We start from the raw sequence: 56,771 nt of genomic DNA, 5'->3' as shown, positions 1-56,771 counted from the left end.
GCGAGGACGGTGAAGGCGGCGACGGCCTGAGCGAGGTATTGGTGCAACTGCCCGGTCTGCGGTCGGCGCGCCCACCGGCCGAGCGCACGGGCGCCGCCGGCCACGCCTTCCACGGTGCCGTCGACGAGCCTCTCGGCCTGGGCATTGGTCCAACGCGCCAGCCGGACCGAGCCGCGGGCGGTGCCTTCGACGGCGCGGTCCAGCACCCGGTCGTCGAAGGCGGCGAGCGCGTCGGCGAGGCGCAGTACCGGGGTCACGAGGAGCGTGCGCGCGGCGGTCTCCAGGCGAAGCCATCCCGACGCCAGGACGCTGATCGGGCCGGGCAGGGCGAGGAGTCGAGGACCGCGGATCCAGACCACGGCCGAGACGGCCACCGCGAGCGCGCCGGACAGGGCGAACTCCCATACGTACGGACTGGGTTGTGCCTCGCCGCCGAGCACCCGCTCCACCGCGTCCCGTACGGGCGGGAAGGAGGTGACGGTCAGTGCGGCACAGGCGACGGCCAGAGCGGCGAGCGGCAGCCGAGCCGCATACGGCAGCCGCTGCTCACGTTCGTCCGGTACGGCAACGGGCTGCCAGACGAACCACAAGGCCTTCGCGCTGTAGACCGCGGAGATGACCGCACCGGCCAACCCGACGGTGTACAACGCCGCGTTGTCCTCCAGGGCACCGGCGAGCAGTACGTCCTTGGCCGCCCACAGGGCAAAGGGCGGGACTCCCGCCAGAGCCAGGGCCGCGACGGTGAAGGTGATCCCGGCCGTACGGTGCCGCCGAGCCGCGCCGCGCAGGGCGGGCAGCGCCTTGGTGCCGAGGGCCGTCAGCCAGGCCCCCGCGACGAGGAAGGCCAGGCTTTTGACGGCGGCATGGGCGATGAGCTGCAGGGTTCCGCCGGTGACCGCACCGGCCCCCGCGGCGAGCACCATGAAGCCGATCTGGGCACAGGTCGATGCGGCGAGCAGTTGCTTGAGGTCGGTCTGCGCCACGGCGACCAGGCCGAGCACCACCGCCGTCACCGCGCCCGTCCACGCCACCACCTGCCCGCCCCAACCGGACTGCGCGAGCAGCGGCTCCAACCGGAGCAACAGATACGCCCCGGCCACCACCATGGTCGCCGAGTGCAGCAGGGCGGAGACCGGGCTCGGCCCCTGCATGGCCCTGGACAACCAGAAACTGAACGGCAATTGGGCCGACTTGCCGAACGCGGCCGCGATGACACCGGCGGTAACGATGTCGGACCACGCCCCGGTGGTGGCCGTGAGGTCCTCAAGGGCGAGGGAACCGGCCTGCCCGCTCGCCAGCGCCGCTCCGGCGGCAAGGTAAAGACCGAGGTCGGCGGCGCGGGTGGTGAGGAAGGCCGTGTTGGCGGCATCGCCGCGCTCGGTGTCACGCCACCAGTAGCCGATCAGCGCCCAGGAAGTGGCGCCCATGACTTCCCACGCCATCAGCAGGACCGGCAGCGTGGTCGCGGTGACCGTGGTCAGCATCGCGCCGCTGAACAGCAGCATCAGCCCGAAGAAGCGGGCACGGGCCTCGCCCGGTCCGATGTCCGCGACGCTGAAGAGGAAAACGGCCACGGTCACCGCCGTGACGGTCACGACCATGAGGCCCGACAACCCGTCGACCGCGAGCCCGGCGGGGAGCCCTTCGAGCAGCGGCGCCTCGACCCGCGGGTGCTCGAACGCCACGGCGACGGCGAGGCCGAGCGCAGCGACGGCCGTGCCGACCGCGGCACCGGGGGCGTACCGGTCCGCCGGGCGGCCCGCGACCGCCAGCAGCGTCCCCACGGTCAGCGGCAGCGCGACGAGCGCCCACAGCAGCGCGCTCACTCCTTCAGCTCCGCCGCCATGTCGGTCATGTCGACCTCACGAGCCCGGAAAAGCGCCGTGACCACGGCGAACCCGATGGCCATCTCCACCGCCATCGCCGTAACCGCGAGGACCACCAGTACCTGCCCGTCGGCGGCGGCCGGGGCGATGTAGTGCCAGACGGCCGCGGCGCCGACGATGACGCCGCCCAGCATCAGTTCGAGCCCCATCATGAGCATCACGATCGACTGCTGGGTGAGCGCGCCGAACAGACCGATGCAGAACAGCGCGGCGGCGAGCAGCAGGAACAGCTCCAGGCTCATCGGCCCCTCCCTCCCTGTACCGGGTCGTCGGCCCTCCGCGCTTTCAGGTCGTCGCCGAAGCGGTCGTAGCGGCCCCGGCGGGTCGCCAGGACGACGGTCGCGACGATGGTGGCGAACAGGGCGAGCCCCAAGGTCATCATGGTGAGCATCTGAGGCCCCATCAGCGACAGACCCAGATCCAGGGTGGGATCGTCCGACGGCCTGCCGCGCCGGGACGGCCACGGGGCGAGCAGGATCCCTGCGGCGAGTACGGCGAAGACCACCGCGCAGATCGCGGCCGCACCCTGCTTGTTGTGGACCATGGTCATCGGCATGAGCCCAGCCGGATTCATCATGTACATCACCATGAACACGGCCATGATGGCCATCTCGATGGTCATCATCAGCACGATCACGACCCCGAGGTAGTCCAGCCCGAGCAGCAGCACTTCACCGCCCACGCACAGCAGAGAGGTCAGCAGCGCGTACGTGGCCCGGGCCATGGATTCGAACCGGAACACCATGACGCCACTGGCCACCGCCAGCAGGGCCAGCAGGGCCAGCACCCAGAAGATCACGTCGTTGAGCAGGGCCCTCACCTCCTCATCGGTTCAGGACGACGACGGCCACGAACAGCGCCTGAAGCAGCGTCAGCGGCACCAGCACCATCCACGCCAGCTCCATGTACCGCTCCATCCGCAGCACGGGCAGTGCCCGGCGCCCGGCCACCAGCAGCGCCAGCACCGCCGCGGTCTTCAGCAACGTCCACGCCCAGCCCGGCAGCAGCGGTCCGTGCCCTCCGCCGAGGAACAGCGGCACGCTGAAACCGGCGGTCACCACCAGCAGCAGCCACCGCCCGCCCAGGAACACCAGACGGTCCACACCCGCCAGCTCGGCCTCGGCCCCACCGGCCGCGTCCCGCGACAGCGGATGCCCGAACGGCCCCCAGAACGCCATCGCGAGCGCGCTCAGCAGATAGACGACGAACGCGGCCGGCATCCACACCGCGAACCACAGTCCGTCCTGGGCCGCGACCACGTCCCCGACCCGCAGGGACTCGGCGCCGAGAGCGGCAGTGGTGATCGCGAACATGTGCGGAAGTTCGTACGCCAGCCCTTGGGCGAGGAACCGGTACCCGCCGATCAGCGACAGCGCCGAGTTCGGTCCCCAGCCCGCCAGCCATACCGCCGCCCAGGCCAGGGCCTCCATCGCGTTGAACCACACGATGCCGACGGACGGATCGCTCACGGCACAAAAGCCCCACGGCAGTACGGCACCCGCGAGCACGGCGGCCACCGGGACCAGCACCACGCCCAGCCTTCCGAGCAGCCGGTCGGCGGCAGTCGTACGGCGCGGCTGCTGAACGAGCAGCCGCAGGGCCTCGCGCAACGGAGCCGTCGCCCGCAGCCCGGCCTCCCGGACACCCCCTGCCGGTCCGCGCTCGGCCGACCCGGACAGCACCGCGTCGAACCCCGCGGTGACCACGGCAGCCACGACCAGGGCGACCGGAAGGACGACGGCCGCCCACAGGGGCGCTGCATCAGGCATGGGCCGCTCCGGGCACGGTCGCGAGGGCGAGTTCGTCGAGGTCGGGATCCAGGCTGGCCACGATGATCCGCGCGCAGGCGAACTCCGCACCGGTCAGGAGTCCGGGGAGGACGTCGAGCAACACTTGCGACGGCGGCCGTGGTCCGTCCAGCCGGCCCCGCGGGCCGATGCGGTCATCCGGCGCCAACGGCCGTGTGTCATCGACCTCTTCGACGCCGCGCTCGACCTCGGTCAGCCACATCAGCAGCCGGTCGTACACGTCCCCGTCCGCGGCGAGCGCCGGTCCGGTCACTCCGGCAGCCCGCGCCCTGTCCGCCGGCAACTCCCCCAGTCCGGCGATCGACCAGCGCAGGGACCTGGACCGTCCGACTCTGCGCACCGTCCTGCGCAGATCACCGCCGATCCCCTCGCGCCACGCCCCCGCAAGCAGCTCATCCCGCAGCCGACGGCACCGCACCGCCACGTCGTCCCAGCCGACCAGAGCAAGGAGCCGTCCCGCACTGTCCAGATGCGCAGCGCAGCGTCGGCGCACCGCCTCTCCCCTGGTGACCTCCTCGCCGTGTGCGGCCCGCAGCCACGGCTCGTCCCAGAACGGCGGTCGAGGGCCGGACGCGACGGGGAGGTGGTCCACCTCGACGCCCTGTACGACGTCTCCTTGCAGGGTGAGACGGAGAACGAGACCCGCCGGCCAGTCGCTCAGCCCGGGACCGAGCGGCACATGCAGCTGGTCGAGCCGCAACTCGTCCCGGTCGTCCGCCCGCTCGGCCATCGGCAGGCCTGCCACCTCGCCCATGGCGTGTATGCCATGACCCATGTGATCCATAGGGCCGCCATGCCCTTGGTGGTCCAGATGGTCACCATGCCCTTGGTGATCCATATGGCCCATGTGCGCCGCATGGTCAGCGGGTCGGTGGTGCCCATGCCCCTCGTGGCCGGAGTGAGCGGCATGGCCACCATGGCTGTGGCCCATGCCGTGGTCGTCATGACCTCGACCTTCGGGGGCTGCGGGCGGCGAGTTGTCGTGGTGCGCGCCGTGGCCGTGCTCGTCTCCGTGTCCCTCGTGCTCGCCGCGTTGGTTATCACCAGGCTCGCCCACCGGGGCCTCCGACCGGTCGTCCATATGTCCGCCGCGCGGCGTCACCGCTCTGTCGGTCAGGTCCCTGGACGCCATGCCGAGGGCGTGGTCGACCTGCCCGCTATCCTCCACCACGACGCGCACTGCGGGCTCCGGCATCGACCGCTCGATGCGGTCCAGCCACTCCGCGTCCTCCGGCGCCGGAACGCCGCAGACGACCAGCAGATCTGCGGCGGCTGGAGCGCCGGCTACGGGCCACCCCCGCCGGCGCACCTCCGCCTCGGCCTCCAGCCGCAGTTCCGTCGCTCCGGGCAGCGTGACCGCGAGCACGGCCGGGCGGTTCATCGCCGTACGCCGCACCAGGCCCCTCAGGTCCACCGCAGCGCCCCCTCACGCCAGGCGTACGCCACCGCCGCGAACAGGATGCCGAGGAAGAGGAACATCTCCACGACGGCCGTGGTGCCCACCTCCGAGACGACCTTCACCCACGGGTACATGAAGAGCATCTCCATGTCGAAGGCCAGAAAGATCATGGTGACCGGGTACCAGCGCACGTGGAACCGGGACACGGCGTGCTCGCCCGGCTCGAGACCTCCGGCGAAGGGGCCGGTTTCGAGGGGAGCCCGCGCTGCCGCCAGCCACAGGCCCAGCCCGTACAGGCCGACCAGACCGGCCCCGACCACACCGAGGAGGACCAGCATTGGCTGCCATGCGTCCATCCCGCCCGACCTCCCTTCTCGGCGTCCTACCGCTTATGGTGCGCGACCGGCTGGTTCGGGACCTGGAGGCGGGCCCGACCCATCGGGAAATCCTGTCCAGAGATCCAGTTACCCCCTAGGGGTATGATGATGCCTCCCTCTTGGGAAAGGAGCAGCGCATGGTTCAGGGGTATGTCGTCAAGGGCATGACGTGCGCTCACTGCGTTCAGGCCGTCAGCTCCGAACTCAAGGGCCTCCCAGGGGTCGAGGACGTCCAGGTGGATCTGCCGTCGGGCAAGGTCATGGTGACCAGCGAGCAGCCGCTGGATCGCGCGGCCGTAGCCGCCGCGGTCGACGAGGCCGGTTACGAGCTCGTCGGCGGAGAGCCCCAGTGACGCGGCGAGCGGAACTGCTGCGCCGGGCTGTCGGTCACCCCGTCGTCAGGCTCACGGCGGCGGCACTCCTCCAGGTCGCGGCCTCCCACCTTACGGATTCCTCAGCGGCTCCGGCTTGGAAGTCCTGCGCGTGCGGCGGCACCGCCCGTGCCGCCCGCTGAGAAGTGACGCAGGCGAGGGAGACTTCTGCCCCGCCGAGGGCGGGCATGCCCATTGAGCCAGAGGCCGATGGCCGGGAGCTGCGGTTGGGCGGTGGTGGCTCCGGGCACACGGAGGACCGTTCGGGGCCGGTTGCTCTTGGCCGGTGACCAGCCCTGGTCAGTGCACGTGCGGGCCGCCGGTCGACTGTGGTCTGCCTCGCGGTACGAGGCCCAGGGCCAGCACGGCTGCGGCGGCGGCCGCCACAGCACACACCGTGAACGCGTCGCCGAACCCGTCCACCGAGTCTCGCTCGAAGCCGGAGGCTGCGACGCTGGAGACGAGGGCCACGCCGATCAAGCCGCCCACCTCGTGGAAGGTGTTGACGACCCCCGAGGCGAGCTTCTCGACCTCGTCCCGCGCCGTCAGCATGCACCGTGAAGGCATTGCCCTCCTGGTGGAAGACCAGGAACAGGCGGTACGCACCGGCGCTGGGTGCCATCGTCGTGAAGGACACTTGGTGTTGCCGTCGCCGGGCTCGCGGTTCAGGTGCACGTGCGGGTAGGCGAGGGTCACCGGAGCGCAGGGCAACCTGATAGCCGGCGAATACGCGGTAACCGTCGGCCTTGGGCAGGGTGACGGGCGTCGACCAGGTGCCGTCCGCGACTGGGCGTGGTGCAGGTGGCGGTAGACGGTCAGCAGGCGGAAATCGGTAGAAGATCCTTGCCGTGCGGGTCTCCAGGCCGCCTGGCGGTTCCGCTGCGTGGCCGTCGGCCTTCGTTTCGTGATGCCGGCCGTTCTCCTTGCGCGGCCACGTGGCCTCGGAGCCACTGTGCGTGCTCTTCGGCTCGGTGGAGCGGCGCTGCGCAGACGGACGAGTTCGGTTGTGGCCGGGCAGTGCCACCCCGGCCAGTCAGTCAGCCAGCAGCCTCGTGAGGGTATAAATCTTGCACGGGGCCGTCATCTCGGCATGGTACCTAACGGTTGCGTCGTGGCCGTTCTTCATTGTCTATCTCGCCGCTTCAATGCTCGATCATCACCTTCACAAACGCACGATCGAAGGCGGCCCCCTCGGGGTCCCTGAGTTTCTGCAGGTTGGCTCGGACAGCGAGGCGGCCGTTGTCGTGTGGCTGCCTGCATCCGTGCGCGCCTCCCATGCCGCCCTCGTCGGCTGACCCGGACTTGTCCAGTGCCTGAGCCTGCCTCCTGTACGGCGGATACTCTGGCGACGTCCGCGTCGTTGAGCGCGTCCGGAGCGGACGTCGTCATGGCCGTACCGCCCTCGCTCGTGGAGGCGGACAATGTCCCGGACGTACCGTCACTCAAGTCATGCCACCCATGCCGCCGCACGCGTTGGGAAGCCCGGCTCCGGCACAAGCACCGGCGAGGACGAGAAGACGGCGGTGCGTGGGCGATCGGTCGGGACAGCGCGTCATGAGTGTGCCTTCGCTGGACCGTCTTCCGCGCTCACCCCGCCGAGGTCGACCGACCCACAGCCGACGGGCTGGCAGTGGACGGACTCGCTTTGGGCCCCTTGAAGGGCTTGGACGGGTATCCGGTGTCGAAGTGCATGTAGTCGGGGACCTTGATGTCCTGCCAGACCCAGCCCTCCTCCGTGAACGCACGCCAGACCAGGCCGCCCTTGAGGATCTTGCCCTTCCCCTCGGTGCGCTCGGCGTACTCGGCGCTCGGCGACCACTTCTTGGTCCGCAGGTTGATCCACGGGTTCTCGAGCGGGTTGATGTCGATCGCGCGGCCGTTGGCGTGCGGGGACTCTCTGAACGGGGCGTTGATCTGGTCGGGGCGCCGGCAGTTGAACGCGGAGGTGTTGTCGGCGGCCAGGCTGGCGTTGAGGTCTCCATCGTAGACCTCCATCGGCTCCATACGGCGGATGGGAAAGCCTTCCTCGAACAGCCGCGTGAAGATGCGGACGACGCTGGCCGTCACATCGGCGTTGACCACGAGGACGCCGCGGTGCACTTCGCCGTCGAAGCCAAGGTAGTTCATCTCCACCCGGCGCAGCTGGTCGCGGACGTCAGGACAGCCCTTGCGCCACAGTCCTGCTTTGACCATGCGGGACCACTGGGCGTCCGTGATCGACGTGACGACGGCGTCCAGGGACGGTGCGGGGGACGGGGCTGGGATCAGGCTGGGCGTCCGTGAGGGCCGCGCCGAGGCCGTCTCATAGCTGTCGGTACCCGGCGGCGTGGACGGTGCCTCCTTGGACGCAGATGAGGATGAGCAGCCGCTGACCAGAAGCGCCGTCGTGGAGAGCAGTGCCACTCCTGCGAGGGTGAGTTTGAGGCGCCGCGTGCGGGCGGATGACGGCGTGTGGCGGTACGGGTGGTGGGGGCGGGCAGCGGTGCGCGTGTGCTCCGCCTCTGGTGCGTCGCTGGTCAAGCAGGGACTCCTGGAGTGCTTCCGGGGCAGCTGTGCCGAGCACGGAGGTGCTCCGCGGTGCGAGGTTGGTCTGGTCGGTCCTAGGTGAGGCGGACGGGGCCGGCGCCTCAGTGGCGCTCCGGTGTCAGTCCCTGGTGCAGCGCGAAGTCGTACGTGAGGAGGCGGCGGCCCTCGGGCGTGCGAATTTCTCCCTGAGGCAGCCAGCCGTGCCGCTCGTAGTACGGTCCCGCCCCGCCCTCGGCGGCGGTGACGAGGGTGACACGCGCGCAGCCCGCATCGGTCGCGTCCTTCACGAAGCGCGCGATCAACCTGGCCCCTATGCCACGGCAGCGGGCGTGCTCGGCCACGACGACGTAATCCAGGACAGCGGTGATGCCGACGGGACCGGCGGCGGGAACCTGCACGGCCGTCCGGTTGGGTATCAGCTTGCGGCCGTAGCGCACCAGCCGGGTACGTACGAAGTACAGCGCTAGGCGCGGCCGCAGACACAGGCTGCCCAGGGCGCGCAGCAGCAGACTGCGCCCAGACTCGCGCAGCACATGGCGGCGGTGCGCCGCCGGGTCGATCCCGCCGATGAGGAAACCCACCGGCTGTCCGCCCATCTCCGCGATGTAAGCACGCGCATCCGGGCCGGTGAGGTAGGTCCGGTTGTACGCGGCCAGGAACTTCGGCCCGAGGCGCGCGAAGAAGCCGTCCGGAAAGTGTCTCAGGTGCTCGGCTACCACGAACGGGAGGTCGTCCGGGTCCATGAACCGGATCCGGAAGCCGCTGTCCGCGCGCTGGTCGTCGGCTCTGCTCTCCCCGACCGAAGGCCCTTGAGGGGACCGGTGCGGGACGGACAGGGCAGGGCTCGGGTATGCGGCTGAGCGCGTATCGGCGTCCACACAAAAGAAACTACTACATTGCTTAAAAACTTAGTAGATCAGTTGTTCTCTCGAGGGGCGGAGCTCTCGACCCCGGCCCCGCTTGGCGGACTGGTGTCCGCGAGACAGACGACGCCAACACCCGGGAGAGAGCCGGGATACGACCACTTGGTGAGCTCGAAGCTGAGATCATGCGCGTGGTGTGGCAGAGCGAAGAACCCCTCGCCGTTCGCTCCCTGACGAACGTGCTCGCCGAACAGCGCTCACTGCCCGTCACTACGGTGATGACCGTTACGGAGCGGCTGCGGGAGAGGGGCCGGCTGACCCGGGCCAGGACGGACGCTCCTACCGCTACAGCGCCGCCTCACGGGACGACGGTACTGACCAGGTCATCCACGAGCTCCTGCGCTGCCAGGTCCGTGAGAACGAACCGGCGCCTGGTCCGCGACTACGAGCACCGCCCGTCCTCCTCTGCCTCCCGCGTCTACGGGCGATGGCCATGTCATGAGTTTCACCAGGAAGCAGTGGCTGACCGAAGCCCGCGACCGGACCAGGAGGCGAGTGTTCGCGGCACAGCCAGTCGTGGGTGAGGTCACCCGCTCATCCAACCCTGTTCCCTCTGCATTCGACACGCGCCTCCGGGCCCCGTGTCCGTCAACCGGCAGTCTCTCCTTCGCAGGTGACCTTGTCGCGCGGCACGTACCGCGTCTTGAAGGTCTCCCGCTTGACTTCCTTGCCGTCGTTCTTGAAAACCCGGTCGACCGCGACGTCGAAGCCTTCGAGCGGGGTCTGTGGCACGCACTTGTCGCCGGAGCCCTCGCGGGTTGCGGGCTTTTTGACGTTGGTGCGCGGGCCCTTGACCGATTCGATCTCGTCGTACTTCTTGGTGCCGAGGAAGGTGACCGTGATGGAGCTGTCCGTGGCGCGCGCGTCGATGTAGATGGCGTTGCCGGAGTCGTTTTTGAACTTCAGGTCGAGGCTTCCCCAGGCCACCGTAGCCTCGCGACCCTCCGGATAGCGCTCGATGTAAAAGGAGTGGGCTCCGTACTCCACCGGCTTCACTCCTGCGAAGAAGAGGGCGTTGAAGGTCGTTGTGGCGACGGCGGAGACGCCGCCGCCTGCCGCCTTCTCGAACTGGTTGTTGTTGATGATGATGCCTTCGACGAACCCGTTGGCCTCGGTCCGCTCGCCAACGGTGCGGTTGAAGCTCCAGGTCTCGCCTGGCAGCACGACGGAGCCGTTGATCAGTTCCGCGGCGCGGCCGATGTTCTTGACGCGGTAGGGAGCGGGCTCGAAGTTGACCGTGAAGGTCGACATCTGCTCCTTGATGCCCAAGCGGCCGATGTCGTCGCGGGTCAGTTTGGGCTGCACCTTCTCGGTGGTCACCGACCCGGTGCGGGCCGCCCCGGTCTCGGTCAGCAGCGGCAGCACGGCCTTCTGCAGCGCCTTGGCCGTGACCTCCTGCCCGGCCTTGCCGTCCGAGGCCACCACCACGCGCCCGTCGTCCAGGCGCAGCTTCGCGTTGACCGCCTTGTCGGTGACCTGTGCGAGGGGACTTGCCACCGCCGGATCGGCCAGGAGCCCCTTGCCGTCGAGCACCGGCTTCAGCCTATTTGCCTCGTCCGGTTTCATGGTGAGGTGCTTGCTCAGCGTCGCCGGGCTGATCTCGATCTTCCGACTCCCCACGGTCAGCGTGACGGGCGCCGACATCGCGGGGGCGGCGAACTCCTTCATCGCACGGTTCACCTCCGCTGTGCCGATCTTGGGTTCGGTCGTGCGGACCGGCAGATGGACCGGCTCCGTGCCCTGGCCGGGGATCACCGAAGCCAGTGCCCTGACTGCTTCGTCCACGTCCAGGGATTGTCCGGATACGGGCTTCACGGTTGTCGGCTCTCCCGCGTGGAAGGTGACGGCGCCTTCCCGGACCTTCCGGTCGTGCGCTCTCGCCGTCTTGGCCAGTGCGGCGCGTACCTTCGCCTCGTCCACGCGGATCACCGGTTCGACCACGCGGTCACCGCTGGTGAACAGGCGACCGATCACGGTGATCGGGTCGGACCCCGCCTGCGCGGCGCGGGCGACGGTCTCCTCACTGTCCAGCGAGAATCCGCTCGCGTCGATGGCGGCAGCGCTGTCGCCGATGCGTACCTGCACCGGCTCCGACCAGGCGCCCCCCAGGTCGGTGTCCAGCTTCTTTTGGGCCTGCGAGCGGCTCATCTCTCCGATGTCCACACCGCTCACCCGGGTGCCCTCGGGTACCTCGTCACTGGAAGCCAGCAGCCCGGCCAGATACAGCCCGCCGAAGCCGACACCCGCTGCCGCCCCCGCGACGAGCGCGACACGGCCTATTCGGCGACGAGCCGATGACCGGGGGTCTGCGGTGTCGGCGGGGTCGGTGGGGTCGGCGGGCGGGCCGAGAAGGGATGAGCGGAGCACGGATGGTTCTCCTCGTCTGTGACGGTCGCAGGTGCCGGGGGGCTGGCGCCCAGCGGTGCGCATGCCGGGCGATGAGGTGAAGACGCTTGTGGTGGTTCCGTAAGATCCGCCGCCGGTCAGGCTCCGGAGTCGCTGTCCCGCCCCCTCGCCGGCCGCGAGGCTCGGATGCGCCGAGACGGCGGGTCATGTCGTCGGGTGGGAGGGGGAAGAGCCGGGCGGGTGGAGTCGTACGTCATGGCCGGGATCACCGGAATGCCGGACGGCGGCGGGCCTGCTCCGCGCCGCATCCCGCACCCGCAGTCTCCGTGTCGGCGTCGAGGATCTCACCGACGAATCCCGGGTTCCGGACACACCACGACCATCGCGCTGCGAACGCTTCATGAGCATGCGACGGGCTGTGCCTCGGCCCGGCTTGGGTTCGGGTGCGGCACCTCCCGCCGGTCGTGGAGCTGCCCGCCTCCCGCGGCCCGGCTGAGGCGTGGTGCTGCCGGGGCCGCCGGAACGGCCAATGGCATGGTGCGGGCGCGGGTCGGCCGCTTGGGCGATGGGCACGAGAGCTCCTGTTCTCCGGCAGGTGTCCCATGACGGTGATGTCGTTCGGACTCGCCGCTGGGCCGGTTGCCCGTCTGATCGGAACTCATCCTATCTTCTAGCGAACTAAGTCAGTTAGTTGATGGGTGGGCGCCGGTCGGCCCACAGCGTTCGTGAGAGGTCCGAGGGTGGTCGTCATGCCGTCCACGGCGGTACTGCTCCGGTGAAGCCCCTGGTCTGTGGAGAGCGGCTGTACGGGCCGCGCATCCTGGCCTCGGTCGGCAGGGGCAGTGCCTCGTGGAGCAGCCGCACCACGTCGGCGAGGTCGTCGCGCTCGGAGCGGCACGCGGCACAGCGTGCGAGGTGGATCTCGATAGGCGCGTCTTCCCCCGGCTCGAGGGCCTCGAGCACGTACGCCCCGAGCCACTCGCGGATTTCGTCGCATCCTGCTGGCGGATTCGACATGCGCCCTCACCCTCTCGTTTCACGTCCGGCGTTTCGGGAGCGGTCAGGTGGCCTGGTCAGAGGCCAGGTGATCCCTGCCTCAGCAGCGGGGACGCCCTGCTTTTGTGGCCGGGTACCCCCCGGTGCCGCTTGTCCTGCGATGTGCTGCGGCTGCGAATCGTCGCCCGCTGCGACCGAAGCGACGGCCGGCGTCGCACCGTCCCGGCGAAACCGCCGCGCTCGGTGCCCGGCCGCCGTGCCGCGGCATCCCTCTCGATCACCGTCAACCGGCGCCGGTCGGCCGTCGTCGATGACTCGCCTTGCAGGACGATGCGGATGGAATTGAACGTGCTGCTTTCGTCAGCGGGCAGACGCAGTGGCGCGGGGCCGAAAGGCCGCCTCAGGTGGCCCGCGTGTCTTCCCCTTCGCGGCCTTTGTGCGCCGCCACCCGCCCGGAGCCGGCCACCGAATTCTACTAAGTGACTTAGATTATAGCTTGTGAAGGTGACCGGTGCTGCAGGACCGGGCGCCGCATTGGCCGCGTATGGACTGGCTGTGGCGTGCCACCGGGCGGCTGGGCATGCGCTGCATGGCGATTCAAGAGCCTGGGGGAGTGCACCGCGCCGCTCATCGAACAACCTGGGCCACGGACGCGCCAGGCGACCGCACCGGCACGACACTGCTACGGCTGTTCTGCGGGTTGGACGGCGACGACGATCGCCGAGCTATGGGCGGCACTCGTCACCATGCGGGACATAAGTCGGGATGAGGGAGGGGCGCTCCCGGCCCAAGCCCCGCGCCAGCCCGGTGCACTCCGCCGGGAACAAGAGCGGGCTCACGCGGAGGTCGGGTCGGGATCGGCCTCGGTGCGCGCGGGGTACCGCTCGTCGTAGCGGCGCACCTTCCACAGTGCGACGGCGCCGATCCAGGTCGCCAGGAAGGTGACCACGATGACGATGCCGATCGTGTTGAAGTCGATGGCGGCGAGCCACGACCAGGGTGCGCGGTCGGCCGCGCCGAGTTGTTCGGCGAGCAGGACGACCAGTTCCACGGTGCCGACCACGAAGGCCACGAAGATCGACAGGCCGGTCATGGTGAGGTTGTAGTAGATCTTGCGGACCGGGTTGGTGAACGACCATTCGTACGCCTTGGCCATGAACACCCCGTCCGTCGTGTCCATCAGGCTCATGCCGGCCGCGAAGATCAGCGGCAGCGCGATGATGGCGAGGGGTGGCAGGGTGCCGTCCGCGGCGGAGCCCGCCGCGAGACCGAGGGCGCCGACCTGGGTGGCGGTGTCGAAGCCGAGGCCGAAGAGCAGGCCCACGAAGTAGAGCTGCCAGCTGTGGTTGATGAACCTGTTGTAGCGGCCCTTGAAGACGCGGTTCATCAGCCCGCGGTCTGCCAGCAGCCGCTCCAGTTCCTCGGGCTGGTGGCGGCTCGCCTTGGCCTCGCGCCAGGCCCTGATGATGCCGCGCAGTACGGCGAAGTTCAGGGCGGCGATGGCGTAGAGGAACAAGCCCGAGACCAGTGTGCCGATGATGCCGCCGATGTCGGCGAAGCCCGCCTGGAAGCGGTTCGCGGCCTGGGCGGCGAAGGCGATGCCGATGGAGAGGCCGAAGACCACGGTGGAGTGCCCGAGTGAGAAGGCCAGACCGACGCCGAGCGGGCCCTTGCCCTTCTGCAGCAGGTAGCGGGTTGTGTCGTCGATGGCCGAGATGTGGTCCGCGTCGAAGGCGTGCCGCATGCCCAGGGTGTAGGCGATCCCGGCCGCTCCGGCGTACAGCAGCTGGCCCTGGCTGTCGGCGAGTCCGCTGTAGCGCGCGTTGTAGTACGCGAAGAGACCGAAGCCCGCGATGTGGAGTACCGCGATGAACCCGTACATCGCCGCAAGGCGCCGTATCTCACTGTCGTCGAACCGGAGGCGCCGCCGGGTAGTGGGGGCGGTCTGCGTGGTCATGGGGGCATCCCTCCGGGTCGGCTCCGCTGCGGCTACTAATGCGTTTCGTGATTATATGCAACATACTTGCAGCAAGCCCCGGCCCTGGTGGACGGGCCCCAGGCGCGGCTCGGTGCTCGGCTGGTCCAACGCGCCACGGACGCACTCCACAGCCGACGCTGCGGCCAGATGCCTGCATCTCGACGAGACCCCTCCACGCCCGGAGGGTCCGTTCGCCGTCCTCGTGGCGGTTGTCGGCCTCGGCCGGCTCCATGTGCCTTAACGCGGCCGAGGTGAGCGACATCGGGGCGGCTCCAGGCCTGTGTCTGGCCGGGGGGGGGCTGTCTGGGTTGGCCTGGCCTGGGCGCGGTCCGGCTTCGCTCCGATCTGCCTCGCGCTTGCGCCGGTACGGCTGGAGTAGGTAAGCGCGCCTACCGGCACGGATTCTGGTTCAGTGGTCACCGGCCTGCTTGCCCGGCATGGCCCGGATTCTGGCGTCAGATCCGTCGGTGCGCCGACACCGGCTCCGTCGTTGCTTACGTCGGGTCGAGGCCATGGCTGCGCAGCCACGCCAGCGGATCGATCGCGGGGCCACCGCCCGGGTGGACTTCCAGGTGGAGGTGAGGGCCCGACGAGTTGCCGGAGCTGCCGGCGTAGCCGATCACGGTCCCCGCCTTGACGTACCCGGAGCGGATCCGGGCACTGGCGAGGTGCGCGTACCAGGTCTGTGTGCCGTCGGGGGCTGTCACCTCGACGATGTTCCCGTAGGAGGAATTCCACTTGGCGACGACCGTGCCGTCGGTCACCGCCATCACGGGTGTGTTCATGGGCACAGGGAAGTCGAGCCCGGTATGCCGGCTCGACCACATGGAGCCGACGGCTCCGAACAGTTCGCCGACTCCTTTCTGCGTGACGGGGAGTACGAACTTCGGGCGCATTGCCTCCCTGCGTGCGGCCTCCGCCTTCTTGCGGGCCGCTTCCGCGGCTCTGCGCCTCTGTTCCTCCCGCCGCTGCTGTTGAAGGTCGACGCGCTCCTGGGTGCGGGTCGCCCGATCGGCGAAGTCATCGGCTTCCCGGCTCAGTGTGGTGAGCTGGGTGTCGAACTCGCTGTTGGCCGCGGCAGGTTCGACGCTCGGGCCGGGGGCGGCCTGGGGCTCCTTGCCGCCGCTGAAACCGACGGAGGCGGCTGCGATCCCGGCCATACCCAGGAACGCGGCCGAGGGGGCGACGACGGTCAGGAACGCGGATCCCCGACGGGGCGCCCGGCGACCTCGCCCACTGGCGCGGCGCGACGCTCTCCGGCCAGTGGGGCCGCTGGTTGCGCAGTCTCCTTCGGGCGCTTCGGGTACGGGCGGCGACGCGATTACCTCGTCGCCGGAAGGCGCTGGGCCGGATATGGCGGGGCCTGATATGTCTGCGTCGGGAGCCGAAGAGTCCTGGCCGGCGGAGGCCGCCCACTGGTCCCCGTGCCATGGCTCGCTCAGCTCGGTCGGATAGCCGGGGTGCTCCCACGGAAGAGCCGCGTCATGGCCAGAATGGGGTGCGGGCCAGGCGTGATCATGGACGACAGGTTCGCCCTGTGTGCCAGGCGCCCCACCGAAGAGTGGATCCGGCTCGGCATATCCGGCGTACGGCTGCGCGAAGCCGTGATCCGCGTGGCCGTCGACTCGAAGCGGCATTGCCCACTGGGAGCTCTCCGGCCCTGACGAGTGCGGTACGTCGGGGACCACTGCCGAGGGCCAGGCCCCCGAAGCACGACCGTAGTCCACCAGCACCTTCTCTTTCACCAGGGCAGCCGAGGGGCGGGCGGTGCCTGCGCCTGCGGTGAGGCCGCCTGATCCCGGACCAAGCGAATACTAACCTACTACGTAACCATTTCGAGATGGGCGGCCGACCAGGCCGCCCCGCCACTGAGTCTGATGGAGTGTCACTGCAGTGACCTGCGGCATTCAGCGTGTTGGGTGAGGTTGGTCACGCTGTGAGGGCGAGCGGAGACCATGTGCGACGTCTGTCGTTTGCCCCAGCAGCGGCGGGTGTCGAGTCGCCGCAGACCGCCGAGACGCACAAGCCGCGCCGCTGAGGAAAACGGTGGCCGACGAACCAGGGGGATTACCGTCATGCGTCTATCGCGCCCGCACCTGCGCGCTGTTCTCAGGCCGCGCCTCCCGCGCACACGCGCGGTCCAGCGACGGGCCGTGCAGGCTCTGATGCTGCTGTGCGTGCTGGCACTGCTACCCGTGACGTGGGTGTTCACGACAGCGGACGACCGGCTGCGGACGACGGCCGACGTCCCCCGCACCGATGTCGCCGTGGTCTTCGGCGCGGGCCTGCTGTGGAACGGCGAGCCGTCGATCTTCCTCGCCAACCGCCTCGACGCGGCGGCCGAGCTGTACCGCGAGGGTCGCGTCAAGGCAGTCCTGGTCACCGGAGACAACAGCAGTCACCACTACAACGAACCGCACAGCATGCGGCACTACCTCACCCATCGCGGGGTGCCCGCCGACCGCATCGTCAGTGACTACGCCGGCTTCGACACCTGGGACTCCTGCGTGCGGGCCAAGAAGATCTTCGGCGTCGACCGGGCGATCCTGGTCAGCCAGGGCTTCCACATCCGCCGGGCGGTCGCCCTGTGCCAGGAGGCGGGCGTCGACTCGTACGGCGTCAGCGCGGCCGACCACCACGATGCCGTCTGGTACTACGGCGCCACCCGCGAACTGTTCGCCGCGAGCAAGGCGGCCCTGGACGTGATGGTCGAGCCCGACCCCCAGTTCCTCGGACCGAAGGAACCGGGGGTGGAGAGGGCGCTGGCCGACGCCCCGTGATGAGGCGTCGGCTGACGAGCCGTTGAGTCGGCGTGCACATCTCCCGAAGCCGCGCATGACCTGCCGGTCCTCCGCCGCCCACAGGACGTGGACCTCGTGCCGTTCAAGCGACGCCCTCACCGAGGCCGGTCGCCCAGGCTGGCACGCGCGGCCCACCGCCCCGCCGCCGTGCCGGACCAGCACTCCGACAGCCGGGCCATGATCGTCCCGCCGTGGGGAGTGGCACGCTCATGCCTGGGGCAGCTGTGTGCGGCCGCGGCCGGAGCGGGCGACGGCGACCAGGATGACCCCCGACAGCCCGTACAGCGCGACGGCGGCGGTCATCCTGCCCGCGCCGTCCTTCTGCGGGGCGGGAGGGAGGTAGAGCGGCCGAGTCTCCTGCAGAACCTGTGAGGATCCGGCCTCGACCGGTATCCAGGTCTCCGTCGACCGCGTCCCGGTGTCGGGGAAGGCGGCGTAGACGAACCAGCGACCGGAATCCGGCACCACGATGCTCCCGCGGTAGACGCCGCTGCCGGACGATTGAAGGGGTGCGGACAGTTCCTCCCCGGCACGTCGTGCGACGAGGGTGGCGCCACTCGTTGTGCCCGGCTCCGGAGCCACGGTGACGTCGATGCGGGAGCCGCGCACCATCGCCCGCCAGCGGGCCTCGCCGGCCTCGGTTCCCTGGCCCGGGTCGTGCGCGACCGCTCGCCCGGTCGACAGCAGGGGCAGCGCCAACGTCAGCGCGGCGACCGCGAGCCCGGCCGTCCGGATGAACGGGAGCCCGGTGCGCGGCAGTCCCTCGGCAAGGAGCACGACCAGTGCCGAGCCGCCGAGCGAGACCAGCAGGGATGGCACGATCCGGTCGGCCGCGAGGGTCGTGCCGTGCGGCAGGACGGGAAGCAGCGGCACGTACGCCGCGTGTACGGCGAGGGGAACGACCGGCGCCAGCCCCCACGGAGACGTCCGCCACCCCCGGACCACATCGGCCGCGAGGGCTACGACGAGCACGGGCGGCACGATCGGAGTGGAGTGCCCGAGACCGGCGAGGACCGGAATCACCGCCAGCCGCACGGCGGTGGCGACCAGGGCCGCGCGTGTGACGGCCCATGGGTGCGGGTCGAACCGCCGGATCAGCACGATCGCCAGGGTGATCCCGGTGGCGGCGGCGGGCAGGAACCAGACGGGCGAGTACTGCGGTACGTCGGATTCGTACTCCATGACCGGCGCCAGCGAGGCGGCGAGCACGAGTCCGCTGCCGAGCACCAGCGACCCGCCGCCGCCCTCGGCGGCAATGGCCCGCAGGAGGGTGACGGCCAGGGCGAACGTGGCCACGATGGCGAGCAGGTGCGGCGGGCTCCACAGCACCGCATCCCGGCCGAACGCGACGTGCCAGGCCTCGTCCGCCGGAGCCGAGATGCCGATGGCTCCGGCGGACACGACCGCCCATCGCAGCAGTGGGTCCGCCATCGTCGTACGAAGGTCCTGGCCACGGGACCTCTCGATCCCCCACCACGCGGTGGCGGCGAGAGTCACCATGAGGGAGCCGTAGAGCAGCGCGTGCGGTGGGCTCCAGAAGGTGTCCCGGCCCACGTCGGTGTGCAGGGAGTCGTCCCAGTACATGGCGAACAGTGCCAGCAGCCCGCCTGCCGCCGCGGTGATGAGCCGGTTCATGCTCTCCGTCTGCCTTCGGGGTGAGTGATGGCTATGCGGTGAGCGTATACCCCTAGGGGGTATAAGGGAACCCTGTGGGTCAGTCGAGGGCGCTGCCCTTCTTCCAGGTCTCCCAGTCGACGTTCCAGGCTCCGTAGCCGTTGTTGACCGCCACGGTGTCCGTGGAGTTGACGACGGTGACGGGGTCGCCGAGGTGGACCTGGTCGTAGAACCACTTGGCGTCCGCCGTGCTCATGCCGATGCAGCCGTGGCTGGCGTTGACGCGGCCGAACTTGCCCTCGTTCCAGGGTGCCGCGTGGGCGTACGTCCCCGAGGGGGTGAGCTGGACGTCCCACTTCACCGACTCCATGTCGTACGCCTCGGGGCCGAAGATGCCGACCGTGGCGGAGTTCATGCGGATGCTGGGGACCTTGCTCAGCACGACCATCGTGCCGTTCCAGGTCTCGAAGTCCTTCTTGCCGGTGGAGACCTTCAGCGTGCGCAGCGTCTTGCCGTTTTTCGCCACCGTCATCGTCTTCTTCACGACGTCCACGGTGCTGGTCACGGCATCGCCGATGGTGAAATTCACGACGCGCTGCTGAGTGCCGTACACGGCGTTGCCCGCATCGACGCCGGCCAGGTCCATGCGCAGGGTGACCTTGGTGCCCGGCTTCCAGAACTCCTTGGGGCGGTAGTCGACGCGGTCCTTGCCGTCGCGGTCCTTCATCCAGCTCCAGGCACCCTCGACCGCCGGGGAGGACGTGACCTTGAGCTTCCGCTCGACCGCCGCCTTGTCGTGGATCGGCTTGTTGAACGTGATCGACACCGGCATGGCGACACCGACCTTCGCGCCCTTGTCGGGGTTGTAGGTGCCGACGAAGGTGTTCTCGGCCGCCTCCGTAGTGAAGGAGGCGGTATCGGTGAGGGCCGACCCGTCGGACGCCTTGCCCTTGGCGTTCACCGTGTAGGTCGCGCCCGGGGCGAGCGGCGTGCTCGAGGTCCATACGGACTTGTCCTTGGACCAGGTGCCCGAGAGCTTGCCCGGGCCGGGGGAGATGACCTCGACGGACGACAGGGACCCGCCCTGGGCGCGCACCGTCACCTTCCGGCTGACCGGCACCTTCTGGCTCTCGGCGCCCGGCTCCACGACTATCGCAGCCGGGCCGCCGTTCTTCCCGCCGTCGGCCGCCAAGTCCGAGCTGCTGTCCGCCTTGCCGCCGGCGCTGCACGCGGCGAGGACGACGGCAGCGGCGGAGGCGAGCGCGAGCGGCTGTACGGTCCGGCGGCTCAGCCGTGCTGTCAGGCGCTGTCGCATGACACCCCTCTCCAGAGTCTCTAAAGGAGCTAAGTGCTTTCGTAGACGAGTGAATGACGCACTCGGTTCCCGGAATCGGCAGGCTGGCGCGGGGCCGGGTGCAGAACGGATTCTGCCGTATGGCAGACTCCTCACGTGGCTACTAGTGATTTTCGTAGTCTCGCTGATCCACCCGCGCAAGGCGATGCGTCCGCGAGCGACTCCGCGCGGCAGGACGGCGAGCCCAAGGGGCTCGGGCCGGTCGGCTGGCTGCGCTGGTTCTGGCGTTCGCTGACCTCGATGCGTACGGCGCTGATCCTGCTGCTCCTGCTCGCGCTCGCCGCAGTGCCCGGCTCCCTGGTCCCCCAGGAGGGGAGGCAACCCGCCCAGGCCGCGGACTTCCGCGAGCGCAACCCGAACCTCGCACCGCTCCTGGACAAGCTCGGCTTCTTCGACGTCTACTCCTCGCCCTGGTTCGCCGCCGTCTACCTGCTGCTCTTCATCTCGCTGGCCGGCTGCATCGTGCCGCGGATCCTGCAGTACGTGCGCACCCTCCGCTCCCACCCGCCGGCCGCGCCCAAGCGGCTCGACCGCCTGCCTCAGCACTGCAGCTGGACGGCGTCGGCGGACCGGGGCGAGGTGCTGCTCACCGGCGCGGACCTGCTGCGGCGGCGGCGCTTCCGCGTCGCCGTCCACATGGAGGGGAACGGCTCGGTCGCGGCGGAGAAGGGGTACCTGCGCGAGGCAGGGAACCTGCTGTTCCACGCCTCCCTGTTCGGGCTTCTCATCGCGCTCGCCGTCGGCAGTCTCTTCGGCACGACCGGCCAAAAGCTGGTCCTGGAGGGGGACAGCTTCACCAACACCCTCACGCAGTACGACGACTTCAGCCCCGGCACGCTGGCCTCCGCCGACAGCCTGAAGCCGTTCAGCTTCCGGCTCAAGGGCTTCTCGGCCACGTATCAGCGCAGCGACCCGCAGCGCGGCACCGCGAGCTCCTTCGTCGCGCGCCTGAACTACAGCACGAGCGACGGCGGGCCGAGTCGGGACACCCTGGTCGAGGTAAACAAGCCGTTGGAGGTGGACGGCTCCAAGGTCTTCCTGCTCGGCCACGGCTACGCCCCGGTCGTCACCGTCCGCGACGGCAAGGGCGAGATCGCGTGGCAGGGGCCCGCCGCGTTCCTTCCGCAGGACGGCAACCTGACCTCGACGGGCGTGATCAAGGCACCGGACGCCCGCAACCGCAACGGCAAGCGGGACGGCCTCGGCTTCACGGGCCTCTTCCTGCCCACCGTCCAGCTGGACTTGAACGGCTGGCGGTCCTCCTTCCCTGCCACGGACGACCCGGCGTTGGTCCTGACTGCCTTCCACGGCGACCTCGGCATGGACAGCGGGAAGCCGCAGAACGTCTACCAGCTCGACTCAAGCCGGATGACCCAGTTCCGCAAGGCCGACGGCTCCCCGTTCGCGCAGGCGCTGCGCCCCGGCGACCGGATGACACTGCCCGGTGGTGCCGGCTCACTCACCTTCGACGGCATCAAGCAGTGGGCGAGCTTCCAGATCGCCCGCAACCCCAGCAACAGCATGGCTCTGTGGAGTTCGGTCGCCATGGGACTCGGCCTGTGCGCGTCGCTCTTCGTCCGCCGACGGCGGGTGTGGGTGCGTGTGGAGCCCACGCTCTCCGATCGCGTACGGATCACGGTCGCCGGACTGGACCCCAGTGGTACCGACCGGACGGCCGAGGAAGTGGCCGAGCTCGCCGAGGAGTTGCGCGAGCGGTACCCCGACTTGAAGAACGTCAAGGCAGACGTGGAAACCCCCGAGCCCCTGCCTCAGGAGCAGACGTGAGCAACACCTCTCTCGCGGACCAGAACCTGGCCCAGCTCGCCAACTGGCTGATGTACTCGGCGATCGCCGTCTATCTGCTCGCCTTCGTCGCCGCGTGCGCGGAGTGGGCGTTCGGAAGCCGAGGGCCGGGCGGTCGTACGTCCGCCGGGTCTTCGGCGGAACAACAGACTCCGGTCGCGCCCTCACGCGGCCGGACAAGGAGCGCGGTCGTGGGCGGTGCGTCGGGAAGCAGCACGCAAGTGCTGGCACCGCCCGCGGCCGCGCCTCCGGAGAAACCCCAGGTGCCGGTGGGAGACGGTCCCGGAGCAGCCGGAAGCAGCCCCAAGGCCGACCTCGTCGGACGGATCGGCGTCTCGCTGACCGTGCTGGCTCTTCTGCTGCACTCCGGCTCGGTGCTGACCCGCGGTCTCGCGGTGAGTCGTCCGCCATGGGGCAACATGTACGAGTTCTCCACCGCCTTCGCCCTCATGGCGTCGGCCGCGTACGTCGGCCTGCTCGCCGCCCGTAAGCCCGTGAGATGGCTGGGAGTCCCGGTCCTGTTCTCGGTCCTGCTCACCCTCGGTCTCGCGGTGTCGGTGCTGTACGTCGACTCCGCCCAACTCGTGCCCGCCCTGCACTCCTACTGGCTGTGGATCCACGTCTCCGCCGCGATCATCTCCGGCGGCGTGTTCCACACCGCTGCCGTGGTCAGCTTGCTGTACCTGTTCCGCGACCGGTGGGAGCGTGCAGCGGCGGCCGGTCGTGAGCAGAGCCGGGCAGCTGCGCTGCTGGGGCGTTTGCCGTCCGCACGGACGCTGGACAAGCTGGCCTACCGGCTGACCGCTCTGGTCTTCCCCCTGTGGACGTTCGCGATCATCGCCGGTGCAGTGTGGGCGGAGGCCGCCTGGGGCCGCTACTGGGGCTGGGACCCCAAGGAGACGTGGGCCTTCATCACCTGGGTGGCCTACGCGGCGTACCTGCATGCCCGTGCCACCGCCGGGTGGAAGGGGCGGCGCGCGGCGGTGCTCGGCCTCGTGGCCTTCGCCACGTTCGTCTTCAACTACTACGGCGTCAACATCTTCATTACCGGCCTGCACTCGTACGGAGGGCTGCCGACCAAGTGACGATCTGATCTGTCCTTCGATGTTGTAGCTTACCCCCGGGGGGTAAGATGCCTACGTCGGCGAACGGCAAGCGCGACCAGGTGGAGATCATGACGATACGGGCAGCTCACAGCGGCGGCAGGGCCGTCCGCTGGACGTATGGGGCGTTCCTCGCCCTGTGCGTCGCGCTGGCCGTACTCGTCCATCACGAGACGGTCACGACGGGCGCCTCCCGCATGATGGGCGCTTCTGCCATGCCCGCGAAGGATGTCGCCTCCATGCGGGGCGCTGCCCATGCCGCACACGTCATGCCGGGAAAGACGTCGCCGACCACCTGGGAGGCGTCCTCCGCGCATAACGCCGATGCCGGCGGTTGCGCCGAGCCTGGCATGCAGCACTGCACCACGGCGAGCATCGGCTCCGCACAGCTTGCCGTGCCTGGTGAGACCGGGGTGTCCCTGCTCGCGGACCTCCGGGAGGGCACGCAAGAACGCACGCCATCCGGTACGGTCGGCCGCGCCCCTCCCGACCTGTCTGTCCTCTCTCTGCTGCGTATATAGGCCACCTCCACGAGACGGTGCGTGTCATGTGACGTGCCGTCCCTCCGTGACCACATCCGCAGTGACCGACGCAGAGGACAACAACGCAATGAACAGCATCAACCGCCGCTCCGTCCTGCTCGCCGGACTGGGAGCCGCAGGCGCCGGCGCGCTCGCCGCCTGCACCAACGGGAGCGGCTCCAGTGGCAAGGCCCTGATCAGCCCCTCCGCCTCCGCGGTCGCCGCGAAGGAGAAGAAGCGCAAGGGCACCGGACGCCAGCAGAAGCTCACCCTGACCGCGGCGCCCGCCATGATCGACCTCGGCGGCGGCGTCATGCCCAAGACCTGGGCCTTCGACGGCCGCACCCCGGGCAAGGAGATCCGGCTCTCCGTCGGCGACACCCTGGTCGCCGAGCTGTCCAACCAGCTCCCCAACAAGACCACCACGTCGATCCACTGGCACGGCATCGCCATGCGCAACGACATGGACGGCGTACCCCCGGTCACCCAGTCAGCAGTCCGGGCCGGCTCCACCTTCACCTACCGGTTCATCACCGACCACCCAGGCACCTTCTTCTTCCACCCCCACGTCGGTGTCCAGCTCGACCGCGGCCTGTACGCCCCGCTCATCGTCGAAGACCCCAAGGAGACCCTCGACTACGACGACGAGTGGGTCGTCCTCCTCGACGACTGGGTCGACGGCGTCACCGGCACCCCCGACGAGGTCTTCGCCGAACTCAGGCAGGGCATGGGCGGCATGGGCCACGACATGGGAGACAGCAGCAGCCCCAGCTCCAGCGGCATGGAAGGCCATGACATGGGGGACATGGGCGGCATGGACATGGAGGGCGGTTCCGCGTCCCCGTCCGCCTCGGCCTCCTCGTCCGGCGGCATGTCGATGAAGTTCATGCTGATGGGCGCCGAGAGTGAACTGCTCGGCGGCGACGCCGGTGACGTGAAGTACCCGCACCACCTGATCAACGGCCGGGTAGCGACCGATCCGGACGTCTACACCGGCAAGCCCGGCAAGAAGGTACGACTGCGGATCATCAACGCGGGCGGGGACACCGCCTACCGCGTTGCCCTCGGCGGCCACAAGCTGACCATCACCCACACCGACGGCTTCCCGGTCCAGCACCAGGAGGTCGACGCCCTGCTGGTCGGCATGGGCGAGCGCTACGACGTCCTGGTCACCCTTGGGGAAGGGGTCTTCCCGCTCGTCGCCGTGGCGGAGGGCAAGAACGCCAACGGCTTCGCCCTGGTGCGTACGGGTTCGGGCAGCGCCCCGAAGCCGACCGTCCGTCCGAAGGAGCTCAACGGCATGATCATGTCCGCGTCGCAGCTGCGCGCCGCGGACGACGTGCGCCTGAAGTCGGCCAAGACCGACGTGACGCACCAGATCAAGCTGACCGGCGGCATGGACAAGTACAACTGGGCCATCAACGGCAGGCCGTTCGACATGAAGGACCCCGAGGCGAACCCGATCCTCATCCAGGAGGGCCAGCGCGTACGACTCGACTTCGTCAACGACACCGACATGTGGCACCCGATGCACCTGCACGGCCACACGTACCAAATCGGCGACTCCGGGCCGCGCAAGGACACCGCGATCGTGCTGCCCAAGAAGAAGCTGTCCGTCTTCTTCGACGCCGACAACCCGGGCCAGTGGATGCTGCACTGCCACAACGCCTACCACGGCGAGGCCGGGATGATGGCCAACGTGGCCTATCAGGCCTGACGTTCACCTCGCGCCGTCCGGGCGGGCCATCGGCCGACGATGAGCCTGCCCGGGGCGGTGTGCGGCGACCTGAACATCCGCGGGATGACTGGCCGCGGCCGCAGCCAGCGGCAGGGAGACGAGCAGCAGCAACCAGCGGACGGCGCGCTGCTCGGTCTGGAGCAGCAGGTCGGAGTGCGCCTCCTGGTTGGCCTCCGGCGCCACAAGCAAGACAACAACCGTCGCGACCGCGCGGGCCGACGGCGGGGGACCCGGAGGTTGAGCCACCGGCCCCGCAGCCGGCGGCGGCCGCACCGCTTTATGGCCTCCCGGTGGGCCGACTTGTCACCTCTCGGCGGCAGCTGGTGGAAGGCCGGAATCTCGCTCGCCATCGCACCTCACCGTTGCGAGCCTGGCCACCCAGGCGGCCCCATGCCCATGCCGTCCGCCAGGTGCACGGCCAGCTACGGCATCAGCAGCGGACGCAGCCGTTGAACGAACGAAACTGCACGGCGAGGGACTTCATCGCGCGGCCCACCGCGGTGGGGTGACGTGGGTGCAGCGGGTCCAGCGCTCGACCGTCCGCTCGCCTGGGCGCGCGATCTCGTCCGGGTCGGTGGCCGGGAAGCTGCGCAGGAGATCGTGGGCGCGGCAGTACTCGTCGCTGTAGACGGTGTTCCAGTAGCGGTGCACACCGTCGGGGAAGACCGCCGCGATCCGGGTGTGCTCGGGCTCGGTGCGGGCCAGCCAGTTCGCGACCAGGGCGACCGCTCCCACGCTCCAGCCGCCGCTGGCGTAGTGGCCGCGGGCCAGCTGTCGGCAGGTCCACACGGCCTCGCCCGGGGCCACCCAGTGCACCTCGTCGAAGGCCGCGTGGTCAACGTTGCCAGGGTGGATGCTGCTGCCCAGGCCGCGCATGAGGCGCGGTCCTGCCGGCTGCCCGAAGACGGTGGAGTTGATCGAGTCGACGCCGACGAGCTTCAGTTCCGGGTTGAAGGTGCGCAGGGTGCGGGCGATGCCGGCGGAGTGGCCGCCGGTGCCGACCGCCGCGACCAGGACGTCGATGCGGCCGAGCTGGACCGTCAGTTCGAGGGCGAGTGGCGCGTAGGCGGCGACGTTGTCGGGGTTGTTGTACTGGTCGGGGCACCAGGCCGACGGCGTACGGTGGAGGAGCTCGCGTACGCGCTGGCGGCGCGCCTCCTGCCATCCGCCCACGGGGTGGGGCTCGGTGACGACGTCCACGTGCGCGCCGAGAGCCCGCAGTTGATGCACCATCAGTGGCTCCATGCCGGGGTCGGTGACCAGGGTGACCGGGTGGCCGTAGGTGATGCCGGCCAGGGCGAGGCCGAGGCCGAGGGTGCCGCTGGTGGACTCGATGACGCGGGCGCCCGGCGCCAGCTCGCCGCGTTTGCGCGCAGCGGCGACCATGTGAAGGCCCGGGCGGTCCTTGATGCCGCCGGGGTTGCAGCCTTCCAGCTTCGCCCAGAAGCCGCGGCCGACCGGGTGGAAGGGTTCCCCTACCCACAGGACGGGGGTGTTGCCGACCATGCCGGCCGGTGACCGGCGCGGGGCACCTGCCGGTTGGGGGAGCTCGTGTGCCGCGAGGAACGAGGTGATGTCGTGCGAGGAGACGCTGCGCAGAGCCGTGCTCATGAGTGGGTCCTTCCGCGGCCCGCTCATGGCGGGCCGCACGTCCGTGCCGTACGTGGGGGGTGTGCCGGAACGCCCGGCGCGGACGCCGGGCGGGCACGGTCAGGTACGGCTGACGCAGACCACTCGCAGCAGAGCTGGACCGGTGGACCAAGAAGTGCCGGACGCGTCCCCGCCACCCGGTGGAGTCCCGGACGCGGCGGAGCCCTCCGGGCGGCGGCGGCCCAGTGGGAGGAGCGCGAGGAGCAGGAACGCCGGGAACACCGTCCCGGCTGAGGGACGAAGCTGCACGGGCACGTCCGCCGGATCGCAGCACAGGACGTGGTGGTGTCCGGAGTGCCCGTCGTCGGTCACGGAACAAGCCGGACCGGTGATCAGGGCGGCCGCGAGGGCGCCCGCCCCGTGCTCCCCGTGCGCGTGAGAAGCGGCCGACACCGCAGAACCGTGGTCCTCCCCTGCGTGCACCGCGCACGCCACCAGATGGGCCGTGAGTGTCAGCACCAGGCCCACCAGGAAGACGAGTGCCGGCCTGCGCGACGACGCCGCGCGGCCGACGGATTCCTGCGGCATGCCACTGATCGTATGCAGAACATCACGATCCGCCACTCTGATGCGCATGTGCGTGAAATATCTGGTCCTGCCGAACCCGGCCCACCGTGCACTGCTGAGGGGCTTAGCAGAGGTACTTGCTCATCGGCCAGGGCTGCCGGCGGGCGGCCCTGGCGCCCTTCGCGCCCGTCTGCCGTTCAGCGCCCCTATGTGGCACGCGCGTGGGACCGGGGGTTCGATGCAGGTGCGGCGACTGGCTCCGGAGAAGTCCGTCACTCGGACCCAGGTGATCCCGGAGGCGGCCGCGGGGAGGTGGGTCGTTGTGGCGGGCAGGAGGAGATGTGATCGTTGATCATCCGAGAGAGCCGCTCGGCAATCAGTGTGCCAGCCTCCTTGCTCGGCCTTATCGCCCTTACGCGCGGTGGCCGACCCTACGTTCTGATCCGCACCCGTTGCGCCGGCCCACACAACCCCACGCTGCTCGCAAGGGTGGGCAGGGCATGGTCTCGCATAGGTGGCAGCCCCGTTTCCGGGGCGCGACCGGGTGAAAACCTCGTAGGTACACTCGGCACGTGCGTATGACACCGGCCGCTCGGCTGGCTCTCCTCGTCCTGGTCCTGGCGACAGCGGCCGGTTCCCTGTTTCTGTGGGACCCTCGGCGGGTCCTCTCGCAAGGGCTGCTCGCTCCGGGCGTTCCCGTCGTGTGGGCGGGGCTCGGTTTCGTGCTCGTGTTCGCGATCGGCACCCTGGCCTTCTTTCCCAAGCCAGTACTCAACGTCGCGGCCGGGGTGTTCTTCGGCATCCCAGCAGGGCTGGTGCTCGCGGTGGCGGGGACGACCCTCGGCGCGGTCCTGGCCTTCGCGCTCGGCCGGGGGCTCGGCCGCGAGGCGCTTCGGCCGTTCCTCAAGGGGAAGGTGCTGGCCGCGTTGGACCGGCGGCTCACGGAACAGGGCTTCCGCAGCATCTTTCTGCTGCGCGTCCTGCCGGGCGTCCCCTTCCAGGCGGTCAACTTCGCGGCCGCCTTCTCCGGCGTACGGCTGCGCTCCTTCGCCGTCGCCACAGCGCTGGGTGTGCTGCCGGGAACGGCCGCCTACGTCGTCGCGGGGGCCTCGGCCTCGTCACCGACCTCCCCGGCATTCCTGATCTCGGTCGGTGCCATGATCGCGCTCGCAGCCCTCACGCTCGGCTCGATGTGGCGCTCCCGTGGGGCGGTCACCGCGCCGACGGCTCATGGGCTGGCCTGACAGGGACTGATCAGCGGGCCGCCGCGCTCGATCTTCGTCAAATCGCCCTCTTGCACTTCCGGTGCGCTGGAAGTCGGCCTCTCTCCCTATGAACCTTAGTACCTAAGTCGAATAGGATATGGGTGTCGGCTGCCGCCGTTCGTGGAAGAGCACCCCGACGGCACGGGTGGTGTTCGGTGCCGCTGAGCCGGCGGTCGACTCCGTTCCCATCGAAGAGAGAACTGTGATGAGTCAGCTGCTCACTGTCCTGCCTCTGCTGGCCTGCCCGCTGGTCATGGGCGCCATGATGTGGTTCATGAACCGGTCCCGGAAGGCCGAGACCTACACGGCGGAGGGCGCGTCCGCGCCCGATCCGCGGCGCAAGGAGCTGGAGGCGCTGCGCGCGGAGGTCGACGCGCTGCGGGCCCGGGTCGGCCGTGAGCCCGACGTTCCGGTCCGGGAGCAGACGCCGTGAGCGGCTACGTCCTGCCCCTGCTGCTCACCGCGGCGTCGCTGGCGATGATGTACTTCTGCTGCGTACGGCCGATGCGTCGGGGTACCGCCGGACATGCGGGCCCGCATCGGCAGGCGGCGGCGCGTTCGTGCTGCGGGGCGCCAGGCGGGCAGACGGACCAGGACGCGGACGTCGACGCCGAGATCAAGCGGCTGCGCGAAGAGGCGCAACTGCTGCGTCACGAGGCGGACCAGCGGTCCGATGACGCCGGGCGGTCCGTGAAGGATGAGTTCCGCTGACCCGTTCGCTCTTCGCTGTACGACGTCCTCCGACGCCGTTCCCCGCCTCGCGGGGCCGCCGCGACGTCAGGTGTGCACCTCACCGTACTGGCTGGGGGTCGCGCCGGCGGTACGGCAGACGGCTGGCAGTGGAGCAGCGGCCCTCCCGCGGCGGCGACCGGTGCCTCGGTGTGCCGCTACTTCCCGTCGGCGAAGCGCGAGCTGCACTCCGGCTCTGTCCGGAACCACGCTCACAGGCGGGCGCGTGGGCATCGCCGACATGCGCGGCGCCGTTCCCACCACCTACGCACTGGACGCCTCCGGAAGGGTGGCCGCGTTCTCCGTCGGTCCCCTGACCTCAAAGGGGGTTCTTCTCGATCATCCAGTTCATCGCTCCCGAGAGGCGATGACCGACCGGCACGTCGCGGACATGCGGGTCGCCCGCGCCGACCGTCCTCTCCCTTCTGTGAAGGAACCACGATCATGTCCTCCACGTCCCGTAAGACGAAGCCGTCCGTAGCGGCTGCCAAAACTACGGCTGCCGCCAGGCCCACCAAGGCCGAACGGCGACGGGCCAGGGCGGCGGAACAGGCCGCCGCGGCACGGCGTGCCGAGCAGCGGGCGCGTCGGCTGCGCTGGGGCGGCGCGGTCCTGGCCGTGGCGGTGGTCGCGGTGGGCGGCGTCTTCGTGTCCACCCGCAGCGACAGTGGCGGCAGCACATCCACCGGGTCGGCGACGGAGCCCTTCGTGGGCGGGGACCTGCACACGGTCTCGGTGCTGGGCAACAGGCTCTTCGTGGGCGGACACGCCGCCGTCGCCGTCTCCGGCAACGGCGGCAAGACATGGAAGGACGTGCCCTCACTGCGCGATGCCGACGCCATGGGGTGGGCGACCACGAAGGACGCCGTGCTCGTGGGCGGGCACCCCGGGCTGTACCGATCCACTAACGGTGGGGCGACCTTCACCAAGGTGACCGGCAAGGGCGCGGTCGGTGACGTGCACGGCATCGGCGGCAGCGGCGACACCGTCTACATCGCCTCCCCCGAGTCCGGGCTGCTCGCCTCCACCGACGGCGGCACGACCTGGAAGACGGTAAACGCCGAAGCGGGCCGCTCCTTTATGGGCTCCATCCTGGTCGACCCGAAGAACCCGCAGCGCCTGATAGCCCCCGACATGGCCGGCGCGCTGAAGACCAGTACCGACGGCGGCAGGACGTGGAAGGACCTGGGCGGCCCGACGGGCGCGATGGCCGCCGCCTGGAACCCCAAGAACATCAATCAGATCTACGCCGTCGGCATGAACGGCGCCGAGCAGAGCGCCGATGGCGGCAAGACCTGGAAGGAGGCCGACCTGCCCAAGGGCACCAGCGCGGTCGGCTACGACGCCACCGGCAGCGCCTTGTACGCGGGCGCACTCGACGGACAGACCGCCCGCACGTACCGCAGCACCGACGGCGGCACCACCTGGAAGGCCACCTCGTGACGCCACCCCACGACGAGGAGCACGGCCGGCCCGGCGCGCCCCCTGGCACACCCGGCTCCGAGACCGAGGACGCTGCCCTGTCACCCCGCCGCAGGCCGGGCCTGCTTCTGTCGGTGGTGGCCGCCACCGTGGTGCTCGCCCTGGCCGTCGCGGCGGTGGTGGCCCTGGGGAGCGGTTCCGGCGGGGCGAGCGGATCGGCCGCCACCGCCGAGCCGAGCCCCACGACGCCCTTCGTCACCCCGCCCACCGCCCAGGTGCGTCCTGCGCACGAAGCGCTCCACGACATCGACGCCATCTGCCGCGCCAAGGACAAAGGCAGAGACGGCAAGCAGACGTCGCTCACCCGGGACATCGACACGATCATCGACTTCTCCCTGCGTTACCCCAACGCCCGCTTCCCGATCGACGACGAGACCGGATCCACCCTGTCCCTGCTCCTGGTCACCCGACAGAGCATGCGTACCTGCGCACCGACCCTCGTACCCCGACTGGACCAGGCACTGCCGCCCGACTTCCGCTACCCCACCGCCGGCAGTTCCTGACGGCGGCGGGCGGGACGCCTGCCGGTAGGCCACATGCTGGGTCAGCGACGGCAGGAGCAGCAGCCGCCGATCATGGTCAGCCACCCGGGTGGGGGACCACCCGGGCTCCTCGGGCGCGCCTCGGAGCCCTGGGCGGTCAGTGGGCGGATGCGGATCAGAGCCGGTCGAGGATCTTCTCGAACTTCTCGACCTCGGCGGACTGGGTCTTCACGACGTCGGCGGCGAGCTTCTTGGCCGTGGCGTTACGGCCGTTCTTCTGCTCGTCCTTCGCCATGGTGATCGCGCCCTTGTGGTGCTCGATCATCATCTCCGCGAACATCCGGTCGAACTCGGTGCCCTTGGCGGCCTCGAGCTTCTTCATGTCCTCGTCGGACATCATCCCGGACATCTGGGAGTCGTCCATGCCGCCGGACCCGTGGTCCATACCGGGCATGCTCTCCTCGGCGGACTCCGGCTTGCCCCAGGCCTTCAGCCAGGACTTCATGGTCTGGATCTCCGGGTCCTGTGCCTTCTCGATGTCCGCGGCCAGCGTCTTGATATCCGCGTCCGAGGCCCGGCCGTCCGCAAGCTTGGCCATCTCCAGGGCCTGCTCGTGGTGCGGGATCATCATCTGCGCGAACGAGACGTCCGCGTCGTTGAACGTGCCGGGCGCCGGGTTCTCCCCCGCCGACTGAGTGGACGTGGCGGAAGCGGAGCTGCCGCTCCCATGGTCCATGCCCTCCATGTCGCTCCCGCCGCAAGCGGCGAGCAGCAGCCCGCCCGCGGTGATGGTGCCCACCACCGCGAGACGGCGGCGGAGGCGACGGCTGAGGGCGCGCTTGTAGGCAGTCATGTGTGAAATACCTCTTCTGGTCAGTTCTGTCTGTCGGCTGGCGTACACGTCTGCGTGGGCAGCACCAAAGGGGCTGCGCGAGGGCTCGGCCTATATCCGTAGAACTGACAACTGAGCGAGGAGCGGCGGTCTTGGCGGTGGAATGCTGGGGCGCGCCAGTGCCACCGATCGGGCGAGAAGGGCGGTCGACCGCTCTTGCCGACGGGCCACCGCGGCCCGCAGGAACAGTCCGAGCAGCCAGACCGTGAGGACCGCCAGGCACACCGACATCAGGTCCATGCCGCTCGGGAGCCCGTGCACCGGCGACTTGCCGGCCGGCGCCGCGGTCCCGTGAGAGACCTTCGCCTCGGGCTGGGCCAAGGGCTCAGCGGCTGTTGCCTTCTGGGTCATGCCGTCCTGGTGCCCACCTGCGACAGCAGGGCTGCTGGTGCCGCTCACGCCGTGCCCGGACGACACTTCCGGGTGGCCCATCGTGTGCATGGCGAACACGCCCAGCACGAGCACGACGACCAGCAGGAGATACCCGAAGGCACCACCCGCGCGCAGCCGCCCTCTCATGCTCAGCCTGCCCTCCGTACTCGACCTACTGGGATAGTACTGAGTGATGGGCACTGGCCCGGTGCCGGGCAGGTCCGGGCGGGACCTGGACTTCATCCTCCTTCTCGGTGCCGGACGCCTCCTCGTCTTCCTGTTGCGCTGAGCGCACGAGGAGGCACCCGGCCCGTGAAGTCCGACGCAGCGGACTTCTGCAGGCTGGCCAGCTTAGTAGTTGCGATTGCCCCCAGGTCCGGGCTTCAGCTTTCCACGACGGAGCGCGAGTGGGATCGGCACGGCCTGGGCCTGCCTCCGATTAGGTCTTTGTCGATCGCTTGCCGCTTCCGGGCTTCGCTCGCCCCGGGCCAGAGCCGCCATCCTCCGCCGGTACTCGGCAGGGGCGGGGCGGCCGATCATCCGCAAATAGTCGAGCCGCTGCTCTGCCGCGGCCGGAAGTCCCGCCCCGCGCAGCCCAGCCAGCGGAGGGACCGCGTTCCCGAGGTGCCACCAGCTGAGCCGTGTCGTAGAACACGGCCAAGACGACACCGGTGATGCCACAGGACACCCAGGGTGGGTGTGGACACGGCTGGTGATCCGGGGTTCTCTTGGACACAGACCCCCGTTCTGCGCTACTGGCTGGGGGCCAGCGCCATGTACGACACATTCCAGGTGCGAGTGCATCCGGCCAAGTCCGGCAGCTGCTGGGTGACCGTGGCCGGAGAGCTCGACGTGATGAGCGCCCCTGGCGTCAGGGACACACTCCGCGTCGCCATAGCCGATTACCGCAGCGTCGTGGTGGACTGCAGCGGGGTAACCTTCTGTGACTGCTCGGGGCTGTCCGCGCTGCTGGCCGCCGTCCGTGCGGCGCAGGCCAACGGCATTGAACTGCGCCTGCGTGCAGTCCCGCACTCCCTGGCCCGCCTGCTGCGACTTACCCACACCGGCAGCGCCTTCACGATCGAGCAGCCAGACGTGCGGTGAGTACCTGCCCTGCGACATGGGGTGCCGTTAACGAACGGCGAACCAACCGACATGTAGCTGAGCGTGATGCTCAGGTGGTGGGTCCTGTGCGCCGAGGTGAGCCCAGAGGGGGCCATGGGATGATCTTGCTCCGTGACTGATGAGCAGAATTCTGGCGTGCGCGGTGGCTGGCTGGCCCGGTTCCTTGAGCGTCGGCGGGAGGTCCGTCGTGCGCGGGGGCCGCGGCGGTTGTCGTGGGAGGAGGCAGCGGAGCGGGCCGCTGAAGATCTGTGCGGCGTGGACCGGCGAGACCGGCCGCCAGCCCGGAGCCGCAGGCTGTCCCGGGAGGAGGCCGCCGAACGCGCCGCCGACTACCTGGAAGGCCGGTAGGCCAAGCCCCTGGTCGGGTGCGGCGTACATCTGCGGTGGCGTGACCTACCCGCCCGCGGGCGCGTTGGAGGAACGCGCCTCCTCCGGCCCACGGCCCCTTGATCCAGCCCGGCGTCAGGGGCCGTCGTCGTCACCCTGTCGCCACGGCCTTGGCTCCGGTACGGGGTTCGGGGAGCGAGCCGCCGGCCTGGAGGGCGGCGAAGTCGGCGTGGGCCTGCTCGACGGCCTCCGGATGCGCCACCCGTTTCTCGTGCTCGGCGAGTGCCCGGTAGATGCTGGCGACGGAGGGGTTCTGTCCCTTGCGCTTGCCGGTGGGGATGATCAGGTCCGGCTGGATCTGCTCGACGGACTCGCCGTCCGCCCGCCTGCGGAGCACGGTGTGCAGCATGTCCTCGGTGATGACCGGCGGCCGGCCGCCGTGCTTGCCCTTGCGGGCCGCGGTGTCGAGCCCCTCCAGCGTCGACTCCCGGATGTTCTCCCGCTCGGTCTCCGCCATCGCCGCGAAGAACGCGAACAGCAGCTTGCCCGGCCCCGTGGGGTCGTAGATGCCGGGCAGGGGGCCGGCCAGCATCTCCAGGACCAGGCCGTGGGCGGTGAGGTGGTCCGCCAGGGCGGTGAGTTCGGCGGCGTCGCGGCCGAGCCGCTTCATCTCGTACACGGTGAAGATGACCCGGCAGTGCGGGGCGTGCGCCTTGACTTCCCGCGCCGTCCGCAGCGCCTCCTCGAACTTCGGGCGGACCCGTACCCGGGTGCTGATCTTCTCGCTGAAGATCTTGTCGCGGGGGATGCCGTGCTTGCTGAGCGCGTCGAGCTGGGAGTCGAGTTCCTGCCCGAGCGTCGAGCACCGCGCGTAGCCGATGCGGATGTCCGCGCTCGGCAGGTCCGGGTCGATCGGTGCCGGCGGCGGGGTGCCCGGACGCCACGGCCGGCCCGGCCCGCGGTCGGCCGGTGTTGGCACCCGCAGCGCTTTCTTCAGCCGGGGAACCTTCGTGAAGCGGCGGGTGTGGTAGGCGGAGGCGACCGCGCCGCCGCGCGAGCGGCAGGGCGAGCCGGGCTGTGCGTCACACTTCGGACAGGCGTGCTGTTCGACGTCGTCCGCGTCTGACCGGTCGGTTGGGGAAGGCTGCTGAGGGGCCGTCATGGGCTCGGATTTTCGCACAATGCAAGTCTCAGAAGGGGGTCAGTCCCGCTTTTGAGTGAGAACGGGTTCTGCGAGCGAATCCGGGTCCGGCCGGGGGCTGGCGGCTCGTGATTGATCTTGCTCAGGCAAAGGACCGTTTGTGAGAGTAACCCCGAGTGCAGCTCTGGCCCTTGGCTGGCGCCAGCGAAGATCACTAGCGGTCGGCGGACGCTGCTTGGGCCATCTGTTCGAGCTTCGTAAGCAGCAGCTTGCAGTCGGCGACCGCGTCATGCGGCCCGCCGAGCGGGCTGGTTGCGGTAGGGCCGCGCTTGACCAACCCGCGCCACACACCGGCCTACGGCTGCATTGTGCGGGGCGTGCGGCAGCCGCAGTGCGCCCCGGCGGCCGCCTGTTCGATGATCTCGTCCGCCGGTTCCGGCCCTGCCGCAGCGAGTCTGGCATTTTGCTGCGGCGCTGGGTTGACCTGGCCCTCGGGGCCGGCCCGTAGCGTCAGGAGTGTGGGGCCGTGGCGGTGTCGCCCGGCTGGCGGCGGTGGCCGCGCGCCCTGCGTGGAACCCATGGCATCGACCCGATGACTCGATCTGATGGAGGTGCGCGATGGCAGTGACCACCGTGGAGGAACGCAACAAGGCATGCCTGGACGCCTGCGCGGAGTGCCAGCAGGCGTGTGAGGCGTGCAACTACCAGTGTTGTGCGGACCAGCCGGAGATGGCTGAGTGCGCGCGGCTGTGTGTGGACTGCGCGGCGATCTGCGCGCTGTGCGTGACGCTGCTGGCCCGCGGCTCCCGCTGGGCGGAGCAGGTGTGCCGGCTGTGCGCGGAGATCTGCGAGGCGTGCGCGGCGGAGTGCGACAAGTACGACGTCGACTACTGCCGGGCCTGCGCTGAAGCCTGCCGCCGGTGTGCGGAGCAGTGCCGTCAGATGGCGAGCGCCACGGCCTGACAGCGGGCGTTCACCGTCGAATGTGGAAGGGGCAGGCCATTGCGGCCGGCCCCTTCTGCCGTTTTGCGGTGATGGAGCGGTCACCGGCCCGGGCTGGTCTCGATGATCTGGCACACCACGGCGTCGCCGCCCGCTCGGCGGGCCTGGTCTGCGGTACGGCGGGCTGTGACCAGCGCCTTCCTCAACTGCCGTAGCTCGGTCAGGGTGCGGTCGATCTGGTCGATGTGGGCGTCCAGGAGCTGGGTGACCCGGCCGCAGGGCTGGGCGCCGTCGCGTTGCAGGGCGAGGATGTCGCCGACTTCGGCGAGGGTCAGTCCGAGGGTCTTGGCCTGGCGGATGAACCGGAGCACGGCGATGTCGTCGGCGGTGAACAGACGGTATCCGGCCTCGGTGCGCTCGGCGGGCGGCAGCAGGCCCTTGTTCTCCCAGGTGCGGATGGCCTTGCGGGTCACTCCGGCCTGCTGGGCGGCCTGGCTGACGGTGTAGAGGTGCTGGTCAGCGGTGGTCACGGTGTCCTCCTGCAACGTGTGGGGGACTGGTTTCCTCCCAGTCTTGACCTGGCCCTTGGGGCCAGGTTCTAGCCTCGCAGACGAGTCGGGAATGTGCGAGCGGTGCACCCGGCCGAACTTGAGGGGAGCCGGAGATGACCGAGCAGATGATTCTGAACGTGCAGGGCATGGACTGCGCCGGGTGCGAGCAGCGGCTGACGGCCGCCGTACAGCGCCTGGAGGGCGTGCGCTCGGCTGCGGCGGATCACACCACGGGAGTCCTGGAGGTCGAGCTGGCGCCCGGTGCGGATCGCGATGCGGTGGCAGCGAGGGTGGCCGAGGCCGGCTACACCGTCACCGATCAGGAGGTGCGGTCATGACCACGCTGATTGACCAGACCCCGGACTGGGCGGCCGAGCCCAGCAACGTACCGGGGCATGCCCGGGTGCGGGCCAGGATCGCGGGGCTGCACTGCTCGCTGTGCACGGGCACGATCGAGAAGGCGCTGGGGCGGCAGCCCGGGGTGGCGAAGGTCGCGGTGAGCCTGACCCATGAGCAGGCGCTGGTCGACTACGACCCGGAGAAGATCAGCGGCCGGCAGATCCTGACCACGCTGCGGGATATCGGTTACGACCTGTACGACCCGCGCAAGCTGCGGCCCTTCGAGGAGGAAGAGGCCGTGCTGGTGCGCGAGGGTATCCGGCTGCTGGCTGCGGTCGCCGCGAGCCTGACCGCGATCACCCTGGTGGCTGCGGCCGGGCTGGTCGGAGCCCTGGTCTCGGCGTCGTTTGTGGCACTGATGGTGCCCATCGCCGCGGCGATCCTGCGGCCGGCGGGCTGGCCGCGCGCATCGGCGGGGACGCTGGGGATCGTCGCCCCCGGCGCGGCGGCGCTGGCGCTGCGGGCCACCGGTGTGCTGGGCGAGGCGGCCACCGGCTGGATCACCGGCGTGCTGGCGGTGGTGATGATGGCGGTGGTGACCCCGCACTTCGTGCGCATGGCCTGGCAGTCGGCGCGGCGCGGCATCCTCAACCAGCACGTGCTGCTGGAAGCCGGGGCGCTGGCGGGCCTCGTCGGCGGTGCGATCGGGCTGACCGGAGTGCTGCCCGACTATCCCACGGCGGCGTTCTTCGCCGTCACCGTGCTGATCACCACCTACCACACGTTCTCCGAGTGGCTGTCGCTGCTGGTCAAGACCCGCTCCAGCCAGGCGGTGAAGAAGTTGCTCGACCTGCGCCCGGACACCGCCCGTGTCGTCCGCGACGGCGTCGAGACCGAAGTCGACCTGGACCAGGTCGCCATCGGTGATCTGGTACGCATCCGCCCCGGCGAGCGGGTCCCCGTTGATGGCCGGGTGTCCTCCGGGTACTCCGCGCTGGATCTCTCAGTGGTGACCGGCGAACCGGTACCGGTGGAGCGCGGCCCCGGCGATGAGGTGATCGGCGGTTCGGTGAATGGCACCGGCACTCTGCTGGTGGAGGTCACCCGGGTCGGTGAGGAGACGTTCCTGTCGCAGATCGTCCGGCATGTGGAGGACGCCCGGGCGCTGAAGCCGGGCATTCTGCACTTGGTCGACCGCGTGCTGCGCGTCTACACCCCACTGGTGCTGGCCGCCTCCGCACTGGCCCTCCTGGCCTGGCTGGGCGGCACCGCGCTTGCCGGGGACGTCGATGTCCGGCGTGCGGTCTTCGCCGCTCTGACGGTGCTGGTGATGGGCTACCCGTGCGCGGTGGGCATCGCCGCCCCGCTGGCGATCGTCCGCGGCGCCGGAGAGGCCGCCGACCACGGCATCGTGATGCGCACCGGTGAGGCGTTCCAGACGCTGCGGCAGGTGGGCACGGTGGTGCTGGACAAGACCGGCACCCTCACCCTGGGCAAGCCCACCGTCCGCGGCATCCACGTCCACGGCATCGGCGAGGACGAGCTCCTCACGCTGGCGGCAGCGGCGGAACATTCCTCCGAGCACCCGCTGGCGCGGGCCGTGGTGAACGCCGCGAACGACCGCGGCCTGGCGTGGCCGGAGGCCGGCGAGTTCTCCTCGCTCACCGGACTGGGCGTCATCGCCGAGGTCGACGGCCGCCGGGTGCTGGTCGGACGGCCCGCGCTCCTGACCGAGCACGGCATCGACACGGCACCCCTCCAGGAGGCGATCGAGTCCTGGACCAGTACCGGGCACACCGCCATCGCCGTGGCCGTCGACGACACCCCGGCCGGGGTAATCGCGCTGGGCGACGCCCTGCGCCCGGAGGCCGCCGACACCGTCACCGCCCTGCGACAAGCCGGGATCACCCCGGTGCTGCTCACCGGCGACAACCACCGCGCCGCCGCCCACATCGCATCCCAGATCGGCATCACCGAGGTCCACGCCGAGGTCCACCCCGACCACAAGGCCGCCATCGTCCGCGATCTGCAAGCCGACGGGCGGCGGGTGGCCATGGTCGGGGACGGCATCAACGACGCCCCCGCCCTGATGCAGGCCGACGTCGGCATCGCCATCGGGACCGGCACCGACATCGCCATGGAGTCCGCCGACATCATCCTCGTACGCGACCACCTGCACCTGCTGCTGGATGCCCGCCGTATCAGCCGCACCAGCTACCGCAAGGTCAAGCAGAACGTCACCCTGGCCTTCGCCTTCAACGGCATCGGCATCCCCGCCGCCGCGACCGGCCTGGTGTACCCGGTGTGGGCGATGATCGCCATGGCCGCCTCGGTCACCGCCATCTTCGCCAACTCCATCGGCGCCCGCCCCACCCTGCTGTTCGCCGCGATCAGCAGCGTCGGCCGCCAGCCGGGCACGGCCGAGAGGAAGGCGACCGAACCGGAGCATGCCGCCACTTGACCCGAAACCGATGGGGGCGCCCCTGTGGCGCCCCCATCGCCGCTTTGGGATCACAAGGAGCACGGGTGATGACCGCCTTTCCCATCCTCCGCCGTGACCAGCTCACGGCGGCAATGTCCGTGCCCGGCCTGGTGCTGCTCGACTTCTGGCAAGCCTCCTGTGCCCCCTGCCGGGCACTGGAGCCGCGCCTGGAACACTTCGCCCAGCGGCACCTGGGGGAGTTCACCGGCTACCGCATCAACGTCGACACCGACCAGACCACCACGGCCGACTTCGACGTGCTGTCCATCCCGACCCTCATCCTGCTGCGCGAGCGCCGGGAGGTCGCCCGGCTCGACGGACTCATCCGCGACGCCGATCTGGAGAAGGTGCTGGGGGAGAACCGGGACAGCTCCGCTTGACCTGGCCCCTGGGGCCAGCTTCTAGCGTCAGCCCGGGCCGACCCCATCCCGGCAGCCGACCTTGGTGGAGGGAAGATCTCTCCTGACGGGCCGCAGGGGTCGGCTCGCCCCTGCACCGCCTTCCAAGCGGTGCCCCGCAGATCAGAGGACCAGGAGCCAGATGCCGCGCCGCCTGCCGAAGGTGTTCACCTACCCGGCGTACCGCCGACTGTGGACCGCATCGACGCTGTCGCGGTGGGGCGACGCCTTCCACACCGTGGCCCTGCCGCTGCTCGTGCTGCACCTGACCGGCTCCGGGCTCGGGGTGGGGATGGTGGTCATCGCCGAGATCGTGCCCGTCCTGCTGCTCGCACCCGTCGCCGGGGCAGTGGTCGACCGCGTCTCACCGCTCAAGGTGATGATCGCCGCCGACCTGGTCCGCGCCGCACTCGTCGCCGTGCTGCCGCTGGTGTACGGGAACATCGGCGCCGTCTACGCGATCGCCTTCGGCCTGTCGGCCGCCTCGGTGTTCTTCAACCCCGCCACCGGCGCCCTGCTGCCCCGCCTCGTCGGGGAAAAGGAGCTAGTCACGGCGAACTCCGGGATCTGGACCGCGGCGGTCCTCTCCCAGATCGCCCTCGCCCCGGCCGCCGGTCTGCTGGTCGTGGCGTTCGGGTTCGCCCCCGCCTTCCTCATCAACGCCGCCAGCTTCGTCCTCTCCGCCCTGGTACTGGGCCGCTTGCCGCTGGCCGCCCGCCCAAACACCACACCGGACCACGGTGAGGCGGTGCATCCGGTCGGCAGGTGGCGGCGCTGGGCCCACCAGGCAGGCGGCGGCATCCACCTCATCGCCCGGGACCGGCTGCTGCGCACCCTCGCGGCCGGCCAGCTGCTGGCCGCACTGTCCGCCGGAGCCACCAGCGCCCTGCTCGTCGTGCTCGCCGCCGACCGCCTGCACCTGGGACCCGCCGGGTACGGCTGGCTGCTCGCCGCCATCGGCATCGGCGCCGCCGCAGGCCCCCTGCTGGTGCTGCGGCGCATCGAGGACCCGCGCCGCCCGCTGCTGGTCTTCGGCCCCTTCGCCCTGCGCGGCGGCGTCGACCTCACCCTGGCCGCCACCACCAACCCCGTCGTGGCCGGCGGCGCACTGGCCGCCTACGGGGTGGGCACCTCCACCGGCGCGGTCACCTTCACCTCCCTGCTGCAAGCCACCGCCCCCGAAACCCACCGTGGCCGCGTCCTGGCCGCCTTCGACGTGCTCTGGCAGACCGGCCGCCTCGCCTCCCTACTCGTCGGCGGACTGCTCGCCGACACCATCGGCGTCCACTGGGTCTTCCTCGGCGGCGGCATCCTCCTGCTCGCCGCCGCCACGCTGGGATTCACCACCCGCATAGGCTCCCCAGGCCAACACGACGGGCGAGTGCAGCGGCGTCCAGCGGCAGGCTGAGGCTTGCCGCAGCTCAGGGATACGGCCCCCTTAACCCGGTACCCCGAGCTACACCAACCTGGCCAGAGCTATGCGAGAGCTGGGCCGTCCACGAAGTGGTTCAGCCGCACAGGACGTACGCGCACCGGCTCACCGGCGCACCGCCCGGCCATGGCTTCACCGTACGTCCCGCTGCTCGATGGTGAAGGCGCTGCTGGCATGCGTCAGCCGCAGCAGCCTTGCCAGCGGGTGCGGGACCGAGCACAGCCGCAGCTCGCTGCCGCGGGCCTTGGCCGTGCGGGCGGCGGCCAGCAGCGCGGACAGGCCGGTGCAGTCGCAGAAGTCAGCTGGCCGCAGTCGACGTCGACGCGGTCGTGGGCTGCCACGGCAGCCTTGAGGGTGTCGTGTACATCCGGGGCGCTGACCACGCCGAGGTCCCCGGCCACGGTCACCCGGCAGCGGCCGGGCCCGGTCGGGTGCACTGCGACGTGGATCGTGTCGTACACGGCGCCCCCAGTCAGCGACGCGGACGGGGTGTGCCTCCAGGAGACCCCCGGACCGGCGGCGGTGTCCAGTAACGCAGGACGCCCGGCGGCGGCAGCATCGGCCGGACGCTTCATCCCGGCCGCCGGGCGGCGTCCAGTCTCACCTACTCGGCTGCGGCCTCGGTGCCCCGGCGCCGTCTCCTTTTGTCCGCCCGCACCCACGCGGCGCCGGCGTTCGGCAACCCCGCCCACTGGGCCGCGGGCCTCCCGGAGACCGGCCGGGCCGCCCGGCACAGCCCGGAGCGGATCACGGCCGGGACCGAGGAAGCCTTTCACCTGCGGTTCCTCGCCCAGTGCGCGGCGCCGGACGCGCAGATGACGACGGTCGGCCAGGCGCTGCACCTGGTCGACGTCGTGACCGGCTCCGCCGCCACCCTCACTCTCACCGAGGGCCGGTGGGAGGTCCGCGAGGGCGGCCCCGTACGGCTGTGGGAGCGGATCGAGTGCGTACTGACCGCGTACGACGAGGCTGGCCGGCCCGAGCCGGAGACGTTCACCCTGCACGTCTACGACGGCGGGCAGCACCTGCGGCACCCGCGCCTGCCCGGCCTGCCGCTGCGCAGGCCCTGACGCCCCAGCCGGACTCCAGGCGCCCGGGCGGGGCGTGTGACGGCCTCCGCCCGGGCGCCTGGCCGTGGTCACCGCACCCACTCGTACTCGTCGTCTTCCCATCCGGCATCGCGGTCGTCGTCGCTGAGGAGGTCGTTCACCTCGTCCTCGGAAAGCACTTCGCGCGGATCCTGCATGGCTCTCATGATGCAGGCCCGGCCGTTGCCCCCGGGCCGGCGGCTCGTTGGGCCGAACGAGTGACGGTGAACGGCCCGGTGACGGGCGGACGGTGAAGGGGCGGGGCAGCCGGGATGGCGCGTGATCTGGGCCTGGACGAGGTCGTCGACCACTTCACGCTGAACAGCGAGGAGACCGGCTGGCTGCGCAACAAGACCGGCGCCACCCGGCTCGGGTTCGCGGTGCAGATGAAGTTCCTGCTCTGGCGTGGCCGGTTCCCCAGGATGCGGCTGGAGCTGCCCCGCGACGCGGTCGAGCACGTCGCCCGCCAGGTCGGCGTCGACGCCGGCGAGCTGGCCGCGTACGACTTCACCTCCCGCACCGCCCAGCGGCACCGCACCGAGCTGCGCGAGCTGACCGGCTGGCACGAGTGCAGCCGCACCGACATGGTGAAGGTCACCTCGTGGCTGGTCGATGAAATCTGGCACGACGAGCGGCGCGAGGAGCCGATCCGTGCCGAGCTGCTCAAGCAGATGCGCACCGACCTGATCGAGCCGCCCACGGCCGACCAGGTCACCACCATCGTCCGCTCCGCACTCCATCAGGCCGAGGAACGCGCGACCAGCGAGGTCGCCGACCGGCTGGCGCGGACCGAGGGGTGCACGCGGCGGCTGGATGCCCTGGTCTTCACTGACGTCGCCAGCGACCAGGGCGACGTTGCCGAGGACGGAGGCGACGACGCGGCCGAGGACGTCGAGGCGGTCCTGTCGCAGATCAGGCCCATCCCGGCAACGTCAGCCTGAACTCGCTGCTGGACGAGATCAAAAAGCTCAAGCAGGTCAGGGCCCTTGCGGTGCCGACCGACGCCTTCGCCCGGATCGGGCCGCAGGTCATCGACGCCTGGCGCGCTCGCGCGGCGGCCTCCTCGCCCAGCCACCTACGGCGCTTCAGTTCCGAGGTGCGGCACGTGCTGCTCGCCGCGCTGGTCTTCCGCCGCGAGCGGGAGATCACCGACACCCTGGTGGAACTGCTGAACTCCACCGTGCACCGCATCAACGCCCGCGCCGAGAAGAAGGTCACCGAACACTTCGTCGCCGAGTTCACCCGGGTCCGCGCCAAGTCCGGGCTGCTCGGGAAGATCGCCGCCGCCTCCCTCGGCAGCCCCGAGGGCACCGTGCGCGACGTGGTCTACCCGGCAGCCGGAGGGGAGAAGACCCTCAAGGACCTGGTCGCCGAGCTGAAGGCCACCAACGCCGAGTTCGCCCGCTCCAAGCGCGAGGTGTTCAAGTCCTCCTACAGCAACCACTACCGGCGCGGCCTGATGGACCTGCTCGGCGTGCTTCAGTTCTGCTCCTCCAACGACCGGCACAAGCCCGTCATCGACGCCCTGAAGCTGATCGAGCGGCAAAAGGACTCCTCCACCACCTATCTGCCGCTCGGCGAGACCATCCCGTTGGAGGGCGTGGTCCGCAAGGACTGGATGGAGTTCGCCCTGCACACCCCCGACAAGGGCCCGCGGCGGGTGATCCGCACCGTGTACGAGGCGTGCGTCTTCCAGGCCCTGCGCGACCGGCTGCGCTGCAAGGAGATCTGGGTGGTCGGCGCCGACCGCTGGCGCAACCCGGACGAGGACCTGCCCGACGACTTCGAGACCCGCCGCGCCGAGTACTACGACAAGCTGAACAAGCCGCGCGACGCGAAGGTGTTCACCGCCCAGCTCCAGGCCGAGATGCGCGCCGAGCTCGGCGCCCTGGACACCGCCCTGCCGAAACTGCCGTGGGTGACCATCGGCGCCCGCCAGCGCGGCGGCGCCATCAAGTGCACCGAACCCGAGCCCCAGCCGGAGCCCAAGAACCTGCGCAAGCTCAAGAAGGCGATCCAGAAAAAGTGGGGCACCGTCCCGCTGATCGACATCCTCAAGGAAGCCGCCCTGCGCACCCCCATGCTCAAGGCCCTCGCCCCGGTCGGCACCCGCGAGGCCGTCGACGAGGCCAAGCTCCTCGAACGCCTGCTCCTGATCGCGTACGCGTACGGCACCAACTCCGGCATCCGCGCGGTCGCGGCCGGCGGCCACGGCCACACCGAGGAAGAGCTGCGCTACACCGCCCGCCGCTACCTGACCGCCCCCGGCCTCAAGGGCGCCCAGGTCGCCGTCGCCAACGCCACCTTCGCCGCCCGCTCGGAGGCCATCTGGGGCCAGGGCACCACCACCGTCGCCTCGGACTCCACCCACTTCAAAGCCTGGGACCGCAACATCTTCACCCAGTGGCACTCCCGCTACGGAGGCCGCGGCATCCTCGTGTACTGGCACGTCGAAAAGGGTTCGATGGCCATTCACAGCCAGCATCTGACCTGCACCGCCTCCGAGGTCGCCGCCGCGATCGAGGGCATGGTGCGGCACGCCACCGCCATGAAGGCCGAAGGCAATTACGTCGACTCCCACGGGCAGTCCGAAATCGGGTTCGGACTGACCCGGCTGCTGGGCTACGACCTGCTGCCGCGCATCAAGCAGATCAACACCGTCAAGCTCTACCGGCCCGGCCGCGAGGACGAGGACACCTACGACCGCCTCGCCGACGCCATGACCCGCCCCATCCGCTGGGACGTCATCGAGAACAACTACGACCAGCTCATCAAGTACGCCACCGCGATCCGAGTCGGCACCGCCTCCACCGAGGCCATCCTGCGCCGCTTCACCCGCACCGCCTCCCACCCCGTCTACCAGGCCATGCTGGAAGTCGGCCGCGCCCAGAAGACCATCTTCGTCGCCCGCTACCTGCGCGACCGCGACCTCCAGCGCGAGATCCAGGAGGGCCTCAACGTCGTCGAGGGCTGGAACGGCGCCAACGACGTGCTGTTCTTCGGCAAGAGCGGCGAACTCGCCTCAAACCGCCGTGACCAGCAAGAACAATCCATCCTCGCCCTGCACCTGCTCCAAGCCGCCCTGGTCTACGTCAACACGCTCATGATCCAGGACATGCTCGCCGATCCCGAATGGGCCGGCCGCCTCACCGACGAGGACCGCCGCGCGCTCACCCCGCTGTTCTGGATGCACATCCAGCCCTACGGCGAGGTACGGCTGAACATGTCCAGCCGCCTCCAGCTCTCCGCCCCCACCAACCCGGAGCCAGCACCCGCCGCGGCCTGACCGCCCGGTCGGCTCGCCGGGCACGGAGCGATCCTGAAGACATGGCCCATGTCCGCGCCTGCGCGTGCTGCGGCGCCCGGCTCCCCAGGAGCACGCCGCCGCAACGCCGGTACTGCGACGACACCTGCCGTGCCCAGGCGTACAGGGACCGGCAGGTCGAGGAGCGGCGCTACGCGCTGCTGGGCATCCTCGGCGCCGCCTACATGCGAGGCGACCGCCGTACGCTCCGGCAACTGACATGCCCGGAGTGCGGGAATCCGACCTTCGCCAGCGCGGGCCGGCGTCGGGATGCGAGGTACTGCGGAGATCGTTGCCGTGCCCGCGCCGCGCGCCGCCGGGCAGCCCGGCGGGCACGCTCTGCGGCTGACAGCCGTGACGTAGAGCCGTAACACTCAGCCCGCCTACTGCCGGGTATAGCAGGCTCCATCGCATGGTTTCGGAGATCACCCGTCACCGTGCGCCCGCGACCAGAACGCGGACACCCACATGAAACGACCCCTGACTTCGTCACACTCAGCTACATGTCGGTTGGTTCGCCGTTCGTTAACGGCACCCCGACATCCGTACCGCAGCACGATTTGGTGACAACTTGACGTCTCGCCTGCTGCATCGCGCAGCGTGATCCGCGACGGCACCATGCTCCTTACCGGCAACAGCCGTGCCCCCGTCGGCGCCCCGATGAGGAGTTCGCCGAATTGAGCAAGGGGCATGAACGGCACGAGCCGTGAGTCGGCAAGCCCTTTCAGCTCCATGAGCGGTATGCCGACGGGGCAAGAGTCCGTATCGCCGCCATTGTCCAGGTCCGGCCCGTCGCCGAAGTGCATGCTCAGCGGCACCCGCAGCAAGTTGCTCTGCGGTGACGCCGGCGATGTGTGTGAAGCACACCAACCACGACAGTGCCTGCTGCACAGTCACAGCTCTAACACCAGCAGGCCCGTCGAGCGAGGCGGGGACGGCGCACCCTTCCCGGCGGCTGGCCTGATCGCGCGATGAGACCAGGGCGGCCTCCTATCCCTGCCCGGCCACAGGGAACCAGACGCCGGCGCCCCGTGCCGCACCCCGAGTCTCGGCACGGAAAGCCGGACAACTACCGGACGGCGGGCTGCGAACAAAGCGCCTGCTGGCGCTCGGGTAGTTGGAGCAGCGACTGGTGAAAGCGGCCGGTGAATGGCACGGTACGCGGACAGTAGCTCAAGCCGCCCAGAGGGTGATCCACGATGAGGTGAGCCCGGATGGAGCAAGCCCGCAGGGTGCTCACCTAAAGGGATTCATACGTTGGGTGTCGAGACGGTCGCTTTCCGAAGCCGTCCTCGACAGGCTCCCCTGTGCCGGTGCGGCAGCGCTCCGTGCTGGCCTGCCCTGGAAGGACTCCAACGTGCACATAACCACTCTCCGGCGCGGCAGTGCTGTGATGATCGCCCTAGGGGCGTTCGTCTGCGCGCCCGCCGCCGTCGCCGCCCCGGCCACGCCTGGTGCGATCGTGCGGGCAGAAGTCGAACACGACCAGCCGATGCCCACCCCTCCGGTCGCCTACGAGTTCGGCGAGACACTGGCGAAACTGAAGGGCAAGCAGCTGGAGATCACCTTCCTCGCCGAGATCATCGGGCATCATAAGGCGGCCATCGAGATGGCCGAGCTCGAGCTTGAGCGCGGCGTCGACCCCGACATTCGCACCCACGCCGAAAACATCATCGCCAGCCAGAAGCACCAGGTGGAGCAGTTCACCCGCTGGCTGCACCAGTGGTACGGCCTCACCCCTGAGGACGCCATGGAGCACATCTCCGCCGAGGCCCGCAAAGAGATGGCCGAGATGGAGAAGGACACCGAGCGCATGATGGACATGCTGCGTGCGGTGGACAAGGGCAAGAAGTTCGACACCGCATTCGTGCACATGATCATTCCGCACCACGGTTCGGGGGTGATCGAGTTCCTGGAGCCGCAGGCCCGCGCGGTCCACGCCGAGCTGCGGGTCGCAGCCGCCTCCGGGGCGATGACGCAGGAGTCGGAGATCGTAGACTTCCGCAAGTGGCTGTCCGGCCAGGCCGCGCCCATGGCAATGGACGAGCAGATGATGCCCAAGGGTGGTGCGGACACCGGTGACGGCGCCAGCGCCAGCCAGGCGTCCACCACGCCGCTGATCGCGGCGGGGGGCGCGCTGGCCGCCGCGGGCGCGGGCGGTGTCGCGGTTGTGCTGCGCTGGCGGCGCGGTGCCGAGCAGGGCTGAGGGGAGCCGCAGCCCGGGGGCGGGTGGCGGTCGGCTGCTGTGGTCGGCCGCCACCGGCCTGGCCTCGGGTGTGGCCATGGTGGTGTACGGGGCCGTGGCGGTGTCGGCGCCTGCCCCGGGACCTTCGGCTGCCGCCCCCTTGCCGCCGCGTACACCGGCCGGGACAGCAGCCGAGGTGCCGACACTTGGAGCTTCCCCGCCGGTACGGATCGTCATCGAACGCCTGGGCATCGAGGCCGGGATCATGCGCCTGGGCCTGAACCCGGACGGCACGGTCGCCGTGCCGCCCCCCGAGCAGGCCCGCCAGGCCGGCTGGTACGACGGCAGCGCCGCACCCGGAGAGCGGGGACCGGCGGTCGTGCTGGGCCATGTCGACTCGGCACGGCTGCCCGGCGGCAAGGCCGTGTTCTACCGGCTCGGTCAGGCCCGCCCCGGAGACCGGGTGGAGATCACCCGCACGGATGGGGTCACCGCCCGCTTTACCGTCGACTCCGTCACCCAGGTGCCCAAGAAGCGGTTCCCCTCCCGGGCCGTGTACGGCCCCACCCGCACCGCCCAGCTGCGGCTGATCACCTGCGGCGGTACCTACACCGAAGACGGCGGCTACGACAGCAACATCATCGTCTTCGCCCACTACACCGGCGCACAGGGCGGATAGCGCCCTGCTGTGATGCGCATCGGTGCGCCAGTGCTCGGGTGACTCCGTGGCCAGCCGGGACGGCGGGCGAGCGGCAGGCTGGCGTCGGCCGGGGCGTATCGGTGGACGGCGGTCCCATCGACCGTACCGCGAGAGTGCAGGCAGCCCTTCCGGCAGGCGTCGCACCGTATCGGGGACGGACGGGTGAAAGGTCGACCGACTGCTGTTGATACTAGGATGGGATCATGGGTCGAGTCAGAGTTATCTTCGACCGCATTCATCGCAGGCTTTTCGCACTACTATCTCTCCTTCCGGTGGAGCAGCAGGGAAAGCTGTTGCGCCTTTCCTTCGAATCGAAGCACAAGAGACCCGACCCATGGGGTCACGCTGTAGTTTCGTACGAAACGTACAAGTACGGTAAGACGCTCAATTGTGTGCCAGTTCGGCACTACCGGCGCATTGCAGATATTGGCTGCAGCGAAGGTGTCTTCACCTGCCGCGTTGCGGGTAACTATCCGGCTGCGGACGTTGTTGGCCTGGACATCTCCCGGCGCTCGGGCGGGCGACGCAACGCGCCAGACAAGAGCACCTTGATGTCACGTTCCGAGCCTGCGACATCCTCAACCAGAGTTTCGAGGGAAAGTTCGATCTCGTTTTCTGTTCCGAATTGCTTTACTACCTGGGCAGCTACAGCAGGCTTCGGCTTGCCAGCGAGAGAATTGTCGATTTGCTCGAACCCGGTGGACTGCTCTTGCTGACCCACCCGTGGCCGGAATCCCGACGACTCCACCTACCTTTCGACACCCACCCTGGACTCCTGCGATTTGCCGAGTACATCGACCAGAGCACTCACCGCCCATTCGCTGTCGCCGTCTACGAACGCCTATGAGTGAACGGGGCTACAGGCAGGCGATCCAGGCTCTTCCTGCCTCGTGACGGGCAGGCTCCAGCCCGACGTGCCGTTCGGCGCTTGGTCAAGCAACTCCATGACCGAGTGGTGATTAGCTGTGGTGCACAGACTCTCGCCTCGGCGGGTGCAAAGTGTTTCGAAGCCGTAGCCGTGTGCCTGGCCGTCACGCGCGCCCAAGCCGGACGGCGAGTTGTACTTCTATGAGCAGTTGCTCTCCGAACGGCCCGGCTTTCCCTGTCTTAGAAGGCGCTGAAACCTCAGTTGGCTGCCGCCTTGGCGAGACGCCGAACGCGCCCTCAAGAAGCGGGCTTCGCGATCCATGACATCCGCCGTCCTGGCCAATGGCCGAGCCACCCCCTCCTTCCCTTCAGTCATCGGAACCGCTCGACCGCCACCTAGGGCACTTAGGATGTTCGGAGAGCATTCCAGCCCGGGAGGAGGACACGTGGCGCGGTTCGGCGAGCTGGAGGCCGCGATCATGGACGCGGTGTGGGGCGCGGGCCGTTCGCTGCGCGTCCGCGAGGTCCTCGAACGCCTCGAGCGTGACCCCGAGCCCGCGTACAACACCGTGCACACGGTCACCGAGATCCTCCACCGCAAGGGCTGGCTGTCGAAGGAGAAAGACGGCCGGGCCTACCGATACGGTCCCACCAAGAGCCGTGAGGAGTACATCGCCGGACTGATGGGCGAGGCTCTCGCCGTGGCCGAGGACCGCACGGCCACGCTCGCGCGCTTCGTGCAGCAGATGCCGCCCGGAGAGGCGGAGGAACTGCACCGCCTGCTCGGTCAGGCCGTGGCCCGTGAAGCAGGGGAGGCGTCGAAGTGATCGTCGCCGCCGTCCTGTTCACGTACGCCGTGCTGCTGTGCACGCTGGCGCCCCGCCTGCTGCGCGGCGTCCAATGGGCCGAGCGGGCGCCGCGCCTTGGCATCGTCGTCTGGCAGGTGTTGGGCGCCTCCGCGCTCACTGCCGCCGTCCTGGCGGGCCTCGCGCTGAGCGTGCCCACGGTGCGTGTGAGCACGGACCTCGCCGAACTGCTGCAGGCATGCGTGATGGCGCTGGCCGCCCAGTACGCCACTCCCGGCGGGGCATCGGCCGGCGCGGTCGGGGCGGTGCTCGCGCTCGCGGTGCTGGGGCGGGTGGCGTGGTGCACGGGCGCGGCGCTGCTGCGCATCCGCCGGGAGCGGCGGGCGCATCGTGAGGTGCTCGACATGGTCGGCCGGCCGGACGCGGCCCGGGGCGTGATCGTCCTCGACCATGAGGAACCCGCCGCCTACTGCCTGCCCGGCCGCCACCGCCGTACCGTGATCACCACCGGCGCCCTGCGCACCCTTGACGACGACCGGCTGGAGGCCGTCCTCGCGCACGAGCGCGCCCACCAGGCCGAGCGGCATGACGCCGTACTGGCCTGGGCCCAGGCGCTGGCTCGCGCCTTCCCGCGCGTGCCGCTGTTCCGTATCGCCGAGGCGGAGATCGCGCGGCTGGCGGAGATGCGCGCCGACGACGTCGCGGCGGCCCGCTCCGGACGGCTGACCACCGCTGCCGCCCTCCTGGCGGTCGCCGCCGGACGCGCCCCGGCCGTGGCCCTGTCGGCCGGCGGCTCGACGGCCGCCCGGCGGGTTCGCCGCCTCATCAAGCCGCACCGCCCGCTCGGCCGTCTGCGTGTCGCGGCCGGTTCCCTGACAGCGGCCGTCGCGCTCGCTCTGCCACTGCTGGTCGTCGGCGGACCGGCGGCAGCGGCCACCCAGATGAACTACTGCCCGGACGGCACCCCGGCCGCCCAGGTCACCACCATGCGCTGACCCTCCCCGCGCCGACCTTGTTGTCCTGCATGGCTTGCGTCTGGGCCGCGGTCACAGCCAGCCGTTGCGTTTGAAGCCGCGATGGATGGTGAAGCAGGCGGTGGCGATGACGGTGAGGACGAGGGGGTAGCCGAAGGTCCAGCGCAGCTCGGGCATGTTGTCGAAGTTCATGCCGTACACGCCGGTGACCATGGTGGGTACGGCGATGATTGCGGCCCAGGCGGTGATCTTGCGCATGTCCTCGTTCTGGGCGACCGTCACTTGGGCCACATGGGCCTGGAGGATGGAGTCGAGCAGGGCGTCGAATGCGGTGATCTGCTCGGTGGCGCGGGCGAGGTGGTCGGCGACGTCACGGAAGTACGCCTGTATCTCCGAAGGGACGGGGCGCATCGGCTGGGTGGAGAGTTCGGCCAGCGGGCGGCCGAGGGGGACCACGGCCCGTTTCAGTTCCAGCAGCTCACGCTTGAGCTGGTAGATGCGGCCGGCGTCGGAGTTCCGGGAGCTGTGCGGGGAGAAGACCTCGGTCTCGACCTGCTCGATGTCGTCCTGGACCGCGTCGGTGACGGTGAGGTAGCCGTCGACGACATGGTCGGCGATGGCGTGGAGCACGGCGGCCGGGCCCTTGGCCAGCTGCTCCGGGTCGGCTTCGAGGTCCTCGCGCAGCGGACCGAGGGAACCGTGGCGGCCGTGCCGGACGGTGACGACGAAATCCGGGCCGACGAAGACCATGATCTCGCCGGTGGTGACCACCTCGCTCGTGGCCGTCAGCCGCTCGTGATCGACGTAGGCGACGGTCTTGAAGACGGCGAACAGGACGTCGCCGTAACTCTCCACCTTGGGCCGCTGATGGGCGTGGACGGCGTCCTCCACGGCCAGCGGATGCAGGCCGAGCAGGTCGGCGATCCGCGCGAACTCCGTCTCGCCGGGCTCGTGCAGACCTAGCCAGACGAAGCCGCTGCCGTCCTTGCGCGCCAGGGTGAGGGCTTCCTCGACGGTGGGGGCGGCCTGCCGGCGCAGGCCCTCCTGATAGACGACACAGTTGACCACCGCGGAGCCGAGCGGGGAGCGGGACGGGTGACTGAGGTCCACACGGCGGCCCCTGCCTGCCAGGTGGGTGACTTTGCGCAGGTTGCCGACCATCGACATACAGGGCTCCCTTCGGCAGACCCAGACACTAAGGCACTTAGTTCCATAGGAGACTAGACCAGGAACAGCCGAATCCATTGCTCAGGGGCCCGGTCATCCGGGGTGCGGACGATGCCGCGGTACCGGAAACCGTCCGGATACCGCGGCATCGTGAACTGCGGTCAGGCTGCCGATGTCACCTTCACGGGCTCGGTGCCGTCGGTGCTGTGCCGCTCCGCCCAGTTCTCCAGGGCCGTGCGGCAGGCGTGGTCGAGGTGGTGCAGGCCGGACAGGTCCAGCTCGACCGGGCGGTCCCGGGGCAGGGCCTCCAGGCTGTCGAGGATTTTCGGCAGCCGCAGGAAGGTCGCGTTGCCCGACAGGTGGACCTGGATGGGGCCGACGCCCTCGTCGATGACCTGGGTCTTGAGGTGCGAGGCCTCCCAGGCGGTCTTGACGACCGCCAGGGCCAGACCGATCAGGACACCCTCGAACATGTTGACCGCGACGATCGACACGGCCGTGACGACGAGGATCAGTGCCTCACCCTTGTGGCTGCGCCACAGCGTCGCAATCTGGCGGAACGGGATCAGTTTCCAGCCCGCGTGCACGAGGATGCCGGCGAGGGCCGGAATCGGGATCAGAGCCAGGGCCCACGGCATCGCGGCGGCGAACAGCAGCAGCCACACGCCGTGCAGGACACGCGAGGCCTTGGTCTTCGCGCCCGCGCTGACGTTGGCGGAGCTGCGGACGATCACCGCGGTCATCGGCAGCGCGCCGAGAAGACCGCACACGGTGTTGCCCGCGCCCTGGGCGATCATCTCCTTGTTGTACTCGGTGCGCGGACCGTCGTGCAGCCGGTCCACGGCCGCCGCGCTGAACAGGCTCTCCGCCGAGGCGATGAGCGCGAAGGCGATGATGGTGCCCCAGATGGCCGGGGTGGCCAGCTCACCGAAGGCCTCGGCGCCGGGCGGCTGGATGACGCCGAGCAGGCCCTTCACCTGGACGGTGCCGACCGGCAGGCTGAAGGCGAGAGTGGCGACCGTGGCCAGGACGACCGCCGCGAGGGCGCCGGGTACGGAGTGCACGGCCTTCGGCATCTTCTTCCACAGCACGATGACGGCGATGGTGCCCGCACCGATCGCGAGCGAGGTCAGCGCCTTGGTGCTGCCCATGGCGTCGACGACCGCCACCGGCAGCCCCGCGATCTTGCCGATGCCGGTCCCCGGGGCCTTCAGGCCCGCCGCCGCGTAGATCTGGCCGGCGATGATCACCAGACCGATACCGCAGAGCATGCCCTCCACGACGGAGACGGAAATCGCCCGGAACCATCGGCCTATCCCGAAGAAGCCCATGGCGAGCTGGAGCAGGCCTGCGATCAGCACGATGAGGCCGAGCGTGCTTACCCCGAAATCGCTGACGGCCTCGAAGACGAGCACGGTCAGACCGGCGGCCGGACCGGACACCTGAAGGCTGCTGCCAGGCATGAGTCCGGTGACGAGGCCACCCACGATGCCGGTGATCAGCCCGAGTTCGGCCGGGACGCCGGAGGCGACCGCCACGCCGACGCACAGCGGCACGGCGACCAGGAAGACAACGATGGAGGCGAGGAAGTCCTGCCTCAGGTAGGGGAACTTGGGTACGGTGCTTGTGTTGTTCGTCATCGCGCTCACGCCCCCCTCACAGCACCGCGAAGGTGTCGGTCTGCGGACGGTGCGCCAGAACGGTCCCGGTGTGCACCTCGTAGTACCAGGCGTGCAAGTTCAACTCGCCACGTTCCAGCTTCCCGGCGACGCACGGGTAGGAGCGCAGCCGCAGCAACTGCGTCAGGACGTGGTTCTGTACCCCTTCTGCGACGGTCGGATCCTCGGCAGTCCCCTTCGGCTTGGGAGTCGCGTGGGCGAGCCACTCGCGCACGGCCGGGACGGCGTCCAGGTCGTCGCCGCGGACGAGGGCGCCCACGGCACCGCAGTGGGAGTGGCCGCATACGACGATGTCCTTCACGCCGAGCACCTGCACTGCGTACTCAATGGTGGCCGCCTCGCTGGTGGGGTGCTCCAAGGCGTACGGCGGGACGATGTTGCCCGCGGTACGCATCACCGTTGCGGAGGTTTGCGTCAGAGTGTGGCGCCACCCGCTCTCCCCGCCTGCGCCGTCGCCTCTCCCTCCATGCCAGTTCCGCGATCAGAAACACCGCCAGGGCCGCTACCAGTGTCAGCGCGACAGTATTGGCGGCTGAGATGCCGGCAATGAAGTCGCTCTTGTCATCCTTGAGGTCCGATGCCGTGCGAACGGCGTCGGCGATGCCGCTCGGCGCGTAGATGTGTCCATTCATGCCCCTCCGATCTGCACCCCACGTACGGGCAGACGCCACCTACGCTACCGGATGCATGCTAAGCGATTTAGTAGGAACTTCTCAGTGGCTGTGTCCGTCCTCCGCGTCGGGGGATGCGGTCCCCTCCGGCGCCGTCGGCTGAGAGGACGTGCCCGGGGACTCCTCCCCTTCTGCGTGCTCGCCGGCTTCCTCTGCCGAACCCGTGCCGTGGCTGTGTCCGCTCTCGCCGGATTCCGTGCCCATCCCCGCCGCGATCGTGCGCAGGCCGAAGAAGCTCACGGCCGCAGTGAGAAGGACAGCGAGCCCCACCGGTCCGAAGATCCGGCGCCAGGATGACTGTGCGTCCTTGAGTACGAATGCGATGAAGGAGACGGTGATCCCCAGAGGGACGAGCAAGGCGCCCCGGGCAGGGAAGTCCTCGAAATGCTGCAGGCCACCACTGAGCATGCCGATACCGAACGAGAGCAGCAGTGACGCCCCGATGACGAGGATGGCGCGGGGCAGGGCGGGCCGGTCGGCGGCGAGCAGGAACTCGTTGACCACCGTCGCGACCAGGAACACCAGGACGCCGATGACGGCGATCTTCGTGTAGCGGGCTGGATCCAGCGGATGGTGCACCACGGCTCCGCTGATGAGGCCCGCCCCGACGAAGTACAGCACGTACCCGATGTAGCGACCCGCGAGCGGGGCCGGCCTACGGGCGCGGTGGCGCTTGCGAGCGCGACGGGCGGCGGCTCGGCCGCCACCGGAGGGCGGCTGGGGTTGCGCGGGCCGTACGGGGCGGTCGGTGACAAGGGACAAGGCGCAGGCCTTTCGTCGGCTCAGAGGTTTTCGGGAACGGCGAACGGCTGATGAGCAGGGGTATCCGCAGTACCGCATGCACGCCCATGACTGACGGCGCGACAGGTCGCCGCGAGAGTCGGCAGGTCGCGCAAAGTTCTTACGAAACAGGCGCAAGGCGCAGATGGGGACACGGGTGTGCAGTGCAGAGCCCGGCAGGAGCAATCGGCCTCGTCGGCCTAAATGCGCAACACGGCTGTCGCGCCTGGAGATCTTGTCTCTGGAGTGGCGGTGACAGCACGCATGTCGGACTGCGGCGACACGTGGCAGTGGTCGACCGCTGGTGAGGTGCCGGGAGGCGGTAGGGGGAGCGCGTCGTCCGGCTGCCCGGGCGCACAGCTGGGAGCGGAGTCCTCGGACGCGCTGCCTTCACGGTGGGGCTGAGCGTGCTCGGCTGAGAAGTCCGCGCCGGGAGCGGGAAGTGATGCGGTAACGCCCGCTTCGAGGTGCCCGGCAGAACTCTCACCATGCAGTCCGTGCGCGAAAAGCAGGCCCAACAGCAGCATCACAAGCCACGCGAGACGGGTCAGCTGCGGAGCCCGCCTACGGGCGCGCGGCAAGGCTGTGGCCGTCCGGTCCGTGAGCACGGCGTGATCATAGCCAGTCGGATGAGTTCTGGCGTCTCCTGATCTCGAAATCGTCGGTGCCCGGCGCTGCTGGCTGCACGAGTCCGTCCCTCAGAGCCCGGACCGCACGCCGGGCACCGCGTGGTGCAGGGTCCACCCACCATCTCGGTGAAGGTCAGACGCGCCCGCCGCACCCTGGCCCGGGGAGCTTCGACCGGCTCACCCCCGAACAGCAGGAGGCCCTCGGCGAGATCATGCGGATCGTCGCCGAGGGCCTGCAGCCGAGCGAAGCGGGTGCGGACC

General features: G+C 69.8%; 49 protein-coding genes and 7 pseudogenes (1 of these 56 running past the window's edge). 28 read left to right on the top strand and 28 right to left on the bottom strand.

Annotated elements, in window-relative coordinates; genetic code table 11:
* The 6 genes in view from ABZ078_RS21120 to ABZ078_RS21095 are tightly spaced (at most 13 nt apart) and all read right to left on the bottom strand, a layout consistent with a single transcriptional unit that may run on beyond the window.
* Positions 1–1,826, bottom strand: the 5' portion of a protein-coding gene (locus ABZ078_RS21120; RefSeq protein ID WP_189906714.1) for a proton-conducting transporter membrane subunit. Its footprint begins 25 nt before the window's first position; only the first 1,826 of its 1,851 coding nucleotides appear in the window; the start codon lies at positions 1,824–1,826; its stop codon lies off the left edge, out of view.
* A complete protein-coding gene (gene nuoK / locus ABZ078_RS21115; RefSeq protein ID WP_189906717.1) occupies positions 1,823–2,128 on the bottom strand; it encodes an NADH-quinone oxidoreductase subunit NuoK in 306 nt (101 codons plus the stop codon). The genes ABZ078_RS21120 and nuoK overlap by 4 nt, the downstream gene beginning before the upstream one ends.
* Positions 2,125–2,697: an NADH-quinone oxidoreductase subunit J gene (locus ABZ078_RS21110; RefSeq protein WP_189906738.1), complete on the bottom strand. Its 573-nt coding sequence runs from the start codon at positions 2,695–2,697 to the stop codon at positions 2,125–2,127. The genes nuoK and ABZ078_RS21110 overlap by 4 nt, the downstream gene beginning before the upstream one ends.
* A gap of 13 nt (positions 2,698–2,710) precedes the next feature.
* The gene (locus ABZ078_RS21105) at positions 2,711–3,655 is read right to left on the bottom strand and encodes an NADH-quinone oxidoreductase subunit H (protein ID WP_189906719.1); all 945 of its coding nucleotides are present in this window, start codon (positions 3,653–3,655) and stop codon (positions 2,711–2,713) included.
* On the bottom strand, positions 3,648–5,108 hold the full coding sequence (locus ABZ078_RS21100) for a hypothetical protein (RefSeq protein WP_189906721.1): 1,461 nt from the start codon (positions 5,106–5,108) through the stop codon (positions 3,648–3,650). Before ABZ078_RS21100 ends, ABZ078_RS21105 begins: the two co-directional genes overlap by 8 nt.
* Complete coding sequence (locus ABZ078_RS21095) at positions 5,099–5,449, bottom strand: NADH-quinone oxidoreductase subunit A (protein WP_230529086.1); 351 nt, start codon at positions 5,447–5,449, stop codon at positions 5,099–5,101. The genes ABZ078_RS21100 and ABZ078_RS21095 overlap by 10 nt, the downstream gene beginning before the upstream one ends.
* 158 nt (positions 5,450–5,607) lie before the next feature.
* Between ABZ078_RS21095 and ABZ078_RS21090 the strand changes: the two genes are divergently transcribed.
* Entirely contained in the window at positions 5,608–5,823 is a 216-nt protein-coding gene (locus tag ABZ078_RS21090; protein ID WP_189906723.1) for a cation transporter, read from the top strand.
* A gap of 318 nt (positions 5,824–6,141) precedes the next feature.
* Here ABZ078_RS21090 and ABZ078_RS21085 read toward each other — a convergent pair whose 3' ends face one another.
* From ABZ078_RS21085 to ABZ078_RS21070, 4 genes and pseudogenes are all read right to left on the bottom strand, one after another.
* Entirely contained in the window at positions 6,142–6,408 is a 267-nt protein-coding gene (locus tag ABZ078_RS21085) for a hypothetical protein (RefSeq protein ID WP_356577371.1), read from the bottom strand.
* A pseudogene (locus tag ABZ078_RS21080) lies at positions 6,383–6,651 on the bottom strand (hypothetical protein); the annotation flags it as partial. The pseudogene ABZ078_RS21080 and the gene ABZ078_RS21085, both read right to left, overlap by 26 nt.
* Before the next feature lie 777 nt (positions 6,652–7,428).
* Entirely contained in the window at positions 7,429–8,361 is a 933-nt protein-coding gene (locus tag ABZ078_RS21075) for a M15 family metallopeptidase (protein WP_356577328.1), read from the bottom strand.
* Positions 8,362–8,468: 107 nt separating this feature from the next.
* Positions 8,469–9,110 carry a GNAT family N-acetyltransferase gene (locus ABZ078_RS21070; RefSeq protein ID WP_189906725.1) on the bottom strand — a complete coding sequence of 214 codons (642 nt, stop codon included), beginning with the start codon at positions 9,108–9,110 and terminating at the stop codon, positions 8,469–8,471.
* A gap of 305 nt (positions 9,111–9,415) precedes the next feature.
* Between ABZ078_RS21070 and ABZ078_RS21065 the strand changes: the two are divergent.
* Positions 9,416–9,580, top strand: a pseudogene (locus ABZ078_RS21065) (BlaI/MecI/CopY family transcriptional regulator); the annotation flags it as partial.
* 298 nt (positions 9,581–9,878) lie between these two features.
* Here the strand turns inward: ABZ078_RS21065 and ABZ078_RS21060 are convergent.
* From ABZ078_RS21060 to ABZ078_RS21045, 4 genes and pseudogenes are all read right to left on the bottom strand, one after another.
* Entirely contained in the window at positions 9,879–11,570 is a 1,692-nt protein-coding gene (locus tag ABZ078_RS21060; RefSeq protein WP_189906744.1) for a VanW family protein, read from the bottom strand.
* Between the two features lie 813 nt (positions 11,571–12,383).
* Positions 12,384–12,653 carry a zf-HC2 domain-containing protein gene (locus ABZ078_RS21055; protein ID WP_189906729.1) on the bottom strand — a complete coding sequence of 90 codons (270 nt, stop codon included), beginning with the start codon at positions 12,651–12,653 and terminating at the stop codon, positions 12,384–12,386.
* Between the two features lie 814 nt (positions 12,654–13,467).
* Positions 13,468–14,589, bottom strand: coding sequence for a HoxN/HupN/NixA family nickel/cobalt transporter (locus tag ABZ078_RS21050; RefSeq protein ID WP_356577326.1), 1,122 nt, complete (start codon positions 14,587–14,589; stop codon positions 13,468–13,470).
* A gap of 515 nt (positions 14,590–15,104) precedes the next feature.
* Positions 15,105–15,851, bottom strand: a pseudogene (locus ABZ078_RS21045) (M23 family metallopeptidase); the annotation flags it as partial.
* A gap of 276 nt (positions 15,852–16,127) precedes the next feature.
* Between ABZ078_RS21045 and ABZ078_RS21040 the strand changes: the two are divergent.
* A complete protein-coding gene (locus tag ABZ078_RS21040; protein WP_356577369.1) occupies positions 16,128–16,274 on the top strand; it encodes a hypothetical protein in 147 nt (48 codons plus the stop codon).
* 411 nt (positions 16,275–16,685) lie between these two features.
* Positions 16,686–17,390, top strand: a complete 705-nt coding sequence (locus ABZ078_RS21035) for an ElyC/SanA/YdcF family protein (RefSeq protein ID WP_189906253.1) — start codon at positions 16,686–16,688, stop codon at positions 17,388–17,390.
* Positions 17,391–17,618: 228 nt separating this feature from the next.
* On the opposite strand, the gene ABZ078_RS21030 is transcribed toward ABZ078_RS21035, so the two are convergent.
* On the bottom strand, positions 17,619–19,046 hold the full coding sequence (locus ABZ078_RS21030) for a hypothetical protein (protein WP_189906255.1): 1,428 nt from the start codon (positions 19,044–19,046) through the stop codon (positions 17,619–17,621).
* 79 nt (positions 19,047–19,125) lie between these two features.
* Complete coding sequence (locus tag ABZ078_RS21025) at positions 19,126–20,340, bottom strand: Ig-like domain-containing protein (RefSeq protein ID WP_189906257.1); 1,215 nt, start codon at positions 20,338–20,340, stop codon at positions 19,126–19,128.
* 135 nt (positions 20,341–20,475) lie between these two features.
* Between ABZ078_RS21025 and ABZ078_RS21020 the strand changes: the two genes are divergently transcribed.
* From ABZ078_RS21020 to ABZ078_RS21005, 4 genes are all read left to right on the top strand, one after another.
* Positions 20,476–22,164 (top strand): cytochrome c biogenesis protein ResB, encoded by a 1,689-nt coding sequence (locus ABZ078_RS21020; RefSeq protein ID WP_356577324.1) that lies wholly within the window; start codon positions 20,476–20,478, stop codon positions 22,162–22,164.
* Positions 22,161–23,267 carry a cytochrome c biogenesis protein gene (gene ccsB, locus ABZ078_RS21015; RefSeq protein ID WP_356577322.1) on the top strand — a complete coding sequence of 369 codons (1,107 nt, stop codon included), beginning with the start codon at positions 22,161–22,163 and terminating at the stop codon, positions 23,265–23,267. Before ABZ078_RS21020 ends, ccsB begins: the two co-directional genes overlap by 4 nt.
* A gap of 89 nt (positions 23,268–23,356) precedes the next feature.
* Positions 23,357–23,806: a DUF6153 family protein gene (locus ABZ078_RS21010; protein WP_189906310.1), complete on the top strand. Its 450-nt coding sequence runs from the start codon at positions 23,357–23,359 to the stop codon at positions 23,804–23,806.
* Between the two features lie 88 nt (positions 23,807–23,894).
* Entirely contained in the window at positions 23,895–25,523 is a 1,629-nt protein-coding gene (locus ABZ078_RS21005; RefSeq protein ID WP_189906259.1) for a multicopper oxidase family protein, read from the top strand.
* Between the two features lie 3 nt (positions 25,524–25,526).
* Here ABZ078_RS21005 and ABZ078_RS21000 read toward each other — a convergent pair whose 3' ends face one another.
* The 3 genes from ABZ078_RS21000 to ABZ078_RS20990 form a co-directional block, all read right to left on the bottom strand.
* A complete protein-coding gene (locus ABZ078_RS21000) occupies positions 25,527–25,733 on the bottom strand; it encodes a hypothetical protein (RefSeq protein ID WP_189906261.1) in 207 nt (68 codons plus the stop codon).
* 291 nt (positions 25,734–26,024) lie between these two features.
* Complete coding sequence (locus ABZ078_RS20995; protein ID WP_189906263.1) at positions 26,025–27,155, bottom strand: PLP-dependent cysteine synthase family protein; 1,131 nt, start codon at positions 27,153–27,155, stop codon at positions 26,025–26,027.
* Between the two features lie 99 nt (positions 27,156–27,254).
* Positions 27,255–27,722, bottom strand: coding sequence for a hypothetical protein (locus tag ABZ078_RS20990; RefSeq protein ID WP_189906265.1), 468 nt, complete (start codon positions 27,720–27,722; stop codon positions 27,255–27,257).
* A gap of 557 nt (positions 27,723–28,279) precedes the next feature.
* On the opposite strand from ABZ078_RS20990, the gene ABZ078_RS20985 reads away from it, so the two are divergent.
* From ABZ078_RS20985 to ABZ078_RS20965, 5 genes are all read left to right on the top strand, one after another.
* On the top strand, positions 28,280–28,945 hold the full coding sequence (locus ABZ078_RS20985) for a TVP38/TMEM64 family protein (protein ID WP_189906311.1): 666 nt from the start codon (positions 28,280–28,282) through the stop codon (positions 28,943–28,945).
* Positions 28,946–29,171: 226 nt separating this feature from the next.
* The gene (locus ABZ078_RS20980; protein WP_189906267.1) at positions 29,172–29,399 is read left to right on the top strand and encodes a hypothetical protein; all 228 of its coding nucleotides are present in this window, start codon (positions 29,172–29,174) and stop codon (positions 29,397–29,399) included.
* Complete coding sequence (locus tag ABZ078_RS20975; protein ID WP_189906269.1) at positions 29,396–29,677, top strand: hypothetical protein; 282 nt, start codon at positions 29,396–29,398, stop codon at positions 29,675–29,677. The genes ABZ078_RS20980 and ABZ078_RS20975 overlap by 4 nt, the downstream gene beginning before the upstream one ends.
* A gap of 462 nt (positions 29,678–30,139) precedes the next feature.
* Complete coding sequence (locus tag ABZ078_RS20970; protein ID WP_189906271.1) at positions 30,140–31,138, top strand: hypothetical protein; 999 nt, start codon at positions 30,140–30,142, stop codon at positions 31,136–31,138.
* Positions 31,135–31,680 (top strand): hypothetical protein, encoded by a 546-nt coding sequence (locus ABZ078_RS20965; RefSeq protein WP_189906273.1) that lies wholly within the window; start codon positions 31,135–31,137, stop codon positions 31,678–31,680. The genes ABZ078_RS20970 and ABZ078_RS20965 overlap by 4 nt, the downstream gene beginning before the upstream one ends.
* 154 nt (positions 31,681–31,834) lie before the next feature.
* Here ABZ078_RS20965 and ABZ078_RS20960 read toward each other — a convergent pair whose 3' ends face one another.
* Entirely contained in the window at positions 31,835–32,512 is a 678-nt protein-coding gene (locus tag ABZ078_RS20960) for a DUF305 domain-containing protein (RefSeq protein ID WP_189906275.1), read from the bottom strand.
* 90 nt (positions 32,513–32,602) lie between these two features.
* The gene (locus ABZ078_RS20955) at positions 32,603–33,070 is read right to left on the bottom strand and encodes a DUF6153 family protein (RefSeq protein WP_189906277.1); all 468 of its coding nucleotides are present in this window, start codon (positions 33,068–33,070) and stop codon (positions 32,603–32,605) included.
* Between the two features lie 627 nt (positions 33,071–33,697).
* Between ABZ078_RS20955 and ABZ078_RS20950 the strand changes: the two genes are divergently transcribed.
* Positions 33,698–34,027: an STAS domain-containing protein gene (locus ABZ078_RS20950; RefSeq protein ID WP_189906279.1), complete on the top strand. Its 330-nt coding sequence runs from the start codon at positions 33,698–33,700 to the stop codon at positions 34,025–34,027.
* 499 nt (positions 34,028–34,526) lie between these two features.
* Here the strand turns inward: ABZ078_RS20950 and ABZ078_RS20945 are convergent, their stop codons facing one another.
* Complete coding sequence (locus ABZ078_RS20945) at positions 34,527–35,354, bottom strand: recombinase family protein (RefSeq protein ID WP_356577319.1); 828 nt, start codon at positions 35,352–35,354, stop codon at positions 34,527–34,529.
* A gap of 780 nt (positions 35,355–36,134) precedes the next feature.
* Here ABZ078_RS20945 and ABZ078_RS20940 point away from each other — a divergent pair.
* Positions 36,135–36,479 (top strand): four-helix bundle copper-binding protein, encoded by a 345-nt coding sequence (locus ABZ078_RS20940; RefSeq protein WP_189906283.1) that lies wholly within the window; start codon positions 36,135–36,137, stop codon positions 36,477–36,479.
* 80 nt (positions 36,480–36,559) lie between these two features.
* On the opposite strand, the gene ABZ078_RS20935 is transcribed toward ABZ078_RS20940, so the two are convergent.
* The gene (locus ABZ078_RS20935; RefSeq protein WP_189906285.1) at positions 36,560–36,988 is read right to left on the bottom strand and encodes a heavy metal-responsive transcriptional regulator; all 429 of its coding nucleotides are present in this window, start codon (positions 36,986–36,988) and stop codon (positions 36,560–36,562) included.
* A gap of 134 nt (positions 36,989–37,122) precedes the next feature.
* Between ABZ078_RS20935 and ABZ078_RS20930 the strand changes: the two genes are divergently transcribed.
* The 4 genes from ABZ078_RS20930 (at position 37,123) to ABZ078_RS20915 (ending at position 41,636) form a co-directional block, all read left to right on the top strand.
* Positions 37,123–37,347 (top strand): heavy metal-associated domain-containing protein, encoded by a 225-nt coding sequence (locus ABZ078_RS20930; protein ID WP_345131862.1) that lies wholly within the window; start codon positions 37,123–37,125, stop codon positions 37,345–37,347.
* Positions 37,344–39,809 (top strand): cation-translocating P-type ATPase, encoded by a 2,466-nt coding sequence (locus tag ABZ078_RS20925; protein ID WP_189906287.1) that lies wholly within the window; start codon positions 37,344–37,346, stop codon positions 39,807–39,809. Before ABZ078_RS20930 ends, ABZ078_RS20925 begins: the two co-directional genes overlap by 4 nt.
* Before the next feature lie 68 nt (positions 39,810–39,877).
* Positions 39,878–40,210 carry a thioredoxin family protein gene (locus ABZ078_RS20920; RefSeq protein WP_189906289.1) on the top strand — a complete coding sequence of 111 codons (333 nt, stop codon included), beginning with the start codon at positions 39,878–39,880 and terminating at the stop codon, positions 40,208–40,210.
* A gap of 160 nt (positions 40,211–40,370) precedes the next feature.
* Positions 40,371–41,636 carry an MFS transporter gene (locus ABZ078_RS20915; protein WP_189906291.1) on the top strand — a complete coding sequence of 422 codons (1,266 nt, stop codon included), beginning with the start codon at positions 40,371–40,373 and terminating at the stop codon, positions 41,634–41,636.
* 156 nt (positions 41,637–41,792) lie between these two features.
* Here ABZ078_RS20915 and ABZ078_RS20910 read toward each other — a convergent pair whose 3' ends face one another.
* Positions 41,793–41,972 (bottom strand): STAS domain-containing protein, encoded by a 180-nt coding sequence (locus ABZ078_RS20910; protein WP_356577365.1) that lies wholly within the window; start codon positions 41,970–41,972, stop codon positions 41,793–41,795.
* Positions 41,973–42,304: 332 nt separating this feature from the next.
* Between ABZ078_RS20910 and ABZ078_RS20905 the strand changes: the two are divergent.
* From ABZ078_RS20905 to ABZ078_RS20870, 8 genes and pseudogenes are all read left to right on the top strand, one after another.
* Positions 42,305–42,730: pseudogene (locus ABZ078_RS20905) on the top strand (SAM-dependent methyltransferase); the annotation flags it as partial.
* 290 nt (positions 42,731–43,020) lie between these two features.
* Positions 43,021–43,689 (top strand): DUF4158 domain-containing protein, encoded by a 669-nt coding sequence (locus ABZ078_RS20900; protein WP_198427696.1) that lies wholly within the window; start codon positions 43,021–43,023, stop codon positions 43,687–43,689.
* Entirely contained in the window at positions 43,686–46,034 is a 2,349-nt protein-coding gene (locus ABZ078_RS20895) for a Tn3 family transposase (RefSeq protein WP_356577364.1), read from the top strand. Before ABZ078_RS20900 ends, ABZ078_RS20895 begins: the two co-directional genes overlap by 4 nt.
* A 1,375-nt stretch (positions 46,035–47,409) precedes the next feature.
* Positions 47,410–48,258: a DUF305 domain-containing protein gene (locus ABZ078_RS20890; RefSeq protein ID WP_356577316.1), complete on the top strand. Its 849-nt coding sequence runs from the start codon at positions 47,410–47,412 to the stop codon at positions 48,256–48,258.
* A 175-nt stretch (positions 48,259–48,433) separates the two neighbouring features.
* Positions 48,434–48,916 carry a class F sortase gene (locus ABZ078_RS20885; RefSeq protein ID WP_356577314.1) on the top strand — a complete coding sequence of 161 codons (483 nt, stop codon included), beginning with the start codon at positions 48,434–48,436 and terminating at the stop codon, positions 48,914–48,916.
* Positions 48,917–49,457: 541 nt separating this feature from the next.
* Positions 49,458–49,784: pseudogene (locus ABZ078_RS20880) on the top strand (class I SAM-dependent methyltransferase); the annotation flags it as partial.
* Between the two features lie 466 nt (positions 49,785–50,250).
* Positions 50,251–50,631, top strand: coding sequence for a BlaI/MecI/CopY family transcriptional regulator (locus ABZ078_RS20875; protein WP_189906293.1), 381 nt, complete (start codon positions 50,251–50,253; stop codon positions 50,629–50,631).
* Positions 50,628–51,605: a M56 family metallopeptidase gene (locus ABZ078_RS20870; protein ID WP_189906295.1), complete on the top strand. Its 978-nt coding sequence runs from the start codon at positions 50,628–50,630 to the stop codon at positions 51,603–51,605. Before ABZ078_RS20875 ends, ABZ078_RS20870 begins: the two co-directional genes overlap by 4 nt.
* Positions 51,606–51,656: 51 nt before the next feature.
* Here ABZ078_RS20870 and ABZ078_RS20865 read toward each other — a convergent pair whose 3' ends face one another.
* From ABZ078_RS20865 to ABZ078_RS20850, 4 genes and pseudogenes are all read right to left on the bottom strand, one after another.
* Positions 51,657–52,751: a magnesium and cobalt transport protein CorA gene (locus tag ABZ078_RS20865; protein WP_189906297.1), complete on the bottom strand. Its 1,095-nt coding sequence runs from the start codon at positions 52,749–52,751 to the stop codon at positions 51,657–51,659.
* 161 nt (positions 52,752–52,912) lie between these two features.
* Positions 52,913–54,391, bottom strand: a complete 1,479-nt coding sequence (locus ABZ078_RS20860) for a SulP family inorganic anion transporter (RefSeq protein WP_189906300.1) — start codon at positions 54,389–54,391, stop codon at positions 52,913–52,915.
* A gap of 16 nt (positions 54,392–54,407) precedes the next feature.
* Positions 54,408–54,824 (bottom strand): annotated as a pseudogene (locus ABZ078_RS20855) (carbonic anhydrase); the annotation flags it as partial.
* Between the two features lie 319 nt (positions 54,825–55,143).
* Complete coding sequence (locus ABZ078_RS20850) at positions 55,144–55,863, bottom strand: hypothetical protein (RefSeq protein ID WP_356577311.1); 720 nt, start codon at positions 55,861–55,863, stop codon at positions 55,144–55,146.
* Positions 55,864–56,677: 814 nt separating this feature from the next.
* On the opposite strand from ABZ078_RS20850, the pseudogene ABZ078_RS20845 reads away from it, so the two are divergent.
* Positions 56,678–56,771 (top strand): annotated as a pseudogene (locus tag ABZ078_RS20845) (MarR family transcriptional regulator); the annotation flags it as partial.

The organism is Streptomyces sp. NPDC006385 (assembly GCF_040612485.1).
GTDB lineage: Bacteria > Actinomycetota > Actinomycetes > Streptomycetales > Streptomycetaceae > Streptomyces.
The sequence above is the reverse complement of the archived record's forward strand: the minus strand, read 5'-3'. Positions and strand labels throughout refer to the sequence as shown.

Excerpts from the sequence above, each read along its gene's own strand:
- nuoK (WP_189906717.1), bottom strand. The coding sequence starts at position 2,128 with ATGAGCCTGGAGCTGTTCCTGCTGCTCGCCGCCGCGCTGTTCTGCATC.
- ABZ078_RS21105 (WP_189906719.1), bottom strand. The coding sequence starts at position 3,655 with ATGCCTGATGCAGCGCCCCTGTGGGCGGCCGTCGTCCTTCCGGTCGCC.
- ABZ078_RS21095 (WP_230529086.1), bottom strand. The coding sequence starts at position 5,449 with ATGGACGCATGGCAGCCAATGCTGGTCCTCCTCGGTGTGGTCGGGGCC.
- ABZ078_RS21090 (WP_189906723.1), top strand. The coding sequence starts at position 5,608 with ATGGTTCAGGGGTATGTCGTCAAGGGCATGACGTGCGCTCACTGCGTT.
- ABZ078_RS21085 (WP_356577371.1), bottom strand. The coding sequence starts at position 6,408 with ATGCCTTCACGGTGCATGCTGACGGCGCGGGACGAGGTCGAGAAGCTC.
- ABZ078_RS21070 (WP_189906725.1), bottom strand. The coding sequence starts at position 9,110 with ATGGACCCGGACGACCTCCCGTTCGTGGTAGCCGAGCACCTGAGACAC.
- ABZ078_RS21055 (WP_189906729.1), bottom strand. The coding sequence starts at position 12,653 with ATGTCGAATCCGCCAGCAGGATGCGACGAAATCCGCGAGTGGCTCGGG.
- ABZ078_RS21050 (WP_356577326.1), bottom strand. The coding sequence starts at position 14,589 with ATGACCACGCAGACCGCCCCCACTACCCGGCGGCGCCTCCGGTTCGAC.
- ABZ078_RS21040 (WP_356577369.1), top strand. The coding sequence starts at position 16,128 with ATGGACGACAGGTTCGCCCTGTGTGCCAGGCGCCCCACCGAAGAGTGG.
- ABZ078_RS21035 (WP_189906253.1), top strand. The coding sequence starts at position 16,686 with ATGCGTCTATCGCGCCCGCACCTGCGCGCTGTTCTCAGGCCGCGCCTC.
- ABZ078_RS21030 (WP_189906255.1), bottom strand. The coding sequence starts at position 19,046 with ATGAACCGGCTCATCACCGCGGCGGCAGGCGGGCTGCTGGCACTGTTC.
- ABZ078_RS21025 (WP_189906257.1), bottom strand. The coding sequence starts at position 20,340 with ATGCGACAGCGCCTGACAGCACGGCTGAGCCGCCGGACCGTACAGCCG.
- ABZ078_RS21010 (WP_189906310.1), top strand. The coding sequence starts at position 23,357 with ATGACGATACGGGCAGCTCACAGCGGCGGCAGGGCCGTCCGCTGGACG.
- ABZ078_RS21005 (WP_189906259.1), top strand. The coding sequence starts at position 23,895 with ATGAACAGCATCAACCGCCGCTCCGTCCTGCTCGCCGGACTGGGAGCC.
- ABZ078_RS20995 (WP_189906263.1), bottom strand. The coding sequence starts at position 27,155 with ATGAGCACGGCTCTGCGCAGCGTCTCCTCGCACGACATCACCTCGTTC.
- ABZ078_RS20990 (WP_189906265.1), bottom strand. The coding sequence starts at position 27,722 with ATGCCGCAGGAATCCGTCGGCCGCGCGGCGTCGTCGCGCAGGCCGGCA.
- ABZ078_RS20985 (WP_189906311.1), top strand. The coding sequence starts at position 28,280 with ATGACACCGGCCGCTCGGCTGGCTCTCCTCGTCCTGGTCCTGGCGACA.
- ABZ078_RS20980 (WP_189906267.1), top strand. The coding sequence starts at position 29,172 with ATGAGTCAGCTGCTCACTGTCCTGCCTCTGCTGGCCTGCCCGCTGGTC.
- ABZ078_RS20970 (WP_189906271.1), top strand. The coding sequence starts at position 30,140 with ATGTCCTCCACGTCCCGTAAGACGAAGCCGTCCGTAGCGGCTGCCAAA.
- ABZ078_RS20960 (WP_189906275.1), bottom strand. The coding sequence starts at position 32,512 with ATGACTGCCTACAAGCGCGCCCTCAGCCGTCGCCTCCGCCGCCGTCTC.
- ABZ078_RS20955 (WP_189906277.1), bottom strand. The coding sequence starts at position 33,070 with ATGAGAGGGCGGCTGCGCGCGGGTGGTGCCTTCGGGTATCTCCTGCTG.
- ABZ078_RS20950 (WP_189906279.1), top strand. The coding sequence starts at position 33,698 with ATGTACGACACATTCCAGGTGCGAGTGCATCCGGCCAAGTCCGGCAGC.
- ABZ078_RS20940 (WP_189906283.1), top strand. The coding sequence starts at position 36,135 with ATGGCAGTGACCACCGTGGAGGAACGCAACAAGGCATGCCTGGACGCC.
- ABZ078_RS20930 (WP_345131862.1), top strand. The coding sequence starts at position 37,123 with ATGACCGAGCAGATGATTCTGAACGTGCAGGGCATGGACTGCGCCGGG.
- ABZ078_RS20925 (WP_189906287.1), top strand. The coding sequence starts at position 37,344 with ATGACCACGCTGATTGACCAGACCCCGGACTGGGCGGCCGAGCCCAGC.
- ABZ078_RS20920 (WP_189906289.1), top strand. The coding sequence starts at position 39,878 with ATGACCGCCTTTCCCATCCTCCGCCGTGACCAGCTCACGGCGGCAATG.
- ABZ078_RS20915 (WP_189906291.1), top strand. The coding sequence starts at position 40,371 with ATGCCGCGCCGCCTGCCGAAGGTGTTCACCTACCCGGCGTACCGCCGA.
- ABZ078_RS20900 (WP_198427696.1), top strand. The coding sequence starts at position 43,021 with ATGGCGCGTGATCTGGGCCTGGACGAGGTCGTCGACCACTTCACGCTG.
- ABZ078_RS20865 (WP_189906297.1), bottom strand. The coding sequence starts at position 52,751 with ATGTCGATGGTCGGCAACCTGCGCAAAGTCACCCACCTGGCAGGCAGG.
- ABZ078_RS20860 (WP_189906300.1), bottom strand. The coding sequence starts at position 54,391 with ATGACGAACAACACAAGCACCGTACCCAAGTTCCCCTACCTGAGGCAG.